Here is a 55,631-nt window from a genome sequence, read left to right as displayed (position 1 = left end):
ATTGCGCTGATAACACTCTCGGGTGTTATCGGAGCCTGGTTATTGCGGTGGGAGATGCTGATCACACAGATTTTCGGTGCGCTTGTGATTGTGCTCGGTTTGGCGTTCATCGGTGTTTTTAAACCACTGCAGCGCACACACAAAACCAACTCTAAACCTGCTGTTGGGCTTGCCGGTGCGCCGCTATTGGGGGCCGTGTTTGCGATTGGTTGGACACCGTGCATGGGGCCAACTCTCGGAGTTATCATGTCGCTCAGCCTGACGCAGGGCACCGCCGGCCGCGGCGCAATTCTCGGCATCGCTTACTGCCTTGGGCTCGGCATTCCGTTCCTCCTGGTTGCCGCAGGCTTTGGTTGGATGGCCCGCGCAATCGGCTGGATCCGCAAGAATATGCGGGCTGTGAATATTGCCGGCGGCGTGATTTTGATTTTGATTGGAATTCTGATGTTGACCGGTCTGTGGACCCGCATGATGTATGTTTTGCAGGCCTGGATCGGCGGGTTTGTGCTGCCGCTGTAGGTGCGCGAAGGGTGACAGATGCTGCGACCAGATGACTACGATGATGGCTCCGGCCGCGTTAGGCCTGAGATCGAAAAACAGGGGCAGGGAATTCTGTCTTGGGTGCGTTGGTTCTGGCGTCAACTGAGCTCAATGCGTGTTGCGCTGCTGCTGCTTTTGATGCTTGCTGTTGCGGCGGTGCCGGGCTCTTTAGTGCCGCAGCGCGGCGCCGACCCAAACGGTGTCGAGCAGTTCAAAGTTGACAACCCTGAACTGTTTAAAGTGCTTGATGCGTTTCCGATCCAGGCATTTGATGTTTACTCTTCGGTGTGGTTCACCGCCATCTATCTGCTGCTGTTTATCTCACTCATCGGTTGCATTATTCCGCGCATCACACACCACATCAAAGCGCTGCGGGCCGATCCCGCAAAGACCCCTGCGCAGCTGCGCCGCATGGTCGGATACACAGAATTTCAGGTGCAAAACCCCGAAGCCAGCGTGACCGAGCGCGAGGAGACCGCGCAGCGTGTTATCGCAAAGGCGGCAGAGCTGCTGTCTGGTATGCGGTATCGCACGAGTGTGCAGGAGACTGTGTCGCGTGCGGGAGCGAAAGAGTTCAGCGTGTCAGCTGAGCGTGGTTATCTGCGTGAAACCGGTAACCTGGTGTTTCACGTGGGGCTGGTGGGAGTTTTGGTTTCCGTTGCAATTGGTGCGGGTTTTAGCTTCAATGCGCAAAAAGCCGTTGTTGAGGGTGAGTCGCTGGTGAACTCACTAATCGACTATGACTCTTTTACAGCAGGGCGCTTTTTTGATCCGGCACACTTAGAGCCGTTTCGTGTGAAACTTGATGATCTGTCGGTTGATTATGTGGAGCCGGAAGACGGCTTTGCATCGGGTGTGGGGATCGCGAAAGATTTTCGTGCGACCGTCAGTGTGACGCGCGCCGATGGCACCGAGTATGCAGACAGTATTCGTGTCAACCATCCGATGCGGTCAACCGGTGCCCCTATTTTTCTTGTGCAAAATGGGTATGCCCCAAAGTTGACCGTGCGCAACAGCACGGGCGAAGTGGTGTTCAGTGAAAGCACGCTGTTTATTCCGCAGGATCTCAACCTGACCTCTGTCGGCGTGATCAAAATCCCATACGGACTGCAACACAACGGCGAGGCAACGCAGGTCGGGCTGCGCGGTTTCTTTTATCCAACCGTGGCTGAGCTTGAGTCTGGGGCGTTTGCATCTTCCTATCCAGACTTGAATAAGCCGCTTTTAACGCTTGATGTTTTTGTTGGTGATTTGGGCATCAACAGCGGTATTCCGCAATCGGTATATAGCTTGAACACAGATAAACTGCAGCAGCTAACCGGGCGTCAGGTTGAGAAACAGTCGCTCGCGCTGGCGGTGGGAGAAACTGTCGATCTGCCAGAGGGGATGGGCACAATCACGCTTGAGGCAGTGCCGCGTTATGCGGCTGTGGAGCTAAAGCAGGATCCCTCAGCGCGTGGTGTGCTGGTTTCTGCCCTAGCTTCAATTGTCGGCCTGTTGGCGTCACTGTTTGTGCCGCGTCGTCGAATGTGGGTAAAAGCGCAGCTCACCGATAATGGTTTTACTCTGCAGTATGCGGGATTAGCGCGCGGTGATGATCCGAGCCTCGAAGCCGCTGTGGCCCACATTCGCAGCCAGCATCTTGCGAAACTCTAGCGCTGAAAATTTAGTAAGCTTTTTCGGCGCCCGGTGCGTGATTTTCGCAGGTGCAGTCACGGTTGTGAGCGGAAAACACAGACTCGCCAGTCTGTTCAACCGGCCCCTCGGCGCTGGCGCCAGCCTCAAAGTTTAGAGCAACTGAGTTCATGCAGTAGCGATCGCCGGTTGGGGTGCCAAATCCGTCAGGGAAAACGTGGCCGAGGTGTGAGTCGCAGTTCGCGCAACGCACCTCAACCCGAGTGCGTGCCAGGCTGTTGTCTTCGAGGAGTTTTACGGCATCTGGGCGCACAACCTCATAGAAACTCGGCCACCCGCAGCCGGAATCAAATTTGGTGCCTGCAAGAAACAGCTCTGCTTTACAGGCGGCGCAGCGGTAGAGGCCGTCGCGGTTTTCGTGCAGGAGCTCGCCGGTGCCCGGTCTCTCAGTGCCGGCCTGTCGCAGAACGCGATACTCTTCCGGGCTGAGAATCTCACGCCATTCAGCGTCGGTACGGTTTGCGGCGTTCGGATCGATGCTCACGAGACTCCTCAGGTTGTTGTTAATACTGTGCTAACAAGCATAAAGGGAACTGGCTGGACGTAAAAATTATCTGTAATAAATTTTCTAAATCCCTGATCAAAACTATAAAAATAAGTTCAACAGATGAACTTTTGAATTTTAGGTGACTTATTCCTCTGCGGGTGGTAAGTTTAACCTAAGTAGATCTGATGGAAGGCGCTATGACTGCTTCGTACTCTTTGCGACGCGCACTCGCGGCACTTGTTGCTTTAGTGATTGCGCTAGGTTTTGTGTTTACCTCTTCGAGCCTGCTGGCAACTGCTGCGCACGCAGCAGAAGCTGAAGCCGCTGGCGAAGTGCTGAATGCGAGCGAAGAAGGCTTGCAGATTAAGGCTGTTCTGCAAGGGCTGGCGCCTGAGGTTGCCAGCGCTGCTGTGGCGCTGGTGCCGGCAGAAGATTACGCAGCGCTCGACAGTGAAGATGGCATAAGCACGCTGCCCTATACTGCGGAGCTGAGCGCCGAAGATGGTGCGCTAACGGCGACCGGTTTAGCGGTTGCAGAAAAGCTTGATCGCACCAAACAGTACGAGCTTGTGTTTTGGCAGTCGGGCACTAAATACAACGCTGACACCAAATATGCGACCGTGCCACTCACTGTAACCCCAGAACATTGGAATGCTGTCTTCCCGCCTGCAGAGCCTGACGAGACTAGCGAGACTGGTGAGGCTGAACAGCCTGCCACCCCAGCAGCCCCGGCTGATCCGGCCGCACCGAGCGAGACTACCCGGGCTGAGGGGAAGCTCGTGTGGGGTCTGCTCGAATCGTTCCGCAAATACGTGGTTGGCCCAATTGCGCACGGTACGATCACCCCAACCGAACCAGCGGTGGTTAATAAAGACGGCCTTTTTGAATACCCGCAGCTGAGTGATGCAGCATGGGACGCTGAGAAACAGACCGGGTCTGTGCGCTACAGCGGCGTGATCGTTTTTTACGGACACAATGGTGCTTTGCAGCGTGTGCTCGCAAACCCTGAGATCGAAGTGATCGACGCCAATAAGGGTCGGCTTTACGTGCAGCACAACGGCGAGCGTTTTGCGCTAACCGAAATTGATCTCTCCAAGGCTAAGAAGTCCGTTGCAGATGACGGCGCTATTACCTGGGAGGGTGCCAAGACCTACATTGCGAAGGGCGCAAACCTCGCATATTTTGAAGAGTTTTATGAAGACGGCAAGCAGCTGGAAGACATCACCTTCACTGTTGGTGCCAATCTAAAAACTGAGGACTCTAGTGAGGCCGAGGCCCCGAATCCGCCGGTGCTAGCTCCGGCTCCCGCCCCGCAACCGGCACCGCAGCCTGCGCCACAGCCGGCTGTGAAAAATGACGCACCAGCTGTGCTCGGGGCGGAAGTTGGATGCTTCACCTGGGGAGTTTCAACCTCCTTCGGCCGCTACGTTGGCGAGGGCTATGTGGCAGGGCGTGCAACGCTTGTGAAGACCAACGGCACCGTTACCGCTAACGGAGTTGGTGGCGGCCCGGGCGGGTTTGTGTTCCCGCAGGTCGGCAGTGAATGGAATGCGAAAAACGGGACTGGCACTATCTACTACTCCGGCAGCATCAACTACTACGCCCACCACGGGTTGCTGAACCAGACCTTCGCCAACCCTTATGTGCGTGTTGTGAGCGCGAACCGTGCCGAACTGTATGCAAACGGAGTGCACTGGGGCTCTCTGGCACTCAAGGGTCGCACAGTCACAGAGCGTGGCGCATCAGTCTTTAACGGCGCAAGCTTTATCCCCGGTGCCGGTGCTAACGCATTCTTAGGCAGCGGCTTTAACCGCGGTCAGATTGGTTGGGATCCGGCTGTTTCGTTCATCGCGGGCAGCTCAGGCAGCGTCTGCGGTTCTGGCGCTAGCGCTGGTGCCGCCGCAGCATCAGGCGCTGTGGTTGTTGCCGCAGGTAACCAGCAGGCAAACAATTCCGGCACCGAACTTGCGGCGAAGCAGGCAGCGGCGAAAGCAAAAGATAAGCAAAAGCTTAAAGTTGCAAAAACTGAGAAGCTATCCGCTGCGTCTGAGTCAGCTACAGAAGATAAACCGCAGGCTGTGCAGGCGGGAGTTATTGCAAACGCCGGCGCTGATATCTGGTGGTGGGTTGCTGCTGCGCTCACAGTTCTTGCAGCCATCATGCTCTTACTCCTAGTTCGTGCTCGCAATCAACAGGTTTAGGAAACTTTAAATAATGCAGAAAACATCAATTAAACGTACGTTCGCAACCGTAGTTGCCGCAGGAGCTGTTGCATCATCGCTGGTGCTGGTTCCGGCAACCATCGCTGCGGCTCATGACGAGGCGGAGCACTGCCAGGTGACCGATGGCACGCTGACCTGGGGTGTAAAGACGAGCTTCCGCTCGTATATCTCAGGCTCAATCGCTAACGGCGCTTGGGAGGTTTCTGAAGGTGCAGCGTATGAAACCCCAGATTTTATTTTCGGGGGCGGATCAGGTGAGGGTAACCCCAGCGATCTGACTGTGGGCGTCTCAATGCCCGGTAAAGTGCAGTTTACTGGTCACAACGGTGTGCTCAATCTCATCATCTCAAACCCGACTGTGCGCCTTGATGGCGCCGAGAGCGCAACTCTGCTGCTTGACGTTTACTCAAACGACACCTCCGGCAAAGAGAAGGTGAACGCAAAACAGGTTGAGATGGCGCACATCGATACCAGCAAAGCGCTCGAACTGAACAGCGAAACCTGGTCGATTAATGGCGCGCCGGCAACCCTAACTGAGGCGGGCGCAGAAGCATTCGGCGGATACTATGTCGCGGGTGAAGAACTCGATCCGATAACGCTGACAGCGGGTAACTCAGCCTGTGTGAAAAACGCTTTGAGCGGTGGTGAAGCCGCTGAAGAAAGTGACAGCGCTGACAGCAAGACTGCAATGGAAGAGTCGCAGGCTGCTCCGGTGGTTGAGGAACAGAAGCCGGCAAACAGCGGAACCAACTGGGTGCCAATCGCAATTAGTGCGGTCGCTGGCGTGGCTGTGGTCGGCGCCGGTATTGCCCTCCTGCGCAGCGGTAAGAAACGCACTGAGCAGTAGCTACAAGCTACACTACTTCGTGAAACTCACACACGGGCGCGAGCGACCGCAGTGGCAGCACTAGCGGCTCGCCCGTGCGTGGGTGCGCGATAACCTCAACCGGGGTGTCATAAACCTCTGAGACCGTCTGTGAGGTTAGCACTGTGCGCGGGGTGCCGATAGCTTGTAGCCGCCCCTTCTTTAAGAGCGCAATCCGGTCTGAATAGGCAGCCGCCAAATTCAGATCGTGCAACACCGTAATCACGGCGCTACCCTGTGCTGCTAAAGCGCGGGCGGTTTGCAGCACAGCTTCCTGATGCTTCAGATCGAGCGCCGCCGTGGGCTCATCGAGCATAACCACCTGCGCACGGGTGGCAAGCACACGCGCGAAACTAACGCGGGCACGCTCACCGCCAGACAGGCTTGGAACGCGACGATCCGCAAGATGCGTGACCTCTGCGACCTCCATCGCCTCCGCGATTGCTTCTTCATCATCGTGGTCGAGCGGTGTGCGCTGCCAGGGTGCACGCCCCATTTCTACGACCTCACCCGCGCTGAACGGGAACATCAGCTTGTGCTCCTGCAGCAGCACAGAGCGCCGCCTGGCGAGATCCTTCAAAGACCAATCAGCTATCGGGTAGCCGCAGAAGTCAACCTCACCGGCTGAGGGTGTCAGCTCCCCAGATAGCGCGGCGAGCAGGGTTGACTTTCCCGCGCCGTTGGGGCCGAGCAGTGTTAGCACCTCGCCGGCGTGCGCCTCGAGATTTATGTCTTCGAGAAGGTTGCAGTCGCTTCGTGTCACGCGCAGATTGCGTGCTGCGCAGATTGCGGTGCCGCCCGGTAATGGAATTGGAATGGTTGCAGCCATATTTAACCCCACCCTCCTGCAGATTGACGTGTGCGACGCAGCAGCCAGAAGAAGAACGGGCCGCCGATAAGAGAGGTGATCATGCCAATTGGGAGATCCGCCATTGGAACCAGGGTGCGCGCAGCAACATCAGCAAGCGTTAAAAGCAGTGCGCCGCCGAGCATGCTGGAGAGCAGCAGCGGGCCGTGCGCAGGACCCAAAATGCCGCGCATAATGTGGGGGATCACAAGACCGACGAACGCGATAATCCCTGTGAAGGCGACCGACACGCCAACAACTAGCGCGACCACAATGATGACACTCAGACGCAGCAGCTCGACGTTCACACCGAGGTGTCTGGCGTTTCGCTCACCGAGCGATAGCAGGTCGAGTTTGCGCGCAACTAGCAGGCTGCAAAGAGCGCCAACCACAAGAACTGGAAGGATCACCCAAACCTCAGCCCAGCCGCTGCCGGCCATTGAGCCCAGCTGCCAAAAGACTATTTGTTCGCGGCTGCTTGTGTCTCCAATAAACATCATGAGGGCGATACCTGCGCCGCAGATAGCGTTCACTGCGATACCGGTGAGCACGAGCGTGACAACCTCAGTTTTACCGCCGCCGCGGCTGAGGAAATAGACGGTTAGTGTCGCTATTAGGCCGCCGGCGAAAGCCATTAAAGCGGTTGTCCAGCCGCCCCAAAAGGTGATGCCAAAAACAATGGCAATGCCGGCGCCGAGTGCGGCTCCGGAGCTCACCCCAACAACGCCCGGCTCTGCCAGTGGGTTGCCAAAAATTGCCTGCATTAGGAGACCTGCAAGCGCGAGTGCTGCGCCGACGAGCGCGGCAACCGCAATGCGCGGGAAGCGGATCGACCAGAGAGTGTCTAATGCTTTTGGATGCTCGGGAAGTGGCAGCCAGTCGATGCCAACTTTATTAAGAATTGCTCCCATGACCTCAGCGGGTGAGGCGCTCACTTGACCGAGCATCATCGAGACAACAACGGTTGCAAGCAATAAAATGAGGAGCCCAAAATTGAGCACTGCGGCGCGCGCAGATCGGGCTGCTGGGTTTGGTGCGATTGATGGTTTTGGCATAAAAATTTACTCTGTTATTCAGTTCAATCTTAGGGTAGTCTTACTAACCGCAGATAATAATTTTCTGGAACCTGTGAAGGGGTCGCCAAAATGGGGCGTAAAAAAGTGTCTTTGGCAGCGAAAATAACGGCGTTAATGGCTGCCGTAACTCTTGGTTTATCCGGATGCGCTAGCGGATCCGCATCTGATACGGCTGACGCAAACTCAGCGCCAAAATTAGCGCCTTTGAGTGAGCTGACACCGGTAGATAATCCTGCAACATACGAAGGCCCGTCTACCGTTTTGCTGCCAGAGAATGATCTGCAGCCGCTCGACAGCAAAGTTGAGCAAAAGCTCCCCGTGACGGTGACCTCACGACCTCCGTCGGGTGAGAGCGAAGTGACTGTGAAATCCACTGAGCGGATAGTTTCGCTGTCACTAACCGGAGCGCTGTCAGACTTTATCTATGCCTACGGCTTTGGCGACAAAATCGTTGGAGCCGATATTTCAACGGATCTGCCCGGCTTGGATATTCCCGTTGTGACACAGGGCGGGCACAACGTGGACGCTGAATCTATTCTTGAGCTGAACCCTGACCTGGTGATTTCTGACGGCACAGTCGGCCCTATTGACGTCATCGAACAGCTTCGTGATGCGGGGGTTGCAGTCGCTTTTGTGCGCTCTGCGAGCACTTATGAAGAATCGTTTGAGCAGGGGCAGCAGGTTGCAGATGTGCTCGGTGTGAGCGCGATGGGTGCTGAGTTGCGAGAGTTCTATGAGGCAAAAATCGAGGCAAAAATTGCTGAGATAAAGGCGCTTGTGCCCGCAGACCCTGAGAAACTGCCGCGGGTAGCGTTCCTTTACATGCGCGGGCCTGGCGTTTTCTTCCTGTTTGGGAAGGGCACCGGCATTGATACCATCCTGGATGCGCTTGGAGCGGTTGATGTTGCTGAGGAAATTGGCTGGGAGGGCCATAAGCCAATGAACGACGAGGCGCTCGTTGCGGCAGACCCAAATCTAATTCTTGTGATGACTAAGGGGCTTGAAAGCGTTGGGGGAGTTGACGGTATGCTCGAGACGCATCAGGCGGTTGCTCTAACCGATGCGGGTGAGCGGCGTCGCATTGTAGATGCGCCTGACACCAGAATTTTCTCAGGTGTGACCCGGGCCGCTGATACGCTCGATGGTTTGGCGCGAGCATTCTACGCACCCGACAGCCTGAAGGGATAGAATTGCAGCGTGACAGAGCAAAAGAGTGAGACCCGTGGAGCGCAGAAACTGAAGTTTCCACAGGATCGCTTTGATGATATTCCGATCGGCGGCGGTCGTGACGCCAAGATCGGTGCGCATCGCGCTGTGCCACGCCCCGCATTCTTTGGAAAATGGGTGCTCACGGTTTTAGTGCTCACCATAATTGTTTCTGCTTTAGGCATCTTATGGATCACGCAGTGGAGCGGGGGCGCTGCTGTTGCTGACCGCGTTACAGCAGCTACTAAAAGCGAAAAAGTTGTGGCTGAGCTCGACCCGGAAGCTCGTGTCATTGTTGTGAACGGAACTACGGTCTCTGAGCTCGCTGACAGTGTGGCGGGTGAGATTTCTAACCGTGATTTAGGGCAGGTTCAGTTCACAGATATTGCTGCCGACAGTGATGTCAAGATCTCCGCTGTGTTCTATGCCGATGACGCCTATGAGGGTGCCGCTATCGCGCTGGCGCGTGAGCTTGGCGGAGTTAGCCACTATAAGAGCGAGACCTATGCGGAGCAGCCAGCTGACCTGGTTGTGCTCTTAGGGAGTGATTATCAGGGCCCCGGTCGCTAACTTGCTGACTTTTCAGTGTTGAGACTCTGTGAGCTAGACAGGCTTGTCTGCCGACAGCGTGTAACTATAGGAATTCGCTGAGAAACCGAGAATGCCGTTTGCACTCTCAGGGTGCGAGTGCCAAAATTGAGTTAGCACTCAATGGCGAGGAGTGCTAATTTCTGCGCTCCTCGTAACTGGTTTTGTTGGTGCTGTAACCAAAACAAACCTGCCGAGAAGGGGCAAAGAATTGGCAAAAATTATTGCTTTTGACGAAGAAGCACGCCGCGGTCTTGAGCGTGGGCTGAACACCCTCGCTGACGCGGTTAAAGTGACCCTCGGCCCACGCGGTCGCAACGTTGTGCTTGAGAAAAAGTGGGGCGCACCAATCATCACTAACGACGGTGTTTCAATCGCTAAGGAGATTGAGCTTGACGATCCGTATGAGAAGATCGGCGCTGAGCTCGTTAAAGAGGTAGCGAAGAAGACCGATGACGTTGCCGGTGACGGCACCACAACAGCTACCGTTCTTGCGCAGGCGCTTGTGCGTGAGGGCCTACGAAATGTCGCTGCCGGTAGCGATCCAATCGCTATCAAGCGCGGTATTGAGAAGGCTGTTAACGCTGTTAACGCGAAACTGCTCGAGAACGCAACCGAGGTTGAGACCACAGAGCAGATCGCAGCTACCGCATCTATTTCAGCGGCGGATCCTGAGATCGGTGAGCTCATTGCGCAGGCGATTGACAAGGTCGGTAAAGAGGGCGTTGTCACCGTTGAAGAGTCAAACACCTTCGGCACCGAGCTGGAGCTGACCGAAGGTATGCGCTTTGACAAGGGCTTCCTCTCTGCATACTTCGTCACCGATGCAGATCGTCAGGAAGTTGTTTTCGAGGATCCATACATCCTCATCGTGAACAGCAAGGTGTCAAACATTAAGGATCTGGTGCCTGTTCTTGAGCAGGTTATGCAGTCTGGTAAGCAGCTTGTGATCATCGCTGAAGACGTTGAGGGAGAGGCTCTCGCAACTCTCGTACTGAACAAGATTCGCGGCGTTTTCAAGTCTGTCGCAGTGAAGGCACCAGGGTTTGGCGATCGCCGTAAGGCAATGCTGCAGGATATTGCGATCCTCACCGGCGGCCAGGTAATTTCTGAAGAGGTTGGCCTGAAGCTTGAGAGCGCAACCATCGATATGCTCGGCACCGCACGCAAGGTGATTATCACCAAGGATGAGACCACCATCGTGCAGGGTGGCGGCGAAGAAGATGCGATCGCAGGTCGTGTTGCGCAGATCCGCCGTGAGCTTGAGAACACCGACAGCGACTACGATCGTGAGAAGCTGCAGGAGCGTCTTGCCAAGCTTGCTGGTGGTGTGGCCGTTATTAAGGCTGGTGCAGCGACCGAGGTTGAGCTGAAGGAGCGCAAGCACCGCATTGAAGACGCCATCCGCAACGCTAAGGCAGCTGTTGAAGAGGGTGTGCTCCCCGGTGGTGGCGTTGCTCTAATCCAGGCTGGCACCGCTGTGTTCGACTCACTCAAGCTTGATGGTGACGAGGGCGTTGGAGTGCGTATCGTGAAGGCTGCTATCGAGGCGCCACTGCGTCAGATTGCAACCAACGCGGGTCTTGAGCCGGGCGTTGTTGTTGATCGCGTGTCACAGCTCGAATCAGGTTTCGGTCTGAACGCTGCAACAGGTGAATACGGCAACCTGGTTGAGCAGGGCATCCTCGACCCAGCTAAGGTGACCCGTTCAGCACTGCAGAACGCTGCATCTATTGCAGGTCTGTTCCTGACAACCGAGGCTGTTGTGGCTGAGAAACCAGAGCCAGCAGCTCCTGCTGCGGCTGACCCAGCTGCGGGTATGGACTTCTAGTCTCTTAAAGCAAATTTTGGGGCGGCAACCAAACTGGTTGCCGCCCCAAATATTATTTAGAAGCTTTAACCGAGTGGCTATTCGGCTGGCTCAACTACAAGCAGCACATGACCGTTGGGCACAGTTTGCCCGATCGGTGCATCAACCGAGTGCACAACGCCGTCGTGCGGCGCAAAAATAGACTGCTCCATTTTCATCGCCTCAAGCACAGCGACAAGCTCACCCTTGGTAACACGCTGCCCATCTTCGACAGGAACCTTCACAATGGTTGCCTGCATCGGTGCGGTAACGGCGTCGCTTGAAGCACCCCCAACCGCGCCCGAAGATTTGCGCTTTGGGGCGGGGCCGCGGGTGACCAACTGGTCGGCAAGCGGCAGCAGCGTCGTCGGCATCATCACTTCAACGCGTCGCCCGTCAACCTCAACAACCACGTTTTGCCGTTTCTGCGCAATCATATTCGGCTGCGACTCACCCTCCCAAGGATCGATGTCGTTATTGAATTCATTCTCGATCCATAGAGTGTAAACACCGAACTCACCGTTTTCAGCGGTGAATGCCGGCTCGTTCACAACCCTGCGATGGAAAGGCAGCACTGTTGGGAGACCCGCCACTTCAAATTCTGCAAGGGCCCGGCGGGCGCGCTCAAGAGCTTCTGCTCGAGTTGCGCCGGTCACGATTAGTTTGCCGAGCATGGAGTCAAAGGCGCCGCTAATTTCATCGCCGGCGGTCACACCCGTATCTACACGCACGCCCGGGCCTGATGCAGGAGTGAAGTGCGTGATAACACCCGGTGTGGGCAGGAAGCCTCGCCCGGCATCTTCGCCGTTCAGACGGAACTCAAAGGAGTGACCACTCGTTTTCGGATCGCTGTAGTCGATAACCCCGCCCTCGGCGATGCGGAACTGTTCACGCACCAAATCGATGCCTGTGACCTCTTCAGAGACGGGGTGCTCCACCTGCAGTCGGGTGTTCACCTCGAGGAAAGACACAGTGCCGTCTTTCGCAACCAAGAATTCACATGTGCCGGCACCCACATAGCCAACCTCACGCAGGATGGCTTTTGAAGAGTCATACAGGCGCTTAATTTGCTCATCAGTGAGGAAAGGAGCGGGAGCTTCTTCAACCAACTTTTGGTGGCGGCGCTGCAGTGAGCAGTCGCGAGTTGAGATTACAACCACATTGCCGTGCTGGTCGGCCAGGCACTGCGTCTCGACGTGGCGGGGCTTCTCAAGGTATTTTTCAACAAAGCACTCGCCGCGTCCGAATGCGGCTACGGCTTCGCGGGTTGCCGACTCAAACAGTTCAGCAACCTCTTCCCGTTTATAGGCGACCTTCAGGCCGCGCCCACCGCCACCGTAGGCGGCTTTAATCGCAATGGGAAGCCCAACCTCATCAGCAAAAGCGAGCACTTCCTCCGCATTTGCGACCGGATCGCTGGTGCCAGCAGCTAGCGGGGCACCCACCTTTTCGGCAACGTGTCTGGCCGACACTTTGTCGCCGAGCATATTGATTGCCTCCGGTGCAGGGCCTATCCAGGTTAGGCCGGCATCAATGACGGCCTGCGCAAAGTCAGCGTTCTCTGCCAAGAATCCGTAGCCCGGGTGCACCGCATCCGCGCCAGAGCGGCGAGCAACATCAAGAATCTTCTCAACCACTAGGTAGGTCTCAGCGCTTGTCGTCCCGTTTAGCGCGTAAGCCTCATCTGCCAGCTTCGCGTGCAGCGCATCGCGATCCTGATCGGCATAAACCGCGACAGAGGAAATGCCGCTATCGTGTGCGGCGCGAATAATACGGACTGCGATTTCACCGCGGTTGGCTACTAACACTTTGTGAATTCGAGACATGCCTTACAGTTTATACTCTGATTACTCCAATCAATAGCGTGGTTTCCCTGGCGAAAACCTACAAAATAGTTTGTGTTTCTGTCAGCGGTAGCTGCGGTATTGCTGCGCGTTATTCTGCTGCTAAACCGCCCCCAAGAGTAGGATTGACAGCATGATTAATGCAGAAGTTGTGGGGCGCAGGTATCCAGCAACGGCTCCGTATCTTGTTGGGCGCGAAAAAGTGCGCGAGTTTGCGCGAGCTGTAAAATCCGAGGCGCGCGTGCACTTTGATGTCGCGACAGCACAGGCAGCCGGTTTTCAAGATGTGGTGGCGCCACCAACTTTTGCGGTGGTGATTCAAGACTTCACTCTGCAACAGCTGCTCGCAGACGAAGAAGCTGGCGTTGATTTTTCACATGTTGTGCACGGTGACCAGCGTTTTACCTACACCCGTCCGATCGTTGCGGGTGATGAGCTAACTGCGCAGATGACGATAACTGATGTGAAATCACTCGGCGGTAACTCTATGATCACCGCAACCAGTGAGATCGCCGATGCCAATGGTGACCATGTCGTGACTGCGATTTCTACTCTCGTAGTGAGGGGAGCTGAATAATTATGACCGACTCACCAAAGTTTGCAGAGCTTACAGTTGGCTCTGTTATCGCGGAACGAAGCTACCATCTGACGCGTGACTCTCTGGTGCGCTATGCAGGAGCTTCAGGTGACTTTAACCCGATCCACTATCGCGATGATGTTGCACAAGAGGTTGGGCTTCAGGGTGTGCTCGCCCACGGTATGCTCACGATGGGTGTTGCCACCACGCCGGTCGCTGAGTGGCTGGGTGACGCCGGCGTAATTCTTGACGCCCAAGCACGATTCACACGCCCTGTGTGGGTTGACGCTGAATCTGGCGCAACCGTTGAGGTGAAGATAGCTGTGAACGCACTCGATCCTGATGCGCGCACAGCACAGTTTAAAATTGACACCTATTTCGAGGGTAAAACAGTGCTTGTGAAGGCTCTCGTGCTGGTGCAATTCTTTGAGACAGATTCGCCGCGTCAGGTCTCCAATTAAATGCCTGATCCAACAGAAGAAATTGCTGCAATAGTTGCGAGCCGGGGTGAGCCTGAGCGCTACTCCGATGACCTTCCGTCAGCAGCGCCAGAGCCTGCGGCTACTGCTGACGAGCGAGAGCATGTCAGCATGCCGCAGCCCGCGGCACAAGATACCCCCGACGGGCAGACGCCGACCGACTTTGCAAGCCTTACAACAATGCAGGTCGGCGGTAAATTTGCGCAGCTTCTGGTGGCGCGCACCGCTTTCGAACTGGCTGCGCACGCGGCTGGGCTCTGGGAGTCGGAAGATTCGTGGCTGCTCTTGGGTGGCGGTTCGAACACTATTGTTGCGGACTCGGGCTATCCCGGCTCGGTGCTGTTGGTGCGTAATACCGGTATTGCAGTTGTGGCAGACGACAATCTGCCAGAAAACAAAGTCAGAGTGCGTGTGCAGGCCGGTCAGGATTGGGATGAGCTTGTCGCCTGGTCTGTTGCGCAGGGCTATGCGGGTATTGAAATGCTCTCTGGGATCCCGGGTCTTGCCGGCGCCGCTCCCGTGCAAAATATTGGCGCATACGGCGGCGAGCTAGCAAACACACTGCACTCTGTTGAACTTTATGAGCGTGATCTCGCAGCTGTGCGTCGTTTACCGGCAGCGGAGCTGCGGCTTGCATACCGTGATTCTATTCTGAAACAGGGATACGAAGCAGTCGTGCTGTCGATCGACCTGGTGCTCGATGCGAGCCGGGACAACAGCACCGCGGAAGGGCAGCCGCTGAGCGCACCAATTATCTTCCCGCAGCTTGCAAAGGCACTCGGTGTGAAGCTCGGTGCCCAGGTGCCGCTGCGAGAGGTGCGTGACACTGTGCTGCGTGTGCGGGCTGAAAAAGGCATGGTGCTTGATCCGCAAGATCCGAACAGTGTATCGGCAGGATCGTTCTTTATGAACCCGATCGTGAGCGAGCAGTTTGCGCGCACCCTGCCACCGCACGCGCCGCGATTCCCGGTTGATGCGGAGGAAGCCAGCGATACTGTAACCACCTTTGATGCAATCCGCGACGGCCAGCTGCCACCGCTGCCAGACTACGACTCGGGTGAAAGGCGGGTGAAACTGTCAGCCGCTTGGTTAATCGAGAATGCTGGCATTAAGAAGGGTTTCCGCCTGCCCGGCTCAAAAGCTGCAATATCTGATAAGCACACCCTAGCAATTACAAACCGGGGCGGTGCGACCGCCGCTGAAATCGGTGAGCTTGCCCGCTATGTTGTGAGCATGGTGCAGGCCGAATTTGGTGTCGTGCTTGCCCCTGAACCAAATATTTACGGGATCGAAATCTGATGACGCTCAAAGACGTTAGTGTGCGCAAGGCTCGCACAGGAGATGTGCCGAGAATTCTCGAGGTAATGCAGCCGCTGGTTGAAAACAGGATTCTGTTGGGTAAGGATCCGGTGACCGTGTATGAGACAATTCAGCAGTTTTATGTTGCAGAAGATGCCAGCGGAGAGCTGCTAGGTTTCGGTGCGCTGCACGTCATGTGGGAGCACCTTGGTGAGGTGCGCACGCTCGCAGTTGTGCCAGAGGCGTTGGGCAAAGGTGTTGGGCACGCTTTGGTTGAGCGGATCGAAGCTGATGCTATCGAGCTGGGTCTCAAACAGCTTGTGTGCCTAACATTTGAGGTGGAGTTTTTTGCCCGGCACGGTTTTCAAGTGCTGCCCGCAGAACCGGGAGAGTTTGTTGCTGAAGCCTATGAGGTGCTTTTAAGCTCGCGAGATGAGGGCGTCGCCGAATTCTTGGATCTTGCGCGGGTGCGCCCCAACACACTCGGCAACACACGCATGGTGAAGACGGTGGCGCAGTGACCGACATCATAGACAGTAAACCCACTCGCAAAACCTTTCGAAGACGGCGATTAATGGTGGCCGCTATTGTTGTTTCGCTTGCGGCGCTTGCTGTTTTCCTAATCACCGGCCGTTTTTCACTCGGACCGACAGCACGCAATGAAGTAACGCTGTTAGACGGCTTGGTTGACACATCTGCGCCGCGCAATTCCGCTGCCAACGCGGAAGCAACCGAGTGCGGAGCAGGCGATCTCGAGCTGCTACCTGTGACCGATAAAAATAGTTACGGCCCGGGCGAGCTGCCGAAGCTGTCGCTGACGCTAGAAAACACCGGAAAAGCGACATGCTACTACGACGTTGGCACCAGTCAGATGATATTTGAGATCTCGTCAGGCGCAGAAATGGTGTGGCTTTCGACACACTGCCAAACTGAGGCGGATCATCGACTCGTGCTTTTAAAACCAGGGCAGAAGGTTGAAAGCGCGCCACTTGAGTGGCAGCGCCAGCGCTCGACCGAAGACACCTGTAACGATGATCGGCCGGATGCGATTGCCGGTGGAGCGGCCTACCATTTGCGGGTGGGCTTGGGGGAGCTGCCCGGGAAAAGCTCAGTACAGTTTCTGCTGTATTAACCGTTACCCGTAAATTAGCCTCTTTAGTTAACCCAGAGTAGGATAGGGGTGAGCCTGAGAGGATCTGAATGAACAGCCAATCTAAGCCAAGTTCACACGGCAAAGGTGCGCTCGCTGGTGTGCGCGTTGCAGATTTCTCACGGGTGCTCGCAGGCCCCTATGCAACTATGATGCTTGCGGATCTGGGCGCGGACGTTATAAAAATTGAAAGCCCCGCAGGTGACGGCACCAGACAGTGGACGCCGCCGGTTAACAAAGCTGGGCAGGCAACCTACTTTGTGAGCGCCAACCGTGGTAAGCGTTCGATCGCGCTCGACCTGAGCAATGCTGCAGACCTAAAAATTGCGCGCGAACTTGCAGAAACCGCAGACGTTGTTATTGAAAACTTTAAGCCCGGCACAATGGCAAAATTTGGCCTTGACTACAAGACGCTCGCCGCAAAAAATCCACGGCTTGTGTATGCATCAATTTCCGGCTTTGGCGACGGCAAAGGCGCGGGCCTGCCCGGTTACGATCTGCTCGTGCAGGCCGTTGGTGGCCTGATGAGCATCACCGGCAGCCCAGAGAGTGAACCAAATAAGGTTGGTGTCGCGATGGTTGACATCATCACCGGTTTAAATGCAGTTATCGGCATACAAGCCGCCCTCCGGGCGCGTGACACTGCTGGCAGCGAGGTTTACGGTCAGGGGCAGCACGTGAAACTGTCACTGCTCACCTCCCTGCTGTCAGCGCTGAGCAACCAGGCATCCTCAACCCTTGAAACAGGCACTTCGCCGCGACGCATGGGTAATGCTCACCCGTCAATCGCCCCCTACGAAACGTTTGCGGCAGCAGACCAGACCATCGCGCTCGCAGTGGGCACAGACGCGCAATTTAACCGACTTGTTGAGGTGCTTGGCAAACCGGAGCTCGCATCTGACGAGAGGTTTAAGACCAATGCTTCTCGCGTTGCGCACCGCGCAGAGCTGCGCCTCTTACTTGAGGGCGCTCTGCTGGCGAACACCGCAGAGCATTGGGTGAGTGAGCTTGAAAAACAGCAGGTGCCAGCAGGTCGCGTCAACACTGTTGGGCAGGCGTTTGATTACGCCACAGCGCTCGGCCTGAATCCAATTGCGTCTTTGACAGGAATCGCACCAGACGGCACCGCAGTTGAGGTGCCAACGGTTGCCAACCCGATCCACCTTTCTAAAACACCTGCCAGCTACCATCTGGCTCCACCAAAACTAGCTGAACACCAAGGTTGCACCTGGCTCGACGTTGAGTAGAACCAAGCACACACCTGCACCAAAATAGGAGGCACTAATGAGCACCATTGACGATCTATTCGACGTCTCAAATCTTGTCACGACAGAAGAGCGCGAGTGGCAGTTAAAAGCACGCGAATTTGCGCAGACCAAGATCGCTCCGATTATCGATCGCGATTTTGAGGATCGCCGCCTCCCGGTTGAGCTTGTCTCGGAGGTGGGCGAGCAGGGCTTCTTCGGAATGTACATGAACGGCTACGGTCTGGCCGGTGCTTCGTCAGTTGCTTACGGCCTGGTGGCGATGGAGTTTGAGGCTGTTGACTCCGGCTTCCGCACCATGCTTAGTGTGCAGGGCTCTCTCGCAATGGGCGCAATCTACAAGTTCGGATCAGAAGAGCAGAAACAGACTTGGCTGCCAAAGATGGGTAAGGGGCAGGCTGTTGGCTGCTTCGGGCTCACCGAACCACAGGGGGGCAGCGATCCGAACACTATGATTACAACCGCGCGCCGAGACGGTGACGAGTGGGTGCTCAACGGTAAGAAGCGCTGGATCGGGCTGGGCACAATCGCTGATGTTGCCGTCATCTGGGCGAAAGATGAAGAAGGTGTTGTGCGCGGTTTTGTTGTGCCGACCGACACTCCGGGATATGCGGCGCAGGCAATCGAAAATAAACTTTCGATGCGCGCTTCACTACAGACTGAAATTACCCTCACCGATCTGCGTCTACCAGCTGACGCTGTAATGCCTAATGGGCAGGGTCTGTCGGCGCCGTTTAAGTGTCTGAATGAGGCCCGTTACGGCATCGCTTGGGGTGTTATGGGTGCTGCCCGCAACTGCCTTGAGGTTGTGGTTGAGCGCGTTCAAACACGTGAGACTTTTGGGGAGCCAATTGGCGCGAAGCAGCTTGTGCAGGGCAAGCTCGCCGATTGCTTTGTTGAGTATGAGAAGGGTCTTTTGCTTGCGCACTACCTCGGCAGTTTGAAGGATGCGGGCAAGCTGCACCACAACCAGATTTCAGTGGGCAAGCTTAATAACGTGCGTGAGGCGATCAAGATCGCTTCAACCTGTCGCGCACTGCTCGGCGGTGACGGTATCACCAGCGATTTTCCGGTTATGCGCCATATGGCAAACCTCGAGTCGGTGCGCACCTACGAAGGCACCGATGAGGTGCATCAGCTCATTTTGGGTCGTGCGCTCACCGGCCTCGCAGCGTTTTAATCCTGGCACAGCGCAAAATTGGTGGGGCTCTCGAGCGCGGATCTGTGCTGAACAGCTCCGCCAATTTTGCGAATCTAAAAACTAGAAAGAGTCAAAATGGTTGCAAAAACTCCAATCAAGGTTGCGGTTACCGGCGGTGCGGGTCAAATTGGTTACGCGCTGCTTTTTCGGATCGCAGCAGGTGAAATGTTTGGCCCCGACCAGCCGGTAGAGATTTCGGTGCTGGAGGTGCCTGCGGCTGTCGAAAAAGTTGCGGGCGTGGCAATGGAGCTTGCTGATTGCGCCTTTCCGCTGTTAGCTGATGTGCGGTGGAGCGCAGATGCCGAAGCAGCGTTTGACGGAGTGAACCATGCCCTGCTGGTTGGGGCTAAGCCGCGCGGGCCGGGTGAGACGCGAGCTGATCTGTTGGCTGCGAACGCAAAGATTTTTGCGAGCCAGGGGCGGGCGCTGGCGGCAGCAGCCGCAAAAGATGTGAAGGTGACAGTAACGGGTAACCCGGCAAACACAAATGCGCTGACAGTGCTTGCGACCGGGGCGGGTCTTGACCCAAAGAACGTCACAGCGCTGACCCGTCTCGATCACGACCGTGCTATTGCGCAGCTTGCCGCGAAACTTGAAGTTTCACCTGGGGCGGTTAAGCGCATGACAATCTGGGGCAACCATTCAGACACCCAGGTGCCGGATTTGGCGCACACACTTGTGAACGATCGTGCAGCGCTCGAGCAGGTAGATGCGAACTGGGTGGCAGACGAGTTTCGCCCGACTGTGGCAAAGCGCGGTGCCGCCATAATTGCGGCGCGTGGAGCCTCATCTGCCGCCTCAGCTGCAAATGCAACCATCGCACATGTGCGTGACTGGGTGCTGGGCACGGCTGCTGACGATTGGGTTTCTATGAGCGTTGTCTCTGACGGCTCTTACGGTGTGCCAGAAGGGCTCGTGAGCTCCTTCCCGGTCACTACCGCTAATGGTGAGTGGCAGATCGTTAAGGATCTTGACGTGTCAGAGGAAACACTCAACTTGATAGCGGCCTCAGCCAGAGAGCTTGACGCAGAGCGTCAAGCTGTGCGCGAACTGGGTCTTATCGACTAGTTGAGACCTAGACAACTTCGCTGCGGTCGAAAGCGTTAAGGCTGAAACCCTGCGCCACAATCTGTGCTGCCCACTCTTTTGCTGAGTGGAGAGAATGATCCCGATAGTTGCCGCACGACTCAGCTGTTGTTCCTGGCACATCGGCCCATTCGATCCGCTCTGCAATAGTCGTGAGTGAGTAGCGAATTGCCTCAGCAACTTCACGCACTGTTGGCTCTCCCCAAACCATGAGATGGAAACCGGTGCGGCACCCAAACGGAGAGATGTCTATTACGCCGGCAAGACGTGTGCGCAGCAAACCTGCGATTGTGTGTTCTATTGTGTGCAGACCTGCGGTTGGAATTTCCTGCTCATTTGGTTGCACTAAGCGCACATCGAAGTTGCTGATTGCATCACCTTTCGGGCCGTGCTCTACGCCGATCAAGCGAATATACGGAGCTTTAACAGCGGTGTGATCCAACTCGAAGCTCTCTACCTGTGCAAGTTGCAGTTCCTTGTTTTCAGACATGCGAATATTGTATGCGCTATTGGTGCGTATCTGCGGAGAGATTACGGCAAATTGCAGGCCGGTAGAAACTCATAGCATGCCAAGCTAGGCTGGAATGGTCGCTGAAATATGCTGTCGGCGCATAACTAGATTGGATTTATTTTGGCTTCCGCACTTTCTACGCTGCTCGTTTTCGCGCACCAAGATGAGGCGTCTGCGTTTACAGATCTGCCACACCTAGTAACGGGTGTGGGAAAGGTAAACGCTGCTGTAGAGCTGGCATTTGCGCTGCATCAGGCGGCAGTTAGTGGTAACCCATATCAGCGAGTTATTGTGCTTGGCACCGCCGGCATTGTGGGGCGTGAGCACGATCTCGACACGGTGGTGCAGATAACGCGGGCTGTGCAGCATGACTTTCCGCTGCCGAGCCCGGAGGTTGCAATTACCAACAGCCCGAAATGGGAGGCGACAGCAGCTATCGCCACCGGTGATGAGTTTGTCAGCACTGACGAGAAGCGCCGTGAAATAGTCTCGCTCGGTGCTTCGCTGTGCGACATGGAGATTTACGCCTATGCGCGCATCACCGACAGGTTTGGGGTGCCTCTTGAGGTGTATAAGGTGCCCAGCGACTTTGCTGACGAGGCTGCAGTTGCTGAGTGGGATGAAGTGGTTTTCTTAAAGAGTCAGCAGCTGCGCAAATTTTACGATGAGAAGCTCAGCGCTGCTGCCTCAGAAAAATAGCCAAAATGATCGTTAATGATTATTTGGAGTTTCAAGTAATCATGAACTATCATTTTTACTATGAATGAACAAGCAAAGGCGCTCGGCGCATGGATGGACGCAGAACTGCGTACCCAGCCAGACAACTGGCAAACCGCTGTTGATCTTGTTAGCAAGGTCAACCTCCCGAAAAAGGGCGAACGTCTCGCAATTATTGCGTGCGGCACACCAAGCTTTATTGGCGAAAGCTATGCGAAGATTCGTGAGGCCGCTGGTTTCGGTGAGACCGACAGCTTCCTCGCAACCGAAGCAAAGCTTGATCGTCCTTACGACCGTGTGCTCGCTATCACACGCTCGGGAACCACAACAGAGGTGCTAGAAGCCATCGAGCGTGTGCGCGGGCGAATTCCGGTTACCGCAATTGTGGGGGATCCAAACACCCCTATTGTTGACATAGTTGATGAGCTGATTCCGCTGCCGTTCGCGGATGAGCAGTCGGTTGTGCAAACCAGATTTGCCACCACAGCGCTCGCGCTGCTGCGTGCACACACCGGTGAAAACCTTGATAAAGCGATCGCTGACTGTGCGCAGGTGCTGAGCGAAGAAGTAGATCAAGACTTAGTGACAGCAGAGCAAATCGCGTTCCTCGGCCGCGACTGGACTATCGGTCTCGCGCACGAAGCCGCGCTAAAGAACCGTGAAGCGTCGCAATCGTGGTGCGAGTCTTATTCAGCAATGGATTACCGCCACGGCCCAATCTCAATCGCAAACAAGAACCGCGCCACCTGGATGCTCGGTGTTGCGCCGGAGGGTCTGCGCGCACAGGTTGAAGCGCTTGATGCAAAATTCATTGAGCGCCCAGAGCTTGACCCGATGGCGAGCCTTGTAGCTACACACATGGTTGCAGTTGAACGTGCTCGCCACCGCGGGCTTGACGCTGATAAACCGCGCGGCCTGACCCGTTCAATCATTCTCGAACCATAGGTGGTAGCGGTGGCAGCTCGTGAGAGGCTCTTCGGCCAAGGCCCGGTTGTGCTCGCATTTGATGTGGGTGGCACCGATGTGAAGCGTGGCTGGGTCGATGCTGAGGGCAGTCTGCACGAGCTGCAAACCGTCCCAACACCTGTTGCAGGCGGTGCTGAGGCGATCATTGAACTTGCCGCCGAAACCCTGCAGCAGGTGCCTGAGGCACGCGGATTTTCAATGGTTGTGCCGGGCATCGTAGACTCTGCAAGCGGTATCGCTCACAGTTCGGTTAACCTCGGCTACCGTGATGTGCCCTTTCGCCAGCTGCTTCAGACACGCCTGCAGCTGCCTGTGTTTTTCGGGCACGACGTCGCTACCGCCGGTTATGCCGAGCACGTTTTCGGCGCTGCCAAAGGAGTTGACAGCAGCGCGGTGATAACCGTTGGCACAGGTATTGCCGCTGCGCTCATAATCGCAGGAGAGCCGGTCACCAGCCGCGGTTGGGCGGGCGAGTTGGGGCATGTGCAAATAGCTGACGGCCCCGCCTGCGGGTGCGGCGCTCTGGGCTGTCTAGAAACAATTGCAAGCGCAGCCGCAATTGCCCGCCGCTACAGCGAGCTCTCGGGTAACACAGTGCCCGGTGCCCGTGAGGTGTTAGAGAGCATGCAACAGGGGGATCCGCAAGCCGCTGAGGTTTGGGAGAGCGCGTTAGACGCACTCGCCCAGGGGATCCAAATCACAGCAGGGCTGCTTGGAGTCGAACGGGTGGTTATCGGTGGCGGCTTAGCGCAGGCCGGTGACAATCTCATAGTTCCGCTGCGGGAAAAAGTGCGACAGCGCACCACCGTTACCAAGCTTCCTGAGATAATTCTCGCTAGCCTAGGTGCAAAAGCTGGAATTATCGGCTCACTGTTGCGAGCCAGAGAGATTACAAAACAATGATTATCACACTGACACCAAATCCGGCGCTCGATCTCACCTACCGCCTCGATGCTCTACAGTTTGGCGAAAGTCATCGCACAGCCCCAGCTTTAGAACGGGCCGGCGGTAAGGGTCTAAACGTTGCCCGTATTCTGCACGGTGAAGGGCAGCCGGTGCGGGCGATAGCTCCCCTTGGTGGCCGGCGTGGCCTAGCGATCTACGACCTACTCTCTGCCGCAGGTATCGACACCGACGTTGTTCCGATTGCTGCAGAAACCCGTCGCACAATCGCAATTGTGACCGACGACGATACAACAAACATTAATGAGGAAGGCCCTGCGCTCTCTAGCTCAGAATGGGGTGCGCTCGAATCTGTTATAACCGGAGCACTGCCCGGCGCTCGAGTGCTTGTGTGCAGCGGATCCCTGCCGCAGGGCACCCCGGGTGATTTCATTCCAAAACTCATCAGCGCCTGCAAAGCAGTTGGTGTGCGCACCATCGTAGATGCTGCGGGGGAGGCACTGCTGGCAGCCTGCGCGGCCGGAGCCGATGTTGTCAAACCAAATGTCAGTGAGCTGCTTAATGCAACAAATATTGCGGATCCGCGCGAAGCAGCAGAGCATCTGCTCAACCTCGGCGCAAAATGCGTGGTTGCATCACTCGGCGAAAAAGGAATGGTGCTCTTCACCGCGGGTCACTCGCCACTGGCTGGCCGCCTGCCAGAGCCACTGGTTGGAAACACAACCGGGGCAGGGGATGCTGCGGTTGCCGCAATCGCCAAACACTTTGCTGAATCCGACTCACCGGACGCCGTTGCAATGCTCAAAGACGCAGTTGCCTGGTCGGCGGGAGCTGTGCTGGCTGAAGTCGCCGGTGAGATTGTTCACGACGCACAACTGACCGAAAAAATTATTCTCAATCAGCTAGAAAGCCATTAAATATGACTCTGCGCTCTACCTTTGATCTGCTCGCAGAAGCAACCGCCGCCAATAAGGGGCTGCCAGCTTTTAATGTGATTCACATTGAAACAGCTGAAGCGCTTGCCGCAGTAGCTGCAGATACCGGAATTCCTCTGATCCTGCAGATAAGTGAAAACTGCGCAAAATATCACGGCGAGTTTTCACCTATCGCGCTCGCAACTTTAGAGATCGCTAGACGCTCATCTGGCAATTTGGCGGTGCATTTGGATCACGCAACAAGCACTGAACTGTGCAAGGCGGCGATCGATCTTGGGTTCGGATCGGTGATGTATGACGGCGCTCATCTCCCTTACGATGAAAATGTCGCCCAAACCCAAGCGGTTGTGGCCTATGCGCACGAGCGTGGCGTGGCGGTTGAGGCAGAACTCGGTGAGATTGGCGGAAAAGACGGTGCTCATGCTCCGGGTGTGCGCACTGATCCGCAAGAAGCACAGGAATTTGCGACAGCAACAGGCGTTGACGCGCTCGCTGTTGCTGTGGGAAGCTCACACGCAATGGTTGATCGCACCGCGGCTCTCGACCATGAGCTAATCGCGAAGCTGCGACAGGCGGTGCCTGTACCGCTTGTTTTGCACGGCTCCAGCGGTCTGCCGGACAGCGAAATTGCTGCGGGTGTTAGGTCAGGGATGACGAAAATCAATGTTTCAACGCAGCTGGTAAAACTCTTTACCGCCGGTGTGCGTGAGTTTCTGCAGGATAACCCGACGGTGGTTGATTCAAGGAAATATATCGATGCAGGGCGCAAAGCGTTGACAGCAGAGGCGGCGCGTCTGGCGCAGATAATTGCGGGCTGATGACTAGCCGTGAAGATCGCCTAAATGGGATCCTAAAACTACTCTCGCAGCACGGCAACGTCACAGTTGAAGAAATTGTTGCGGCGCTGGGTGTGTCACCCGCCACCGTGCGGCGTGATCTTGACTCACTGCAGGAGCGCCGGTTGCTTGCCCGCACGCACGGCGGGGCAACAAAATTAGGGGCGGTAGACTACCGACTCTCGAGCCGCACTCCGGAAGGCGGGCAGGCCGCAAATATCGAAGCTGTTGCCGCAGCGGCGGTAAAACTAGTGCAGCCCGGCACCAGTATTGGGCTTTCCGGTGGGCGCACAACCAGTGCGATGGCGCGCTTGTTGGGAGCAGATGAACGGTTCACCGACGCAGGTTTGACAGTTGTTACAAACGCAATAAATATTGCGCAGGCGCTTGTCATTAGACCCTATATTCGGGTTGTGGTGTCTGGCGGGATGGTGCGGCAGGGATCCTATGAGCTGTCTGGCCCGTTTTCAGAATTAATTTTGCGGCAGATCACGCTTGATCAGGCGTTTATTGGAGTGAACGGTCTGGATCCTCTGCTTGGTGCAACGGTGAGCGCGGCACCCGAGGCGCCGATTAACCGGTTAATGGCGGAGCGCGCTAGCGAGAGTTGGGTCGTTTGTGACAGTTCTAAACTCGGGCAGCGCTCATTTGCTGTAATCGGGGAGCTGAAGCAGTTCACCGGTGTTGTGACAGATGGCAACGGCGATGCCAAGATCCTGCAGGATCTTGGCGTGGAGGATTTTATCGTGCAGGTCGCATAGTTGGATATAGTTAAGCAACCTCTAAACTTCCAATTGAATATGGTAATCACGAAACACAACGGATCGTCCGGCACGTACCTGCCGGTGTTTTAGGAGTAAAAATGGCAACAGTAACCTTCGATGGCGCTACACGGATTTACCCCGGTGGCGAGCATCCTGCGGTAGATAACTTTAATTTAGAGATCGCAGATGGTGAATTCCTGGTTTTGGTTGGGCCATCGGGCTGCGGTAAGTCAACCACGCTGCGCATGCTCGCCGGTCTGGAAGAGGTGTCACAGGGTCGCATTCTGATAGGTGATAAAGATGTCACCGAGCTCTCACCAAAAGACCGTGATATTGCGATGGTGTTTCAGAACTATGCGCTCTATCCGCACATGAGCGTGGCTGAAAATATGGCTTTCGCGCTGAAGATTGCTGGAGTTTCAAAAGAAGAGCGTGATCGCCGTGTGCGGGAGGCGGCTGAGCTGCTCGATCTCACTCCGTATCTTGACCGCAAACCAAAGGCGCTCTCTGGCGGTCAGCGTCAGCGTGTCGCGATGGGGCGCGCAATCGTGCGTGAGCCACAGGTGTTCCTGATGGACGAACCGCTTTCAAACCTGGATGCGAAGCTGCGTGTGCAGACCCGCACACAGATTGCGTCGCTCCAGCGGCGTCTCGGCGTGACCACTGTGTATGTCACGCACGATCAAACTGAGGCCCTGACGATGGGTGACCGTATTGCGGTTTTGAAAGATGGCGTGCTGCAGCAGGTGGGCACACCGCGTGATCTCTACGAAAACCCAGTAAACATGTTTGTTGCTGGTTTCATCGGCAGCCCAGCGATGAACCTGCTTGATCTGCCGTTCACAAACGGGGGAGTTGCTTTCGGCGATCATGTGCACCCGGTCGCGGCTGAGCAAATTGGCAACCGTGACAGCGTATTTGTTGGTGTGCGCCCGGAGGATCTCATTGTGAGCACCGAAAAACCGGGTTTGCGTGTGCGCGTAAATCTCGTTGAAGAGCTCGGCGCTGACGGTTATCTTTACGGCTCAATCGAAGCTGAATCTGATGCATACGCTGACGGCATCGGTGCCTCTGACAAGCATAAGCAAGTGGTGGCCCGTGTTGACGGTCGCACCCACCCAAAGACCGGCGATGTTGTCTACGTGCTTCCCAACCCTGCGCACGTGCATCTTTTTGATAAGGAAACTGAAACACGTATCGTCTAAGGTGCAACCGTGGAGAGGCTGTCGTGGCAGGAACAGGATCGTGTAACAGTGGCGCATAAGAGTGGATACTCAAAGTTCATAGTGCGAGCGCAGTCTCTCTACGGTGTGGCTGGTGTTGCTCCGCTGGCAGATGGCTGGTTTGCTGTTGCAGACGGGCGGGTGCTTGCTTGCGGATCGGGCCCGCTACCGGCTGAGCTGCCCGACGGTGGGGCCACGGCAGACCTGCCTGTGCTCGACTATTCGGATCGCATCATTGCGCCCGGGTATATTGATATTCACTGTCACGGTGCTGGCGGGTATGCTTTCGATCAGATCAGCGAAGCTGACGGTTTTGCGGCTGTGGCTGCGGCTAAGCGAGTGCACCAGCAGCACGGCACAACCAGGCAGATTTTGTCTTTGGTGACCGCCGATGTTGCCTCCCTTGAGGCGCGGTGTATGGCTGCTGCAGAGCTTTGTGAAATCGATCCGCATTTTTTGGGAATCCATCTTGAGGGGCCGTTCTTAGCTGTGCAAAAGTGCGGCGCGCACGATCCGAACCTTTTGATAGCGCCGAATCCTGAGCATGTGGAGCGCTTGCTGAAAGCAGCTGGTGGTTGGCTGCGGCAGGTCACCTTAGCGCCTGAGTTGCCGCACAGTGAGCAGGCTATTGCGGTGTTGAAAGAGGCAGGTGTTCGTGTTGCGGTCGGCCATACTGACTGCGATTTTGCCACTGCTGCGGGTGCTTTTGCTGCCGGAGCTAGCATACTAACCCACGCCTTTAATGGGATGAACGGACTGCAGCACCGTGCTCCGGGGCCGGTGGCGGCTGCCTTTGACGCTCAAGAGGTGGTGCTCGAAGTGATTGCAGACGGGCATCACGTGCACCCCCGAATGATACAGCTGCTGCATGAACAAGCTGCCGGTAGGGTTGCGTTGATTACTGATGCGATGTCAGCTGCTGGCATGCCGGACGGCCCCGCACAAATCGGCGAGCTGGCGGTTGCGGTTGTTGACGGTCTGCCGCGTCTGGTGCGTGAAGATGGCACGCTCGGATCAATCGCCGGCTCAACGCTGACGATGGAGCGTGCGGTGCAGGTTGCTGTTGCCTCGGGTTGGCCGCTTGCTGAAGCGATAGCTGCGGCAACTGTGATCCCAGCGCATGCAATTGGCGCGGCGGCGACGCACGGCTCTTTACAGCCCGGCTACGTGGCAGATTTTGTCGTTTTGAATGACAGCTTAGAGGTGCTTGAGACGTGGGTCTCAGGCGCCCAACTGACGAGCTAACGTCGCTGCCTTAACCGGTCACAGTAAATGGCGGTGACGGTGGGATTTACCACTGTGTAACTAAATTTTGTACTGAATTCAACTAATTCCATTACCACATAAACAGGAGAGCATAATGCCTATCAATTCCAAAAAACCTGACTCCAGCAAGTCAGGCAAACCCTTCTACAAGAAGTGGTGGGGAATCACCATCATTGTTGTAGTTATCCTCGGGATAGGGAACTTTCTTTGGGGGGGGAGAAGAGCTAGAAAATAAGATCACGATGCCTGATGTGACCGGCCTGAAGGTCGACGTCGCTAAGCAGACGATTAGAGATGCAGGTATTACTAGCTTGGTCGACTTGGAAGACGTTGATGGCCAGGATAGCGTGTGGAAAGATTCAAACTGGTCTGTTGTTTCGCAGAATCCAGCTGCGGGCACAGAGATTGATGCGGATGTGCAGGTGACTCTCAAGGTCAATCATGACTCTAAGAAAGAGGCTGAGGCCGCTTTGGAGAAGGCCCAAGAAGAGGCGAAGGCCGAAGGTAGAATTAACTCTCAAGGTTTGACTCAAGACACAGCAACATATGCGTGTGGACGGGTATGGAAAGAAACCGTTCAGAAGCAACATCCCGAAGTGAAGGTTAAAGAGCGCTTCACGGACGTTATCACTGACGGTGTTGGAGATGACGATAGATTTTTTATTATTATGACCATTCGTGTTGGCAATGCAGACTTTAATGTTGAGTGTTATGTTGGCGGAACGGAGGAAAATCCCTACGTTGAGCGTGTGGCTATCTACTAATCTTTTGTTTTCTTAGACGAGACACCCCGCTACCTGGTCGTCAGGTGGCGGGGTGATTTTTGTGCTCGAGCTAGAATGGAGTTGATCAAAATATGACGCGACTTCCTTACTCGTCCCACTCGAAGGCTGGGCGTTTCGGTGGCTCCGGCATCCGATCCACATTCGCCTCAGTGGCGGCCTCTCCTAGGGAGTCCAGCCAGTCATCATCCACTGTCTGAGCATCAACGGTATCAAGCACGACATCGGCTTTGAGTTTCGTCCCCCTAACCGTTGCACGCACAACCGGTATTAGTCCACGTTGCTCGATGTGTTTAACCAGGGGCAAAAGTTTTTCGGATTGTCCTTTTGTCAGAACACCGATTGGCTCGCCGTCGATCTCAACCTGAACGGCTTCATATGCGGAGCGTGGTCGGATTTCGACTGTGGACCGCAAGGTTGCAGCAACATGGTTTTCGACACCACTTCCACGTCGCACATAGTGGACCAGTACGTCCATGAACTCATCTTCTTTAGTTACTTGTATCTTGCGATCAGTAGGAAGGATTACGAATGGAGTATTTGGTAGCCCGTTGGAAGGTGTTAGACCGTGTGGGTCGGGAATGTTTAGTGTGACACTGGAGTACACGTCATCCACTACGTTATTGCGAGCCCACATTCTCGCTGGTACTCGAAGCTGATCCCCTTCCTCTGACAAGCGGGAAAGCACAGGAAAATAACGATGAGCATCCTCTTGAGCGAGGTAGCCGACATGTTCTCCGTCGAAGTAGACGGCTACGGCTTCGCCTTTGCCGTACGGGTTGTCTGGGTCGGGTACTAGGATCGCCTCACCGAGAGCTGTGATGCCGGATGGACTATGGAATTCAGTTTTGTGTCCCACTAGTCTCCTAAATGCATCGGGGTGATACGCCTCACCGACGATTTCTAGGTTTCTGCCTCGTACCCACGGCTCAACGAACGTTCCCGATGGTTTTGGTGGATACCATTCGTCGTCGATCATGTAACCATGCAACAAGTCAGCACTCGTAGTCTGTTGCGTCGATGAAATTCCAGAGGGCGTAGACTGGTCTTGTTGGTCGTTTGCTTCCTTAGCCTTTTTGGCCTCTTTGGCTTTTTGGGCTCTAGCGGTGGCCTCTTCGTCAACGATTTTCTTTTTGAGCCACCATCGGCCGCGAAAAATCCAGAAGATTCCAAGAGTCGCACCAATGAGCGCTATAGGTATTGGGAAGCGGAGGTGGGCAATGTCTGACACGATTCTGATGCCGAACAGAACAGTGAATAACCAGCCCCACACGTGCATGGTCTCACCTTTGTAGGTAGGTTTGACATCAATACCATCAGCCATGGTTCACTCCTCATCATCATTGATGTCTGTACTTCTGCGCCTGTCTAATCCTAGTATTTTAGCGGCAGTTGGGATTCTTCACCCTACCGTCGTTGTAGCCGAGGTCATGACCCACACGACCTGCTTGAGCTGCCTTATATTTTGAATTGGCTGTTTCTTGTGAGTAAATCTCATACACTTGCCAGGCAAGATAAGCCAGCGTAAATTTTTTAGTTGGCAACAAAGAGAAAACCCCGCGATCTCAATGAACACGGGGTTCCGGACGCGGTGACGGTGGGATTTGAACCCACGGTGCGGGGTTACCGCACACGACTTTTCGAGAGTCGCACCTTCGGCCGCTCGGACACGTCACCAGAACTTTGATTCTAGCAGGATCAAATATCAGACTGAAACGAGTTAACAGCGATATAAAATCATAGTCCCACCACGTAGGGTGGTCGTATGGTGAAAAATACTGGTGACTATCGCTGTGCAGAGTGTGGTTGGCGATCCTTGAAATGGGTGGGTCGCTGCGGCGGGTGCGGTCAGTGGAGCACTCTTGAGCAGGTTGCTGTTGCGAAATCAGCGGGTTTGCGCTCAGGCGGGGCAACGACCCCGACGACTCCAGCGCTGCCAGTGACTGAGCTAAAGGCGGCGCTAACCGCATACTTACCGACGGGTATCGCAGAGCTCGACCGCGTGCTCGGCGGCGGCTGTGTGCCGGGTGTTGCGATCCTCTTCTCTGGTGAGCCGGGTGTTGGCAAGTCAACCCTGCTGCTACAGGCAGCGGCAAAAGTTGCGGCGCAGGGGGCGCGGGTGCTTTATGTGTCCGGTGAAGAATCAACAGGGCAGATTAAAATGCGGGCTGAGCGCACAGGGGCTGTGGAAGAAACACTGTACCTGGCCTCCGACACTGACCTGGGTGCGGTGCTTGGGCATATTGAAGCGGTTGACCCAGATTTTCTGATTGTTGATTCAGTGCAGACTATCGCAGCACCAGAAATTGACGGCATAGTTGGTGGCCCGGCGCAGGTGCGTGAGGTTGCGTCAACCCTTGTGCGCGCGGCAAAATCCCGCAACATGCCGCTCATGCTCGTTGGGCATGTCACCAAGGAGGGCAACGTTGCAGGGCCGCGCACCCTTGAGCATCTGGTAGATGTTGTGTGTCATTTTGAGGGTGACCGGCAGAGCGCATTGCGTTTTTTGCGCACACTGAAAAACCGTTTCGGGCCGACCGACGAGGTTGGGTGCTTCGAAATGGTGCAAGAGGGCATCGCCGAAGTCGCAGACCCCTCAAGACTGTTCTTAAGCTCAGGGGATGAGCCGGTGAGCGGCACCTGTGTTGTGATGGCGGTAGAGGGGCGCAGAGTGCTCCCGGTTGAAGTGCAGGCCTTGGTTGCTCCAACTTCAACCCCGAACCCACGGCGTGTTACAAGCGGTGTTGATGCTGCACGAGTGGCGATGATCCTTGCGGTTCTCGAAAGACGCGCGGGTGTGCGTTTGCACGACGCAGATGTGTACGTCTCCACCGTCGGTGGTGTGCGTTTGGTTGAGCCGGGCGCAGATCTCGCTATTGCGTTAGCGATTATTAGTGCCGCAAAAAACAAACCCCTGCCAAGAGCTTTAGCGGTGGCCGGTGAGCTCACTCTCGCGGGTGAGGTGCGATCCGTCGTTGCGGGGGCGCAACGCCAGAAGGAAGCCAAACGCTTGGGGTATGAGCGATACTTAAATGATTCTGTGAAGTCGCTTAAGCGGGCTAGCGAAATAGCATTTAACGCTTAGATATCGTTGTAGCTGTGTGGGTTAATTTAGGTTTTATGAGCAGAGTAGAATTATGACCGTGACTAAAGAGATACTTGACGTAGCACTTGTTGGTGGCGGCATTATGAGCGCCACATTGGGCACCTTTATTAACGATCTTGAGCCATCTTGGTCTATTGCCCTCTTTGAATCACAATCAGAGGTTGCAACAGAAAGCTCAAATGCGTGGAACAATGCCGGCACAGGTCACGCGGCCCTCTGCGAGCTTAATTACATGCCCGAAGGTGCTGACGGCTCACTGTCATCGGCGAAAGCGATCGACATTAATCAGCAGTTTGTGATGTCGCGCGAGTGGTGGTCTCAGCTGGTTGAGCGGGGCGTGCTGAGCGCGCCGGAAGAGTTTATTACAGCCGTTCCGCACCTCACCTTTGTAGAAGGTGAAAAAGACGTCGACTATCTGCGTCGCCGCTATGAAACACTGAAAAATGAGCCGCTCTTCTCCGATATGGAGTACACCGAAGACCCGGCAGTTATTGCAGAATGGGCACCGCTGCTCATTGACCGTCGCGATAAGTCACAAAAAGTTGCGGCCACTCGCTCACGCACTGGAACCGACGTTAACTTCGGTGAAGTGACCAGGCAGCTCGTTGGCAATCTTGAAAAAGAAAATGCGGCTGTTTTTACCAATAACGTTGTAACTAAGATCTCGCAGAACGACGACGGCACATGGAAGTTGCAGATTACAGATAAGCAGCGTTCACAGTCAAAAACCGTAAACGCTAAATTCGTTTTTGTCGGCGCTGGCGGCAGTGCGCTGCTGCTGTTGCAGTCAGCAAAAATCCCTGAGATCAAGGGCTACGGTGGCTTCCCGATCAGTGGTAAGTTCTTGCGGTGCAAAAACCAAGAAGTGATAAAGCAGCATCATGCGAAGGTGTACGGTAAGGCAAAGGTTGGCGCACCTCCAATGTCTGTGCCACACCTTGACACCCGTATCATTGACGGCAAAGAAGAGCTTTTGTTTGGCCCCTATGCCGGCTTCAGCACCAACTTCCTAAAGCACGGAGGTTACGGTGCGCTATTCCAATCTATCCGCCCGCACAACCTTGGGCCAATGATGAAAGTTGGTCTCACGCAGTGGGCACTTGAAAAGTATTTGTTAAAAGAGCTCAGCGCCACCAAGCAAGCGCAAATTGAAACACTGCGCGAGTATTTCCCCGCCGCCGACGCTGATGATTGGGAGATGGTTACCGCCGGTCAGCGTGTCCAAATTATGAAGAAGGATCCTGAAAAGGGTGGTGTTCTGCAGTTCGGCACAGAGATAGTAGCTAACGCTGAGGGCTCGATCGCTGGTCTGCTGGGAGCTTCACCGGGCGCTTCAACAGCCGTGTATGCGATGCTGAATTTGCTTGAGCGCTGCTTCCCTGAGGAGTTTCACGGAAAGTGGGCTGCTAAGATCGCTGAATCTGTGCCGTCATACGGTAAAAACATTAATTCAGATGCGGATCTTGCGCAGGCCACTCTCGACAGCACCGCGAAAACTCTGAAGCTCGAAGTTTAATCTAGGAAGTTCCCCCAAATAATGTCTGAATTAGACTCAGAATCAGGCGCGCCTGATCGAGGTAAGCAGTCGTGGCTCGAGAATCGTTTTCGTGATCTGCGGTTGAGTCGCAAAGATTGGGAAGAGTCAGACACCGCGCATAACGAGCAGCGCCGTCAAGAGCGTGCAGCTGAAGACACTCGGGCGACCGAAGATGTTTTTGCTGAGCTCACCGGTGGCGAAAAACTCTTTACTGAGCAGACCGCACCAATTGAGACGCTGAATTACTATGCGCGCCCGCCAAGAGATTTTGCAACCGCGGGTATGCGTCGTATTTTTACGGCGGTTGTGCTGGTTATTGCCTTTACCTTGCTGATTGCAAACGGCATTGCTGTAGCCAGCCTCTTAAACGAAGACGGTAGTGAAGAAGCAGACTCTGGTGCTGCTGCAGTTGCAGACGAAGCCGCAGAGGGTGAAGACTCCGCGGAGCTGAGCGAAAACGCGGTGCCTTTGACCGCTGATGCAGATAAGGATGCGCAGGATAAGGCCTCTGTTAGCGATGTCGAGCCGTTTACGGCGCTTGTCGCAGATGAGACATGGCTGACCGCTACCGCAGAAAAAGTTGGCATCCCACGGCTGGCTCTTGCCGCTTATGCCGCGGCAGAATTGACTGTCAAACAGGAGTTTCCGAGCTGCAATATCGGCTGGAACACTATCGCCGCTATCGGATCTGTTGAATCAAATCACGGCACAATAAACGGCGCAAGCTTAGACGAGGATGGGCGTGTTAGACCGCGTATTATCGGGCAACCGCTAGACGGAAAGCACTATCTCGCAACTCCGGACACAGATCGCGGCCTCTATGACAATGACACCGTATGGGATCACGCTGTCGGGCCGATGCAGTTTATCCCGAGCACTTGGGAGCACTACAAGCGTGATGCAAACGGTGACGGTAAAGCCGACATAGATAACGTGCATGACGCTGCCTTAAGCGCGGCAACACTGCTGTGCACCGAGGGCGGCGATCTCTCTACTGAGGCGGGGTATATTGCTGCAATTCGTGCATACAACCCGAATGTGCAATACAATAATGCGGTTGTTGCTGAAGCTACCCGTTACCTGGAGTTGAGCGGATATTAGCGCTAGCCCTGAGCCACAATGTTAACGCGTTTTTAACATTGTGACAGTTCAGCTTTAAATCATCAGATGAAAAAGGTATGATGAACATTGCACGTAGACCAGTGCAGTCGAGGGGCGTTGCCCCGTAAACCTTGAAGGATGAAACATGAACTCAAGCGATAAGCGCCGTAACGGCGGCTTTCTTGGGGGCTTAGCATACGCTGCTGCTGCAACCCTCGCCTTCGGTGGTCTTGCAGTCGCCCCTGCGATTGCCGCCCCAAGCCCTGCGCAAGCAGCGGAGGCTTGCACCCCTGTTGAGGAGGTGAACACTGTCGGTGATCTGCAGTGGGCATTCCGTGACAGTTGGAACCGATACCTTGCCATGCCATTCGCTGGGTGGGTTGTGACCCCGCACGGTGGTGCTACTAGGGCTGCTGATGGTGTTATCACCTACAAGCAAGACAAGGCTGCCTCAACCTTTGATGCGAACACCGGTAAAGGAATTATCGCGTTCACCGGTGGCGCACGCTACACCGGGCACCACGGCGCGGCAGATGTTGTGATCCAGAACCCTCAGATCACCGTTAACGGCGACGGCACCGGCGTTTTGACCCTTGAAACCAGTGAAACCGGCACCTCAGCGTTCACCGTAGTGCGCCGTGCGTTTGTAAACCTGACCGGGGTTACCGCCGAAAACACTGATAACTTCACCAACTTTAAGAATGTTAAGGGCATCTTCACTCAGGAAGCTGGCCCAGACGCCCTTGCTGGCTACAGTGGGCAACCAGCTGCCGACCTTAATTTCAGCGCCGGTAAAACCGTTGCGGCTGTCACATGCCCAGCAGCGGAGCTCCCTGCTCCAACCGTGAGCGTTTCACCGGCGGATCTTACAAACCTCAACCCAAACGGTGCTGAGGTTACTATTACCGGCACCGGCTTCCTGCCAAACGACCCTGCAACTACCGGCGGCCGCCCGCCGCTCGCGGGTAAGTTCACTGGCGCTTACCTTGCTTTTGGCCAGTATGCAGACACCTGGAAGCCGTCAGAAGGTGCTCCAGCTAGCGCACGCGTGAACGATCGCAACGCCCTGAAGTGGCTGCTGCCTGAAGAATCGCACCCGATGGTTGGTGGCGTAGCAAGCGGCGCTCACACCCTCAACCCAGACGGCACTTTTTCAGCAACCCTTACTCTCAAAGAGGGTGCCCTTGCTGAGGGTAAGCACTGGGGCATCGTAACCTACCCTGGCGGCGGGGCTAGCTACCCTGCATTTGAAACCTTCACCCCTGTAAGTTTTGCTGCCCCAACCCTCGCTGTTGAACCTGCCGCTGCTAAAGCTGGCGACAGCGTAGTGGTAAAGGGTCAGTTCTTTAAAGCGGGTGAAGAGGCTGTGCTGAAGCTCGGCGATAAGACCCTCGGCACCGCAGTCGCAGACGCTACCGGAAACACAATCTTCAACGTGGCTCTTCCTGAAGATGCTGCTGCAGGTGCCCAGACACTGACTGCGGCACAGGCTAGCGCAGCAAAGTCAGCAACCGCTACTGTCAACGTGACCGCAAAGGCCGCGCCGGAGCCTGCTCCAGCGCCGGAGACTGACCCTGCAACAGAGACTGATCCTGCGCAAGGTGCGGATCCTGCTGGAGATACTGATCCTGCGCAAGGCACTGATCCTGCTGAAGGTACTGTTCCTGCGCCGGAGACCGACCCTGCTGGGGAGACTGATCCAGCAGGAGATGCTGATCCAGCACCGGTGGCACCTGCCGCAGCGCTGAACAAGCAGGCTGGCAAGGCTGGTGAGAGCTTCATCGTTACCGGCAGCAACTTTGCGCCTAACGCAGAGGTAGCTTTTGAGTTCCACTCAGATCCTGTGCAGCTCGGCACAGTGATCACGGATGCTGCTGGTGCCTTCTCATTCACCGCAGCGGTTCCTGCAAATGCGACAGCGGGTGCCCACAATGTTCGTGTGCTGCAGGGGGACACAGCGGTAGACCTGCCCTTCACAGTTTTTGTTCCAATCACACCGTCAACAAGCGCTGATGTGCTAGCTGCAGTTAACGCCAACTCTGGCGCAGCAGTACAGGCTAAGAAGGTGCTTGCAAAAACCGGTGCTGAAGCTCCGTTGTTGCTTGCAGGAATCGGTCTTGCAGCTGTGCTTACCGGTGCTGCAGCACTACGGTCGCGACGCAACGCCTAACACGCACTAAAGGGTAAACAGCCCTGCGGGTTTTACCGCGGGGCTGTTTTCTTTTTACCGGCGGATCGCAGACACGAGCTGCGCCCCACAAGAAGTGCCGCACGTTTGCTAAATATATAAGTTTCCGCGTAATATTGTTTATTGGTGTGCCCCACCTTATATGCGTTGCTTGCAGCGCCTATAAAAAGGGTCATCAGGGTCACTGCGGCAAAAGCCACACACCCCCACGGCATACCTGCACCAGCACCCCGTGGGTGCGGCAGGTCGTTATGCAAGACATAACACCGCTGAAACCATTTACAGCATCGCTGTCACCGTGCAGCACTAATTAGGAGAACAAGTTGCCTACTATTCAGCAGCTGGTTCGCAAAGGTCGCAAGCCGAAGGTCGCTAAGACCAAGGCTCCTGCGCTGAAAGCGAACCCTCAGCAGCGTGGCGTATGCACCCGTGTTTACACCACCACACCAAAGAAGCCAAACTCAGCTATGCGTAAAGTAGCTCGTGTAAAGCTTTCAAACGGCACTGAGGTCACCGCCTACATTCCGGGCGAAGGCCACAACCTGCAGGAGCACTCAATGGTGCTCGTGCGCGGCGGCCGTGTGAAGGATCTTCCAGGTGTTCGTTACCGTATCGTGCGCGGCGCCCTTGACACCCAGGCAGTTAAGGGTCGTCAGCAGGCTCGCAGCCACTACGGCGCAAAGAAGGAGAAGAAGTAATGCCACGTAAAGGCCCTGCTCCAAAGCGTCCGGTAGTAGCCGATCCGGTTTACGGTTCACCAGTAGTTAGCCAGCTGGTTAACAAGATTCTGCTCGACGGTAAAAAGGGACTCGCAGAGCGTATCGTATACGGTGCGCTTGAGTCTGTCGCAGAAAAGACCAACCAGGACGCAGTTACCGTCCTGAAGAAGGCTCTGGATAACATCCGCCCAACTCTCGAGGTTCGTTCACGCCGTGTTGGCGGTAGCACCTATCAGGTGCCTGTTGAGGTCAAGCCTCACCGCGCAAACACCCTGGCACTGCGCTGGCTGACGAGTTATGCAAAGGCTCGTCGCGAGCACACCATGACTGAGCGTTTGACAAACGAAATCCTCGACGCCGCAAACGGTCTTGGTGCCGCTGTGAAGCGTCGTGAAGACACTCACAAGATGGCTGAGTCGAACCGCGCGTTCGCTCACTACCGCTGGTAGGAAGAGACTCGGTGTGGGCGCAGGTACAATCGGCGCCCACACCTCTCATCTGATCCGCCCCCAAACTTTTAACTTCACATCTGAGGAGATCTCGTGGCACAAGACGTGCTCACCGACCTGAATAAGGTCCGCAATATCGGCATCATGGCGCACATTGATGCTGGCAAGACCACCACAACCGAACGTATCCTCTTCTACACCGGCGTTAACCACAAGCTCGGTGAAACCCACGACGGTGCTTCAACCACCGACTGGATGGAGCAGGAGAAAGAGCGCGGTATCACCATTACCAGTGCTGCGGTTACCTGTTTCTGGAACAACAACCAGATCAATATCATTGACACCCCAGGTCACGTTGACTTTACCGTTGAGGTAGAGCGTTCACTGCGCGTTCTCGATGGTGCGGTTGCTGTGTTCGACGGTAAGGAAGGCGTTGAGCCACAGTCTGAGACTGTTTGGCGCCAGGCCGATAAGTACGAAGTTCCACGCATCTGCTTCGTCAACAAGATGGACAAGATGGGCGCTGATTTCTACTTCACCGTAGACACAATCGTGAGCCGCCTCGGTGCAAAGCCACTGGTTATGCAGCTGCCAATCGGAGCCGAGTCAGACTTCGTTGGTGTTGTCGACCTGCTCTCAATGCAGGCGTTTGTATGGCCGGGTGACGCAAAGGGTGACGTTGCGCTCGGTGCTGAGTATGAGATCCAGGAGATTCCTGAAGATCTAAAGGCAAAAGCTGAAGAGTACCGCGCACAGCTTGTTGAGACTGTTGCAGAGAGCGACGATGCGCTGCTCGAGAAGTACTTCGAGGGTGAAGAACTCACCATCGAAGAGCTCAAGGGTGCGATCCGTAAGCTCGTTGTGAAGAACGAAATCTTCCCTGTTTACTGCGGCTCTGCTTTCAAGAACCGCGGTGTGCAGCCAATGCTCGACGCAGTTGTTGACTTCCTACCTAACCCACTCGACATTGGTGCGATCCAGGCACACGACGTGCGTGACGAAGAGAAGACCATCGAGCGGAAGCCAACCGCTGACGAGCCATTCTCTGCGCTGGCATTCAAGGTTGCTGTGCACCCATTCTTTGGCCGCCTGACCTATGTGCGCGTTTACTCAGGTGTTGCACCTTCCGGCGCACAGGTTGTGAACTCAACCAAGAGCAAGAAGGAACGCATCGGTAAGGTGTTCCAGATGCACGCGAACAAGGAAAATCCTGTTGACGAGTTGCGTGCGGGTAACATCTACGCTGTTATCGGTCTGAAAGACACCACCACCGGTGACACCCTTTGCGATCCAAGCAACCCTGTAGTGCTTGAGTCAATGACCTTCCCAGAGCCAGTTATTGAGGTTGCTGTGGAGCCAAAGACCAAGGGCGACCAGGAGAAGATGTCAACCGCTATTCAGAAGCTTGCGGAAGAGGATCCAACCTTCCGCGTCAGCCTGAACGCCGAGACCGGCCAGACCGTGATCGCGGGTATGGGTGAGCTGCACCTCGACATTATCGTTGACCGCATGAAGCGCGAATTCAAGGTTGAGGCAAACGTCGGTAAGCCGCAGGTTGCCTACCGTGAGACCATTCGCAAGGCTGTTGAGAAGCACGAATACACCCACAAGAAGCAGACCGGTGGTTCCGGTCAGTTCGCGAAGGTGCAGATCGCTCTCGAGCCACTCGAGGTTGAGGGTGACAACATCTACAGCTTCGAAGATAAGGTGACCGGTGGTCGCGTGCCACGCGAGTACATCCCATCAGTTGATGCTGGTATTCAGGACTCAATGCAGTACGGTATCCTCGCAGGCTTCCCGGTTGTTGGCGTGAAGGCTACTCTGCTTGACGGCCAGTACCACGATGTTGACTCATCTGAAATGGCCTTCAAGATCGCCGGCTCAATGGCGTTCAAAGAGGCTGCACGTCTGGCAAACCCAGTGCTCCTTGAGCCAGTTATGGCTGTTGAGGTGCGCACCCCTGAAGAATACATGGGCGATGTTATTGGTGACCTGAACTCACGTCGTGGTCAGGTGCAGTCAATGGAAGACGCCTCAGGTGTGAAGGTGGTGCGTGCACTGGTGCCGCTTTCAGAAATGTTTGGCTACATTGGTGACCTGCGTTCAAAGACCTCCGGTCGTGCAGTGTTCTCAATGGTCTTCGACTCATACGCTGAGGTTCCGAAGGCAGTAGCTGACGAGATCATCCAGAAATCTCAGGGCGCATAAATAGTGCCCGAAACCAGCTGGCGGCGACACACCCGCCGCCAGCTGGCAAACTCATTAGGCCAAACGCAGAATGAGTTAGTAATATAGTTAGGCAAACAAAGTTGTAATCTGGTCTGTCGTAAACCCACGATAGATCATCTACACAAGACGTCCTGAGGAGGACATTTAATGGCAAAGGCCAAGTTCGAGCGCACTAAGCCGCACGTAAACATCGGTACCATTGGTCACGTTGACCACGGTAAGACCACTCTGACCGCTGCTATCTCAAAGGTTCTTGCTGACAAGTTCCCATCAGACACCAACGTGCAGCGTGACTTCAACACCATTGACTCAGCTCCAGAAGAGCGCCAGCGCGGTATTACCATCAACATCTCACACGTTGAGTACGAGACCGAAAAGCGTCACTACGCACACGTTGACGCTCCAGGCCACGCTGACTACATCAAGAACATGATCACCGGTGCTGCCCAGATGGACGGCGCGATCCTCGTTGTAGCTGCAACTGACGGTCTGATGGCTCAGTCAAAGGAGCACATCCTCCTCGCTAAGCAGGTTGGTGTTCCTTACCTCCTCGTTGCGCTCAACAAGTGCGACATGGTTGACGACGAAGAGATGCTTGAGCTGGTTGAGATGGAGGTTCGTGAAGAGCTTTCAAAGAACGGCTACGACGGTGACAACGCTCCAGTTGTACGCGTTTCTGGCTTCCAGGCTCTCGAGGGTGACGAGAAGTGGACCCAGTCTATTCTCGACCTCATGACCGCAGTTGACGAGTCAATCCCAGACCCAGTCCGCGACAAGGACAAGCCATTCCTCATGCCTATTGAGGATGTGTTCACCATCACCGGTCGTGGCACCGTTGTGACCGGCCGTGCTGAGCGTGGTACCCTCGCGATCAACTCTGAGGTTGAGATCGTTGGTCTGCGCGACACCCAGAAGACCACCGTGACCGGTATCGAGATGTTCCACAAGCAGCTCGACGAGGCATGGGCTGGTGAGAACTGTGGTCTGCTGCTTCGCGGTACCAAGCGTGAAGACGTAGAGCGCGGTCAGGTTGTTGTAGCTCCAGGCTCAATCACCCCACACACCAACTTCGAGGGCACCGCTTACATCCTCAAGAAGGAAGAGGGCGGCCGCCACAACCCATTCTTCACCAACTACCGTCCACAGTTCTACTTCCGTACCACTGACGTGACTGGCGTTATCAGCCTCCCAGAGGGCACCGAGATGGTTATGCCTGGTGACACCACCGACATGACCGTTGAGCTGATCCAGCCAATCGCTATGGAAGAGGGCCTCGGCTTCGCTATCCGTGAGGGTGGCCGCACCGTTGGTGCTGGCACCGTTACCAAGGTAATCAAGTAATTACCTCACTCAGGTAGCAATAGCTAAGCAATAATTTAGACCCCCGGGGAATCCCTCGGGGGTCTAATATTTTGACCAGCTTGGTAAGCCGTAGAAATTTGCGCAAAGAACCAAATATGGCCGGTACCCGCAGTTTGCGGATATCGGCCATATTTTATTACGCGGCTAGTTTAGTCTTAGCTAGCGTTGTTGTTGTTGCCACTGCTGTCGCTGTCGTTGCGACCGAGCTTCTCATCAGCCGCATCGCGTGCCTCAGCGATCTTATCGGCGAACTTGCCGCCGGTAACCTTGTTGGCGATATTTGCGGCGCCGTCCAAAACTTTGTCGGTCGCCGCCTCAGCCTGCTCGCTGTTTAGAGCCGCATCAATTTTCTCTTTGTTCTCGTTAATAAGGTTCGCTGCCTTATTCTTCAAATCTTCGAGACCCATAATTTTCCTTTCGCAATTCCGACCGTGGGGAAAGAGGCCGGTTACTGAAATTATGAACTATGAAGATGTGTAAACTACTAAAAACTTAAAAATCGCGGTAGCATCTTGTAGCGATAGTTATAGTGCAGGAGGGTGTGTCTGTGACAGGTGCAGTGAAAGAGCAGCGCGTGCCCGCCAAGAAAACCAGCTCTTGGATGTTGATTGCTGTCGACGTCATCGCCTGGACACTTGCAATCCTCGCAGCTCTTGCGCTGCGTTTCGACTTTAATCTCAATCTAATTCAGTTCAATTGGGCTTTCGTCCTGATTGCCGCCACAATCGGGCTGCAGTTTATTGCCGGCTGGGTCACTTGGCTGTATCGCAAGCGTTTTGCTGTTGGCAGTTTTGATGAGGCAAAAGCTCTTGTGATCTGCGTCACACTCGCTGTGCTCCCAACACTGCTATTTACGATATACGTCACAAAGGGGCAGGCGATCCCGCGCTCCACAATGTTTATTGCGGCGCCCCTCGCTTTCGTTGCTATGGGGCTGGGTCGCTACATTCTACGGTTGCGTGAAGAACACCAACTGCGGCCCGGCAAAGAGGCTCCGCGCACGCTCATCTATGGTGCGGGATATGCGGGATCGACAACTGTGCGACGCTTGCTCACCGATCCGGTTGCTGCATATTTGCCCGTCGGTTTTCTCGATGACTCACCGAGCCAGCGCAACCGCGAGGTGCGCGGTGTGCGCGTGCTGGGTGGTCTGAAAGATTTGGAGCAGGTTTCTGAACGCACCGGCGCGACCCATCTGATTGTTTGTATCGGTGACGCTGACTCGGCTTTACTGCGACGGGTCAATGATAAAGCTGCAGCAATCGGCATGAAAGTGTCGGTAATGCCACCGCTTGAGCAAATCTTCTCAGGTAAGCATGCACTGTCAGATATTCGTGAAATCTCAATTGAAGATCTGATCGGTCGTTATCCGGTGCGCTTGAACCAGGATTCGATAGCCACATATATTGATGGAAAGCGGGTTTTGGTGACCGGCGCCGGTGGTTCTATCGGATCCGAACTCTGCCGTCAGCTAACCGAGTTCGGGCCCAAAGAGCTAATTCTGCTTGACCGAGATGAGACCGCGCTGCAGCAAACGCAGATATCGATTCGAGGAAACGGCCTGTTAAGCACGCGTGAGGTTGTGCTCGCCGATATTCGCGATGAGGAAACGCTGATACGCATTTTTGAGGATCGCAGGCCGCAGGTGGTTTTCCACGCGGCAGCGCTCAAGCACCTGCCGATGCTCGAACAGTATCCAGACGAAGCTTGGAAGACGAACGTTATTGGCACCCTGAATGTGCTTACCGCAGCACAAAAGGTGGATGTTGAAACTTTTATTAATATTTCAACCGATAAAGCAGCAAACCCGACAAGCGTGCTCGGCCACTCAAAACGAGTTGCTGAAAAACTGACCGCTTGGATGGCTGAGGAAACCGGTCACCGCTATCTCTCGGTGCGATTCGGTAATGTCATCGGCTCACGTGGCTCGATGCTGCCGACGTTCCGCAAACTCATTAAAGCGGGCGGCCCTATCACCATCACACACCCAGAGGTGACGCGGTTTTTTATGACCATCCCAGAAGCGTGCCAGCTTGTTATGCAGGCCGGTGCGCACGGCAGGCCGGGTGAAGTGTTAATTCTGGACATGGGTGAGCCGGTGAAAATCATCGACATTGCCCGCCGCATGATCGCAGAATCGGGTCAGGATATAAAGATTATCTACACCGGTTTGCGCCCGGGTGAAAAACTGCACGAGGATTTAATCGGGTTGAACGAGCAAGACGATCGACCCTTCCACCCGAAGATTTCACACGCTCGAGTTGACACACTGTCACGCGACAGACTGTCACGCGACGGTTGGTTTGCGCGCCTCTCTGAGCGGGAGAGCGATGTCTCGCTCGGCGCAGGGGACGCGAGAATTACTCCGATAACAACCTCTATCCCGGTGATTGACTCCTAATGTTTCTAAGTGCACTTCCCAATTTGCTTCTAATTACGGCGCTGACGCTAGCGATCAGTCTGCTTGTGCAGATTCCGCTGCGCCCCCTGCTGCGCAAATGGGGAGTGCTCGACGTCGCTAATGCGCGATCCTCCCACTCTGGCACGGTTTTGCGCGGCCTGGGGCTGGGGGTGTGGGTTGCATCGCTTGCGGGTGCCGCCGCCGCATGGCTGCTCGGCTTCTTCACGTCGGCGCAGGTGGCTGCGTGGCTCAGTGTGCCGGGCTTGGTGTTGTTGCCGGCCGTGGCCATGCTGCTGCTCAGCCCGACACTCGGCTTGCTTGAAGATTTGCGCGGCCTGTCAATTGGTGCGCGGTCAGTCGCACAGCTGTTAATTGCAGTCGCAGTTGCAGTGCCAGCTTTTTTTCTTGCGGATCTGCCCGTAATCGCTCGCCTTTTGTTGTTCGTTTTCGGGATACTGTTCGTTTCCTCGTTCATTAACGTTGCGAACTTTATGGACGGTTTGAACGGCATTTCCTCGCTGCACGGTCTTATTGCAGGCGCCGCATTTTTTATTATCGGCGCGATTAGCTCAACTCTGTGGTTGATGGCTGCTGGCCTCATTCTGGCGGCGAGCTTTGCGGGCTTTTTACCGTGGAACTTGAAAGGCTACGGCTTTTTGGGAGATGTAGGCAGCTATCTGCTTGGCTCTGGCATCATAACCATCAGCTGGCTCGCGCTCCTGTCCGGTGTGCCGCTGCTGGCAGCTATCGGCCCCACCGTTGTGTACTTTGGTGATGTTGGGTGGACGCTCATTCGACGCTACCGGCGTGGCGAGAAGCTGGGGGAGGCGCACAAAGAGCACGTCTATCAGCGTCTGCATCAGTCGGGCATGAGCCATCTCAAAGCCTCTCTGATCGTTGCCGGGTGCAGTGCAGCAGCGAGCATCTTAGGTATTTTGACAATGTGGTTTACCGGCCCCATCGCCTTTGTTTGTCTCCTTATTCTGGGCTTCTTAATAGTTGTGTGCTACGTCAATTTGCCGCGACACGCCCGGGTTGCATCGGTTACAAAATCTGTGCAAAGATAGATAAGTTCAGCATTTCTGCGGCGGCATTGTGCCGTCTGCTTGAATCACTGCAGAGATAGTGCATAGTCATTAAGAAACTAGGCCACTCGCAGCGAACGATGCCAGCAGGTTAGTTCCTTAGCTGGTGCCGCTCAGGGCGGCGTTGACAGAAGACAACGGTGATCCTGCGATCCGCAAGGAAAACAGGAGAGTGTTGTTAAGGAAGACGTCCAATGCTCATGCCAAAAGTGTGAGTAAGACGCGATAGCAAGGAGAAAGTCATATGGCGGGACAAAAAATCCGCATTCGACTGAAGTCGTATGATCACGAGATCATCGACAGCTCGGCGCGCAAGATTGTTGATACAGTCACCCGCGCTGGTGCAACAGTGATTGGCCCAGTGCCACTCCCAACTGAGAAGAACGTGATCGCAGTGATCCGTTCACCACACAAGTACAAGGACAGCCGCGAGCACTTCGAGAAGCGCACACACAAGCGCCTCATCGACATTGTCGATCCAACCCCGAAGGCAGTTGAGTCGCTGATGCGTATCGACCTGCCGGCTGACGTCAACATCGAGATCAAGCTTTAAGAGGAATCATGTCTGCAGCAAATAAGACTGTTAAGGGTCTGCTGGGCACGAAGCTTGGCATGACTCAGGTATGGGATGAGAACGGCGCAGTTGTGCCGGTAACCGTAATTGAGGTAGCACCTAACGTTGTTACCCAGATTCGCACCCCAGAGGTTGATGGCTACGCAGCGGTACAGATCGCTGCTGGTGCAATCGACCCACGCAAGGTGACCAAGCCACTGGCTGGTCACTTTGAGAAGGCTGGTGTTACTCCACGTCGTCACCTCACCGAGGTGCGCACCGAGAACGCAGCTGACTACTCACTCGGTCAGGAACTGACCGCTGGTGAAACCTTCGAAGCCGGTGAGAAGATCGACGTTGTCGGCACCTCAAAGGGTAAGGGCTTCGCAGGCACCATGAAGCGCCACAACTTCAAGGGTGTGGGCGCATCACACGGTCAACACCGTAATCACCGCAAGCCAGGTTCTATCGGCGGTGCATCATTCCCAGGTCGCGTATTCAAGGGTCAGCGTATGGCTGGTCGCATGGGTGGGGAGCGCGTTACCGTGCAGAACCTCACCGTTCATGCAGTAGACGCAGAAAAGGGTCTGATTCTGGTGAAGGGCGCTGTTCCTGGCGCTAAGGGCCGTCTTGTATTCGTTCGCAACGCAGTTAAGGGGGCCTAGCACATGGCAACCAAGCTTGACGTAATCGACGCAGCAGGCAAGAAGGCGGGCTCGGTTGAGCTGCCAGAGGGTCTGTTCAACGTTGAGACAAACGTTCCGCTGATTCACCAGGTAGTGACCGCTCAGCTCGCAGCTGCGCGCCAGGGCACACACAAGGCTAAGAACCGCGGAGAAGTTTCTGGTTCAGGCATTAAGCCGTTTAAGCAGAAGGGCACCGGCCGTGCGCGTCAGGGCTCTATCCGTCAGCCAGAGCACCGCGGTGGTGGTACCGTTCACGGTCCTGTGCCTCGCGACTATGCACAGCGCACCCCAAAGAAGATGATTGCTGCCGCTGTTAAGGGGCTGCTATCAGATCGTGCGCGCGGTGGTCGTTTGCACGTGGTTGAAAGTTTTGGTGTTGCTGATAAGCCGAGCACCAAGGCTGCACGCCAGGTGCTTGACGCTATTACCGTTGGTCGCCGCGTGCTAGTTGTGGCTGACCGCGACGAAGATACAACCATCCTGTCAGTGCGTAACCTGCCGAATGTACACGTAATCGTGGCAGATCAGGTAAACGCGTACGACATCGTTGTTAGCGACGATCTCGTGTTCACCAAGGCTGCGTTTGACGGCTTTGTTGCTGCGCGTACCGAAAAGGAGGCATAAACAATGAGCCTTAACAAGAATCCGCATGACGTGATCATTCGCCCAATCGTGTCAGAGAAGAGCTACGGCCTTATCGATGCCAACGGTGCTTACACCTTCGAGGTGCAGCCAGGCTCAAATAAGACCGAAATCAAGCTTGCTATTGAGCACATTTTTAATGTCAAGGTTGCAAGCGTCAACACTCTGAACCGTCAGGGCAAGACCCGCCGCACTCGTTTCGGCCTTGGCAAGCGCAAGAACACTAAGCGCGCTATCGTCACGCTGAAGAGTGGTTCAATCGACATCTTCTCGGCTGCGGTATAGGTCGGAAGCGAAAAGGAAATAGATAATGGCTATTCGTAAGTACAAGCCCACGACCCCAGGTCGTCGCGGTTCGAGCGTTGCCGATTTCGCTGAGATCACCCGCTCGACCCCAGAAAAGTCACTCTTGCGTCCGCTGCCAAAGACCGGTGGCCGCAACAATCAGGGTCGCATCACAACCCGTCACATCGGTGGCGGTCACAAGCGCCAGTACCGTGTGATTGACTTCCGTCGCCACGACAAAGACGGTATCAACGCTAAAGTTGCGCATATTGAGTACGATCCAAACCGTACCGCGCGTATTGCACTCCTGCACTACGTTGACGGCACCAAGCGCTACATCATCGCTCCTAACAAACTGAAGCAGGGCGATATTGTAGAGGCCGGGCCAAACGCAGACATCAAGCCGGGTAACAACCTGCCACTGCGTAACATCCCAACCGGTACCGTTGTGCACGCGATTGAGCTGCGCCCGGGTGGCGGTGCAAAGCTGGCTCGTTCAGCAGGCTCATCTGTGCGCCTCGTTGCTAAGGACGGCCCTTACGCGCAGCTTCGTCTGCCATCAGGGGAAATCCGCAACGTTGATGCGCGCTGCCGTGCAACCGTAGGTGAGGTTGGCAACGCAGAGCAGTCAAACATCAACTGGGGTAAAGCTGGCCGTATGCGTTGGAAGGGCATCCGCCCGACCGTCCGCGGTGTTGTAATGAACCCTGTTGATCACCCACACGGTGGTGGTGAAGGCCGCACTTCAGGTGGTCGTCACCCAGTCAGCCCATGGGGTCAGAAGGAAGGACGCACTCGTCGCCCAAATAAGGAAAGCGATAAGTACATCGTCCGCCGCCGTCCAACGGGCAAGAAGCGATAGGTAGTAGGTAGGAGAACAAAGATGCCTCGTAGTCTAAAGAAAGGCCCTTTCGTTGACAACCACCTGCTAGACAAGGTGATTGCTCAGAACGAAGCTGGCACAAACAAAGTAATTAAGACCTGGTCACGTCGTTCAATGATCATCCCGGCAATGCTCGGTCACACGATCGCTGTTCACGACGGGCGCAAGCACATTCCTGTGTTTGTTACCGAAACCATGGTTGGTCACAAGCTCGGTGAGTTTGCACCGACTCGCACCTTCCGCGGTCACGTGAAAGACGACAAGAAGGGTCGTCGCCGCTAAGCGCGGTGACGTAAAGGAGGAAAAGAATGGTGGAGTCGATCGCACGCGTGCGTCATATCCGCGTAACACCTCAGAAGGCCCGTCGCGTCGTGAACCTCGTGCGTGGCAAGAACGCTCAGGAAGCTCTTGCCATCTTGAAGTTCGCCCCGCAGGCAGCTTCTGAGCCGGTGTACAAACTCGTTGCCTCAGCGATTGCTAATGCTCGTGTAAAGGCTGACAACGAAAATCTTCCTCTCAACGAGGATGAGCTTGTTGTCGCTCGTGCTTTCGTGGATGAGGGTGCAACCCTCAAGCGTTTCCGCCCACGTGCACAGGGCCGTGCGTTCCGTATCAACAAACGCACCAGCCACATCACAGTAGTAGTTGCTACTCCTGAGGCTGTAAAGAAGGGAGCCAAGTAAATGGGCCAGAAAATTCATCCATATGGCTTCCGTCTGGGCGTAACCACTGACCATGTGTCACGCTGGTTCTCAGACTCAACTAAGCCAGGTCAGCGCTACGCCGACTATCTCGCTGAGGATGCAAAAATCCGCAAGTTCTTGGGTGAGACCCTCGACCGTGCTGGTGTCAGCCGCATCCAGATCGAGCGCACTCGCGACCGTGTGCGTGTAGATATTTTCTCTGCACGTCCGGGCATTGTGATTGGCCGCGGCGGTGCTGAGGCTGAGCGTGTGCGCGGTCAGCTTGAGAAGCTCACCGGCAAGCAGATTCAGCTAAACATCCTTGAGGTAAAAAACCCAGAGGCTGATGCGCAGCTGGTAGCTCAGGGGATCGCCGAGCAGCTTGCTGCACGTGTGGCTTTCCGTCGTGCAATGCGCAAGGGTCTGCAGGGAGCTTTGCGTGCTGGCGCTAAGGGTATTCGTATCCAGGTTTCAGGCCGTCTTGGCGGCGCTGAAATGAGCCGTTCAGAGTTCTACCGCGAAGGTCGTGTGCCACTGCACACCCTGCGCGCGAACATTGACTACGGTTTCTATGAAGCAAAAACTACCTTCGGTCGCATTGGCGTGAAGGTTTGGATCTACAAGGGCGATATCACCAACAAGGAGCTCGCACGCGAAGAGGCAGCTAAGAAGCCTGCTCGCGGCGGCCGTGGTGGTGACCGCCGTCGTGGCCCACGTCGTGAGGCTGCGAAGGAAGCTGCGCCTGCCGCAGCAGGAGCGGAGAACTAAGCATGCTGATTCCCCGTCGAGTAAAGTACCGCAAGCAGCATCACCCGAAGCGTTCGGGTGCTGCGAAGGGTGGCACAACGGTTAATTTCGGTGAACTGGGCATCCAGGCACTGACACCGGCCTACGTGACCAACCGCCAGATCGAGTCTGCTCGTATCGCCATGACCCGTCACATTAAGCGTGGCGGTAAGGTATGGATCAACATTTATCCAGACCTTCCACTCACCAAGAAGCCTGCCGAAACTCGTATGGGTTCCGGTAAGGGTTCACCAGAGTGGTGGGTAGCCAACGTTAAGCCAGGCCGTGTCCTCTTCGAGGTAGCCGGTGTTGATGAGGAGCTTGCGCGTGAGGCACTGACCCGCGCTATTCACAAGCTTCCTCTGAAGGCTCGCATTATCAAGCGTGAGGAGGGTGACGCGTAATGGCAATCGGAAGCAAGGATCTCGCAATCAGCGAGCTCGATAAGTTCGATAACGAGCGCCTCATCGAAGAACTAAAGAAGGCTAAGGCTGAGCTCTTTAATCTGCGTTTCCAGTCTGCGACTGGCCAGCTTGAGCACAACGGCCGTGTACGCCATGTAAAACGCGACATTGCGCGTATTTACACCGTGTTGAACGAGCGTAAGCTCGGAATCCGCGAAACCCCAGCAGCCGAAACAAAGGCTGCTAAGAAAACCGCTAAAAAGACTAAGCAGGCGGACGCCGCCGCTGAGACGAAGGAGGCCTAAGCATGGCTGAGGTTGTCGCACAGGAACAGCGCCCGTACCGTAAGTCACTTCGCGGTTACGTGGTTAGCGACAAGATGGAAAAAACCATCGTTGTAGAGGTTGAGGATCGCAAGAAGCACCCGCTCTACGGCAAGGTTATGCGTACCACCAAGAAGTACAAGGCGCATGATGCAGAGAACACCGCTGGTATTGGCGACTACGTTCTCATCGCAGAAACCCGCCCGCTGAGCGCTACAAAGAACTGGCGTTTGGTTGAGATTCTCGAGAAGGCGAAGTAAACCTTTTAAGGTTTGCTCAATAAAGGAGTAGCAAAGTGATTCAACAGGAATCCCGACTTAGGGTTGCCGACAACACCGGCGCCAAAGAGTTGCTCACCATTCGCGTACTCGGAGGATCTAGCCGCCGTTACGCAGGCCTTGGCGACACCATCGTTGCAACCGTAAAGGATGCAATCCCAGGTGGCAATGTCAAAAAGGGTGAGGTTGTAAAGGCTGTTGTGGTGCGTGCTAAGAAGGCAACGCGCCGCGCAGACGGTTCATACATCAGCTTCGACGAGAACGCTGCAGTGATCCTGAAGAACGACGGGGAGCCACGCGGCACCCGTATCTTCGGCCCTGTAGCGCGTGAGCTTCGCGACAAGAAGTTCATGAAGATCGTGTCGCTGGCACCGGAGGTGATTTAGTCTATGGCTAACAAGATTCGCAAGGGTGACCTCGTAGAGGTTATCAGCGGCGCTACCAAAGAAAACGGTGGTGACCGCGGCAAGCAGGGTCGTGTTCTTGAGGTGCTCACTGACAGCGATCGCGTTATCGTTGAAGGTGTTAACATCGTGACCAAGCACGTCCGTGTTGGTCAGTCAGAGCGCGGCAGCAAAGAGGGCGGTGTGGAGCACCACGAGGCTCCTATTCACGTCTCAAACGTTGCGATTGTTGATCCTGAGACCAAGAAGCCAACCCGTGTTGGTTTCCGCGAGGAAGAGATCGAGAAGAACGGCGTGAAAAAGACCGTGCGTGTTCGTTACGCAAAGGCGTCTGGAAAGGACATCCCTAATGAGCACTAAAATCCAGCCGCGTCTAAAAGAGAAGTATCGTGCAGAGATTGTAGCTGCGCTGACCGAAAAGTTCGGTTACGAGAACCCAATGCAGGTTCCTGGCCTGGTTAAGGTTGTTGTAAACACCGGCGTCGGTGAGGCAGCTCGCGACGGTAAGGTTATTGAGGGTGCGATCGCTGATCTCACCGCAATCACCGGCCAGAAGCCAATGGTTACCAAGGCGCGTAAGTCTATTGCGCAGTTTAAACTGCGTGCTGGGCAGCCAATCGGCGCACACGTAACCCTGCGCGGGGATCGTGCGTGGGAGTTCCTTGATCGTTTGATCAACTTGGCTCTGCCACGTATCCGCGACTTCCGTGGCCTAAGCCCGAAGCAGTTCGACGGAAACGGTAACTACACCTTCGGTCTGACCGAGCAGGTTGTGTTCCATGAGATTGATCAGGATAAGATTGATCGTACGCGCGGTTTCGACATCACAGTCGTGACCACCGCAAAGACCGATGAAGAGGGTCGCGAGCTGCTCCGTCAGTTCGGCTTCCCATTCAAGGCTGACGCATAATTTAATAATCAACATTGGGCTGGGGTCGGCAGAGATTCTAAATTACTTCTCTGCCGACGCCAGCGTCAGCGCGTTTACGGGGTTAACTCTTAGACGTTCCCAGCCCGGTGCAACCACCCAGGTCGTCGGCCCTGTAAGGCCAGGCGAAACCAGGCGAGAAAGAAGACACAAATGACAATGACAGATCCGGTCGCAGATATGCTGACCAGACTGCGTAACGCCAACGCGGCGCATCATGACGAAGTGTCTCTGCCAGGCTCTAAGCTTAAAGAGGGCATTGCAGAGATCCTGAAGCGTGAAGGTTACATTGCTGATTGGAAGGTTGCAGACGCACGCGTCGGAACCACCATCACAATGACCTTGAAATACGGTCCAAACCGTGAGCGTTCAATCGAGGGCATCAAGCGCGTTTCTAAGCCAGGCCTTCGCGTATACGCGCGCTCAACCGAGTTGCCAAGGGTTCTTGGTGGCCTCGGTGTAGCTATCCTGTCCACTTCCTCAGGTCTGTTGACCGACCGTGAGGCTGAGCAGAAGGGCGTAGGCGGAGAAGTTCTCGCCTATGTGTGGTAGTTCGTCATGTCACGTATTGGAAAGCTTCCTATCACCGTTCCTGGTGGCGTAACAGTCACCATCGACGGTCAGCAGGTTGCGGTTAAAGGCCCGAAGGGTGAGCTTACGCTGGAAGTTGCAGAGCCAATTTCTGTAGCTCTCGAAGACGGACAGGTTCTCGTAACCCGCCCGAACGATGAGCGCGAAAGTCGTGCGCTGCACGGTCTCACCCGTTCTTTGATCGCGAACAACATTATCGGTGTAACCGAGGGATACTCAAAGTCTCTTGAGGTAGTCGGCACCGGTTACCGTGTGCAGCAGAAGGGTAACAACCTTGAGCTTGCGCTTGGCTTCTCACACCCTGTTGAGTTCAACGCACCAGAGGGCGTAACTCTCCAGGTTGAGGGCAACAATAAGATTCACGTCAGCGGCATTGATAAGCAGGCTGTTGGCGAGGTAGCGGCAAACATTCGCAAGCTGAAGAAACCAGAGCCATACAAGGGTAAGGGTATTCGTTATGCGGGCGAGGTTGTGCGTCGCAAGGCAGGAAAGGCTGGTAAGTAACCCATGGCTGCATCAGTTAAACGCGCTGCGGGTCGCTCAGCGGCACGTGTCCGCCGTCACACTCGTCTGCGTAAGAAGATTGTCGGCACTGCAGAGCGTCCACGCCTGTCAGTGACCCGTTCAAATCGTCACGTTTTCGTCCAGGTTATTGATGATGCGAAGGGTCACACCCTTGCATACGCATCAACCATGGAAGCGGAGTTGCGCTCATTCGAGGGTGACAAAACCGCCCAGGCTCGCAAAGTTGGCGAGCTCGTAGCTGAACGCGCAAAGAGCGCAGGCATTGACGCGGTTGTTTTCGACCGCGGTGGTAGCAAGTACGTAGGTCGTGTTGCTGCTATTGCAGAAGGCGCTCGTGAGGCAGGGCTGAGCCTGTGAGCAACGAAACGAAGGAGCAGACAGTGTCTGAAGAGGTCAAGAACGCTGAGGCTGGTTCCCAGCAGGAGACCCGTAACGAGTCACGCGAAGGTCGTGGCCGTGGCCGTGGCCGCGGTGACCGCGATAACCAGCGTGGCGGCCGCGACCGCGCAGAAAACCCATTCCTTGAGCGTGTTGTAACCATCAACCGCGTTTCAAAGGTGGTTAAGGGTGGTCGCCGTTTCAGCTTCACCGCGCTTGTTGTAGTTGGCGACGGTAACGGTACCGTAGGTGTTGGCTACGGCAAGGCGAAGGAAGTTCCGCTCGCAATCTCAAAGGGTGTAGAAGAAGCTAAGAAGAACTTCTTCCGCGTCCCACGTGTGGGCTCATCGATCCCCCACCCAGTCCAGGGTGAAGCTGCTGCTGGCGTAGTTCTGCTGCGCCCTGCTGCTGCGGGTACCGGTGTTATCGCCGGTGGTCCAGTGCGTGCCGTACTTGAGTGTGCGGGCATCCACGATGTGCTGAGCAAGTCTCTCGGCTCATCAAACACCCTGAACATCGTGCACGCTACTGTTGCGGCGCTGCGTCAGCTCGAAGAGCCACGCGCGGTTGCTGCGCGTCGTGGCCTTGACTTCGACCGCGTTGCGCCAGCTCGTATCGTACGTGCAGAGGCAGAGGCGGCTGCTGCTGCGGCTGCTGCAAAGAAGGCAGGTGCGTAACAATGGCTAAAGCTCTAAAGATTACGCAGGTAAAGTCAAAGATCAGCGAGAAGCAGAACATGCGCGATACTCTGCGCTCACTCGGGCTGCGTAAAATCGGTCAGTCTGTTGTTCGTGAAGACAACAAACAGACCCGTGGCTACATTCTCGCTGTTCGTCACCTTGTTGAGGTAGAGGAGGTCGACGCATAATGAGCGAGACCCAGGAACAGCAGATTCTCAAGGCACACCATCTCCGTCCAGCACCGGGTGCTAAAAAGGCAAAAACCCGCGTTGGCCGTGGTGAGGCCTCTAAGGGTAAAACCGCAGGACGTGGTACCAAGGGCACCAAGGCTCGTTACCAGGTGAAGGCCGGTTTCGAGGGTGGTCAGATGCCACTGCACATGCGCACCCCGAAGCTGCGCGGTTTTAAGAACCCATTCCGCACTGAGTATCAGGTAGTTAACGTATCTGCGCTCGAAGCTCTTTACCCGAATGGTGGTGACGTTACTGTTGCTGACCTCGTGGCAAAGGGTGCTGTGCGTAAGAACCAGCCAGTTAAGGTGCTCGGTGATGGTGACCTTAAGGTCAAGCTCGTGGTGGATGTTGACAAGGTTTCAGCGTCTGCTGCAGAGAAGATCACCGCAGCAGGTGGCGAAGTTAAATAGTTAACTAAGCACTAACTGAAAGCGGGTCGAGCTAGCAACCTAGTTCGGCCCGCTTTAGGTTTTCCGCCCTAGCGTGTAAGCTAGATGAGTTATGTTATGCGCGCATCAGTGCGCCCAAAAACCGTAAGGACACATATTGTTCAGCGCAATTGCTCGAGTCTTTAAGGCACAGGACCTGCGTCGTAAGATTCTGTTTACCCTGGCAATTATGGCTTTGTTCCGTTTAGGTTCATTTGTCCCAGCTCCCTTTGTGAACTATTCAAACCTGAAAGCCTGTCTTGTCTCAACGCAAGACGCTTCCGGTTTGTATCAGATGATTAACCTCTTTTCGGGGGGTGCTCTGCTGCAGCTCTCGATTTTTGCGCTGGGTATCATGCCATACATTACGGCTTCGATTATTACGCAGCTGTTGCGCGTGGTGATCCCGCACTTTGAAGCGCTGCACAAAGAGGGGCAGGCTGGTCAGTCTAAACTCACCCAGTACACCCGCTATCTAACGATCGGTCTCGGCATTCTCCAGGCAACAACACTGTTGGTGACTGCACGCTCGGGCTTGCTTTTTGGAGCTGTGGGCTCTGCGGCGTGTGAAAATCTGATCTCACC

Annotated in this window: 61 protein-coding genes, 1 tRNA gene and 1 pseudogene (2 of these 63 cut by a window edge); 55 read left to right on the top strand and 8 right to left on the bottom strand. The window is 55.3% G+C overall.

The window, feature by feature from the left end; genetic code table 11:
• Both HCQ99_RS04065 and resB read left to right on the top strand, forming a co-directional pair.
• Positions 1-519: the 3' portion of a cytochrome c biogenesis CcdA family protein gene (locus HCQ99_RS04065; RefSeq protein ID WP_166986036.1), read on the top strand. Its footprint begins 258 nt before the window's first position; 519 of the gene's 777 nt are visible here — the last part of the coding sequence; its start codon lies beyond the left edge, outside the window; it ends in the stop codon at positions 517-519.
• Between the two features lie 18 nt (positions 520-537).
• Entirely contained in the window at positions 538-2,196 is a 1,659-nt protein-coding gene (resB, locus tag HCQ99_RS04060; RefSeq protein WP_166986033.1) for a cytochrome c biogenesis protein ResB, read from the top strand.
• A gap of 124 nt (positions 2,197-2,320) precedes the next feature.
• Here the strand turns inward: resB and msrB are convergent.
• Positions 2,321-2,719, bottom strand: a pseudogene (msrB, locus tag HCQ99_RS04055) (peptide-methionine (R)-S-oxide reductase MsrB); the annotation flags it as partial.
• 200 nt (positions 2,720-2,919) lie between these two features.
• Between msrB and HCQ99_RS04050 the strand changes: the two are divergent.
• Together HCQ99_RS04050 and HCQ99_RS04045 are read left to right on the top strand one after the other, a co-directional pair.
• The gene (locus HCQ99_RS04050) at positions 2,920-4,923 is read left to right on the top strand and encodes an HtaA domain-containing protein (RefSeq protein WP_166986030.1); all 2,004 of its coding nucleotides are present in this window, start codon (positions 2,920-2,922) and stop codon (positions 4,921-4,923) included.
• Between the two features lie 13 nt (positions 4,924-4,936).
• Complete coding sequence (locus HCQ99_RS04045; RefSeq protein WP_166986027.1) at positions 4,937-5,791, top strand: HtaA domain-containing protein; 855 nt, start codon at positions 4,937-4,939, stop codon at positions 5,789-5,791.
• 7 nt (positions 5,792-5,798) lie between these two features.
• Here the strand turns inward: HCQ99_RS04045 and HCQ99_RS04040 are convergent, their stop codons facing one another.
• Positions 5,799-6,638, bottom strand: coding sequence for a heme ABC transporter ATP-binding protein (locus HCQ99_RS04040; protein ID WP_166986023.1), 840 nt, complete (start codon positions 6,636-6,638; stop codon positions 5,799-5,801).
• 2 nt (positions 6,639-6,640) lie between these two features.
• On the bottom strand, positions 6,641-7,711 hold the full coding sequence (locus HCQ99_RS04035) for a FecCD family ABC transporter permease (RefSeq protein ID WP_166986020.1): 1,071 nt from the start codon (positions 7,709-7,711) through the stop codon (positions 6,641-6,643).
• 90 nt (positions 7,712-7,801) lie between these two features.
• Here HCQ99_RS04035 and HCQ99_RS04030 point away from each other — a divergent pair, with 90 nt between their 5' ends.
• From HCQ99_RS04030 to groL, 3 genes are all read left to right on the top strand, one after another.
• Positions 7,802-8,920 carry a heme/hemin ABC transporter substrate-binding protein gene (locus HCQ99_RS04030; protein ID WP_166986017.1) on the top strand — a complete coding sequence of 373 codons (1,119 nt, stop codon included), beginning with the start codon at positions 7,802-7,804 and terminating at the stop codon, positions 8,918-8,920.
• Between the two features lie 9 nt (positions 8,921-8,929).
• Positions 8,930-9,508 (top strand): LytR C-terminal domain-containing protein, encoded by a 579-nt coding sequence (locus HCQ99_RS04025; RefSeq protein WP_166986014.1) that lies wholly within the window; start codon positions 8,930-8,932, stop codon positions 9,506-9,508.
• A gap of 229 nt (positions 9,509-9,737) precedes the next feature.
• Positions 9,738-11,357 (top strand): chaperonin GroEL, encoded by a 1,620-nt coding sequence (gene groL, locus HCQ99_RS04020; RefSeq protein WP_166986011.1) that lies wholly within the window; start codon positions 9,738-9,740, stop codon positions 11,355-11,357.
• 77 nt (positions 11,358-11,434) lie between these two features.
• On the opposite strand, the gene HCQ99_RS04015 is transcribed toward groL, so the two are convergent.
• On the bottom strand, positions 11,435-13,201 hold the full coding sequence (locus HCQ99_RS04015) for an acetyl/propionyl/methylcrotonyl-CoA carboxylase subunit alpha (RefSeq protein WP_166986008.1): 1,767 nt from the start codon (positions 13,199-13,201) through the stop codon (positions 11,435-11,437).
• Positions 13,202-13,352: 151 nt separating this feature from the next.
• On the opposite strand from HCQ99_RS04015, the gene HCQ99_RS04010 reads away from it, so the two are divergent.
• From HCQ99_RS04010 to HCQ99_RS03975, 8 genes are all read left to right on the top strand, one after another.
• Positions 13,353-13,796, top strand: a complete 444-nt coding sequence (locus HCQ99_RS04010; RefSeq protein WP_166986006.1) for an FAS1-like dehydratase domain-containing protein — start codon at positions 13,353-13,355, stop codon at positions 13,794-13,796.
• 2 nt (positions 13,797-13,798) lie between these two features.
• Positions 13,799-14,257 carry a MaoC/PaaZ C-terminal domain-containing protein gene (locus HCQ99_RS04005; RefSeq protein WP_166986003.1) on the top strand — a complete coding sequence of 153 codons (459 nt, stop codon included), beginning with the start codon at positions 13,799-13,801 and terminating at the stop codon, positions 14,255-14,257.
• Positions 14,258-15,574 (top strand): UDP-N-acetylmuramate dehydrogenase, encoded by a 1,317-nt coding sequence (locus HCQ99_RS04000; protein WP_341747199.1) that lies wholly within the window; start codon positions 14,258-14,260, stop codon positions 15,572-15,574. It begins immediately after the preceding gene.
• Positions 15,574-16,095 carry an amino-acid N-acetyltransferase gene (locus tag HCQ99_RS03995; protein WP_166986000.1) on the top strand — a complete coding sequence of 174 codons (522 nt, stop codon included), beginning with the start codon at positions 15,574-15,576 and terminating at the stop codon, positions 16,093-16,095. The genes HCQ99_RS04000 and HCQ99_RS03995 overlap by 1 nt, the downstream gene beginning before the upstream one ends.
• Before the next feature lie 53 nt (positions 16,096-16,148).
• Complete coding sequence (locus HCQ99_RS03990) at positions 16,149-16,706, top strand: hypothetical protein (RefSeq protein ID WP_166985997.1); 558 nt, start codon at positions 16,149-16,151, stop codon at positions 16,704-16,706.
• Positions 16,707-16,774: 68 nt separating this feature from the next.
• A complete protein-coding gene (locus HCQ99_RS03985; protein WP_166985994.1) occupies positions 16,775-17,971 on the top strand; it encodes a CaiB/BaiF CoA transferase family protein in 1,197 nt (398 codons plus the stop codon).
• A 37-nt stretch (positions 17,972-18,008) separates the two neighbouring features.
• Positions 18,009-19,169 (top strand): acyl-CoA dehydrogenase family protein, encoded by a 1,161-nt coding sequence (locus HCQ99_RS03980; protein WP_166985991.1) that lies wholly within the window; start codon positions 18,009-18,011, stop codon positions 19,167-19,169.
• A 96-nt stretch (positions 19,170-19,265) separates the two neighbouring features.
• Complete coding sequence (locus tag HCQ99_RS03975) at positions 19,266-20,258, top strand: malate dehydrogenase (protein WP_166985988.1); 993 nt, start codon at positions 19,266-19,268, stop codon at positions 20,256-20,258.
• 7 nt (positions 20,259-20,265) lie between these two features.
• On the opposite strand, the gene HCQ99_RS03970 is transcribed toward HCQ99_RS03975, so the two are convergent.
• Positions 20,266-20,766 carry an S-ribosylhomocysteine lyase gene (locus HCQ99_RS03970; protein WP_166985985.1) on the bottom strand — a complete coding sequence of 167 codons (501 nt, stop codon included), beginning with the start codon at positions 20,764-20,766 and terminating at the stop codon, positions 20,266-20,268.
• A 141-nt stretch (positions 20,767-20,907) separates the two neighbouring features.
• Here HCQ99_RS03970 and HCQ99_RS03965 point away from each other — a divergent pair, with 141 nt between their 5' ends.
• The 9 genes from HCQ99_RS03965 (at position 20,908) to HCQ99_RS03925 (ending at position 29,161) form a co-directional block, all read left to right on the top strand.
• Entirely contained in the window at positions 20,908-21,486 is a 579-nt protein-coding gene (locus HCQ99_RS03965) for a nucleoside phosphorylase-I family protein (protein ID WP_166985982.1), read from the top strand.
• A 60-nt stretch (positions 21,487-21,546) separates the two neighbouring features.
• Entirely contained in the window at positions 21,547-22,449 is a 903-nt protein-coding gene (locus tag HCQ99_RS03960) for an SIS domain-containing protein (protein ID WP_166985980.1), read from the top strand.
• 9 nt (positions 22,450-22,458) lie between these two features.
• Entirely contained in the window at positions 22,459-23,373 is a 915-nt protein-coding gene (locus tag HCQ99_RS03955) for an ROK family protein (protein ID WP_166985977.1), read from the top strand.
• Positions 23,370-24,290 carry a 1-phosphofructokinase family hexose kinase gene (locus HCQ99_RS03950; RefSeq protein ID WP_166985974.1) on the top strand — a complete coding sequence of 307 codons (921 nt, stop codon included), beginning with the start codon at positions 23,370-23,372 and terminating at the stop codon, positions 24,288-24,290. Before HCQ99_RS03955 ends, HCQ99_RS03950 begins: the two co-directional genes overlap by 4 nt.
• Before the next feature lie 2 nt (positions 24,291-24,292).
• Positions 24,293-25,126 carry a class II fructose-bisphosphate aldolase gene (locus HCQ99_RS03945; protein WP_166985971.1) on the top strand — a complete coding sequence of 278 codons (834 nt, stop codon included), beginning with the start codon at positions 24,293-24,295 and terminating at the stop codon, positions 25,124-25,126.
• Positions 25,126-25,905, top strand: a complete 780-nt coding sequence (locus HCQ99_RS03940) for a DeoR/GlpR family DNA-binding transcription regulator (RefSeq protein ID WP_166985968.1) — start codon at positions 25,126-25,128, stop codon at positions 25,903-25,905. Before HCQ99_RS03945 ends, HCQ99_RS03940 begins: the two co-directional genes overlap by 1 nt.
• A 101-nt stretch (positions 25,906-26,006) precedes the next feature.
• Positions 26,007-27,113, top strand: a complete 1,107-nt coding sequence (locus tag HCQ99_RS03935) for an ABC transporter ATP-binding protein (protein ID WP_166985965.1) — start codon at positions 26,007-26,009, stop codon at positions 27,111-27,113.
• A 9-nt stretch (positions 27,114-27,122) separates the two neighbouring features.
• Positions 27,123-28,376 carry an N-acetylglucosamine-6-phosphate deacetylase gene (gene nagA / locus HCQ99_RS03930; RefSeq protein ID WP_243854781.1) on the top strand — a complete coding sequence of 418 codons (1,254 nt, stop codon included), beginning with the start codon at positions 27,123-27,125 and terminating at the stop codon, positions 28,374-28,376.
• A gap of 263 nt (positions 28,377-28,639) precedes the next feature.
• Positions 28,640-29,161 (top strand): PASTA domain-containing protein, encoded by a 522-nt coding sequence (locus HCQ99_RS03925; RefSeq protein WP_166985962.1) that lies wholly within the window; start codon positions 28,640-28,642, stop codon positions 29,159-29,161.
• A gap of 106 nt (positions 29,162-29,267) precedes the next feature.
• Here the strand turns inward: HCQ99_RS03925 and HCQ99_RS03920 are convergent, their stop codons facing one another.
• A complete protein-coding gene (locus HCQ99_RS03920; RefSeq protein ID WP_166985959.1) occupies positions 29,268-30,503 on the bottom strand; it encodes a hypothetical protein in 1,236 nt (411 codons plus the stop codon).
• 265 nt (positions 30,504-30,768) lie between these two features.
• Positions 30,769-30,856 (bottom strand) — tRNA-Ser (locus tag HCQ99_RS03915).
• Between the two features lie 88 nt (positions 30,857-30,944).
• Between HCQ99_RS03915 and radA the strand changes: the two genes are divergently transcribed.
• The 8 genes from radA to tuf all read left to right on the top strand — a co-directional run bounded on the left by radA (position 30,945) and on the right by tuf (position 41,849).
• Positions 30,945-32,264, top strand: a complete 1,320-nt coding sequence (gene radA / locus HCQ99_RS03910; RefSeq protein WP_166985956.1) for a DNA repair protein RadA — start codon at positions 30,945-30,947, stop codon at positions 32,262-32,264.
• A gap of 52 nt (positions 32,265-32,316) precedes the next feature.
• Positions 32,317-33,801 carry a malate dehydrogenase (quinone) gene (mqo, locus tag HCQ99_RS03905; protein WP_208317156.1) on the top strand — a complete coding sequence of 495 codons (1,485 nt, stop codon included), beginning with the start codon at positions 32,317-32,319 and terminating at the stop codon, positions 33,799-33,801.
• A gap of 21 nt (positions 33,802-33,822) precedes the next feature.
• Positions 33,823-34,923, top strand: coding sequence for a lytic transglycosylase domain-containing protein (locus HCQ99_RS03900; RefSeq protein ID WP_166985950.1), 1,101 nt, complete (start codon positions 33,823-33,825; stop codon positions 34,921-34,923).
• A gap of 145 nt (positions 34,924-35,068) precedes the next feature.
• A complete protein-coding gene (locus tag HCQ99_RS03895; protein ID WP_166985947.1) occupies positions 35,069-37,093 on the top strand; it encodes an HtaA domain-containing protein in 2,025 nt (674 codons plus the stop codon).
• A 341-nt stretch (positions 37,094-37,434) separates the two neighbouring features.
• Positions 37,435-37,809: a 30S ribosomal protein S12 gene (gene rpsL / locus HCQ99_RS03890; protein WP_166985944.1), complete on the top strand. Its 375-nt coding sequence runs from the start codon at positions 37,435-37,437 to the stop codon at positions 37,807-37,809.
• Positions 37,809-38,279 (top strand): 30S ribosomal protein S7, encoded by a 471-nt coding sequence (rpsG, locus tag HCQ99_RS03885; protein ID WP_166985941.1) that lies wholly within the window; start codon positions 37,809-37,811, stop codon positions 38,277-38,279. Before rpsL ends, rpsG begins: the two co-directional genes overlap by 1 nt.
• 93 nt (positions 38,280-38,372) lie before the next feature.
• Positions 38,373-40,487, top strand: a complete 2,115-nt coding sequence (fusA, locus tag HCQ99_RS03880; RefSeq protein WP_166985938.1) for an elongation factor G — start codon at positions 38,373-38,375, stop codon at positions 40,485-40,487.
• A gap of 168 nt (positions 40,488-40,655) precedes the next feature.
• Entirely contained in the window at positions 40,656-41,849 is a 1,194-nt protein-coding gene (tuf, locus tag HCQ99_RS03875; protein ID WP_166985935.1) for an elongation factor Tu, read from the top strand.
• Positions 41,850-42,025: 176 nt separating this feature from the next.
• On the opposite strand, the gene HCQ99_RS03870 is transcribed toward tuf, so the two are convergent.
• On the bottom strand, positions 42,026-42,277 hold the full coding sequence (locus HCQ99_RS03870) for an antitoxin (RefSeq protein ID WP_208317155.1): 252 nt from the start codon (positions 42,275-42,277) through the stop codon (positions 42,026-42,028).
• A gap of 140 nt (positions 42,278-42,417) precedes the next feature.
• On the opposite strand from HCQ99_RS03870, the gene HCQ99_RS03865 reads away from it, so the two are divergent.
• The 23 genes from HCQ99_RS03865 to secY form a co-directional block, all read left to right on the top strand.
• Positions 42,418-44,271 (top strand): polysaccharide biosynthesis protein, encoded by a 1,854-nt coding sequence (locus tag HCQ99_RS03865; protein WP_243854780.1) that lies wholly within the window; start codon positions 42,418-42,420, stop codon positions 44,269-44,271.
• Positions 44,271-45,338 (top strand): MraY family glycosyltransferase, encoded by a 1,068-nt coding sequence (locus HCQ99_RS03860; RefSeq protein WP_166985933.1) that lies wholly within the window; start codon positions 44,271-44,273, stop codon positions 45,336-45,338. The genes HCQ99_RS03865 and HCQ99_RS03860 overlap by 1 nt, the downstream gene beginning before the upstream one ends.
• 262 nt (positions 45,339-45,600) lie before the next feature.
• Positions 45,601-45,909, top strand: coding sequence for a 30S ribosomal protein S10 (gene rpsJ / locus HCQ99_RS03855; protein WP_166985930.1), 309 nt, complete (start codon positions 45,601-45,603; stop codon positions 45,907-45,909).
• Positions 45,910-45,917: 8 nt separating this feature from the next.
• Positions 45,918-46,574 carry a 50S ribosomal protein L3 gene (rplC, locus tag HCQ99_RS03850; RefSeq protein WP_166985928.1) on the top strand — a complete coding sequence of 219 codons (657 nt, stop codon included), beginning with the start codon at positions 45,918-45,920 and terminating at the stop codon, positions 46,572-46,574.
• A 3-nt stretch (positions 46,575-46,577) separates the two neighbouring features.
• Positions 46,578-47,219 carry a 50S ribosomal protein L4 gene (gene rplD, locus HCQ99_RS03845; protein WP_166985925.1) on the top strand — a complete coding sequence of 214 codons (642 nt, stop codon included), beginning with the start codon at positions 46,578-46,580 and terminating at the stop codon, positions 47,217-47,219.
• A 3-nt stretch (positions 47,220-47,222) separates the two neighbouring features.
• Complete coding sequence (rplW, locus tag HCQ99_RS03840; protein ID WP_166985923.1) at positions 47,223-47,522, top strand: 50S ribosomal protein L23; 300 nt, start codon at positions 47,223-47,225, stop codon at positions 47,520-47,522.
• 25 nt (positions 47,523-47,547) lie between these two features.
• Positions 47,548-48,384, top strand: a complete 837-nt coding sequence (gene rplB / locus HCQ99_RS03835) for a 50S ribosomal protein L2 (protein WP_166985920.1) — start codon at positions 47,548-47,550, stop codon at positions 48,382-48,384.
• A 21-nt stretch (positions 48,385-48,405) separates the two neighbouring features.
• Positions 48,406-48,687 carry a 30S ribosomal protein S19 gene (gene rpsS / locus HCQ99_RS03830; RefSeq protein ID WP_166985918.1) on the top strand — a complete coding sequence of 94 codons (282 nt, stop codon included), beginning with the start codon at positions 48,406-48,408 and terminating at the stop codon, positions 48,685-48,687.
• Positions 48,688-48,713: 26 nt separating this feature from the next.
• Positions 48,714-49,088: a 50S ribosomal protein L22 gene (gene rplV, locus HCQ99_RS03825; RefSeq protein ID WP_166985915.1), complete on the top strand. Its 375-nt coding sequence runs from the start codon at positions 48,714-48,716 to the stop codon at positions 49,086-49,088.
• The gene (rpsC, locus tag HCQ99_RS03820) at positions 49,089-49,856 is read left to right on the top strand and encodes a 30S ribosomal protein S3 (RefSeq protein WP_166985913.1); all 768 of its coding nucleotides are present in this window, start codon (positions 49,089-49,091) and stop codon (positions 49,854-49,856) included.
• A 2-nt stretch (positions 49,857-49,858) separates the two neighbouring features.
• Positions 49,859-50,278 carry a 50S ribosomal protein L16 gene (gene rplP, locus HCQ99_RS03815; protein WP_166985910.1) on the top strand — a complete coding sequence of 140 codons (420 nt, stop codon included), beginning with the start codon at positions 49,859-49,861 and terminating at the stop codon, positions 50,276-50,278.
• Positions 50,278-50,583: a 50S ribosomal protein L29 gene (gene rpmC / locus HCQ99_RS03810; RefSeq protein ID WP_166985908.1), complete on the top strand. Its 306-nt coding sequence runs from the start codon at positions 50,278-50,280 to the stop codon at positions 50,581-50,583. Before rplP ends, rpmC begins: the two co-directional genes overlap by 1 nt.
• Positions 50,584-50,585: 2 nt before the next feature.
• Positions 50,586-50,861, top strand: coding sequence for a 30S ribosomal protein S17 (gene rpsQ, locus HCQ99_RS03805; protein WP_166985905.1), 276 nt, complete (start codon positions 50,586-50,588; stop codon positions 50,859-50,861).
• Positions 50,862-50,896: 35 nt separating this feature from the next.
• The gene (gene rplN / locus HCQ99_RS03800) at positions 50,897-51,265 is read left to right on the top strand and encodes a 50S ribosomal protein L14 (protein WP_166985903.1); all 369 of its coding nucleotides are present in this window, start codon (positions 50,897-50,899) and stop codon (positions 51,263-51,265) included.
• Between the two features lie 3 nt (positions 51,266-51,268).
• Positions 51,269-51,643 (top strand): 50S ribosomal protein L24, encoded by a 375-nt coding sequence (gene rplX / locus HCQ99_RS03795; protein WP_166985901.1) that lies wholly within the window; start codon positions 51,269-51,271, stop codon positions 51,641-51,643.
• A complete protein-coding gene (gene rplE, locus HCQ99_RS03790; protein ID WP_166985899.1) occupies positions 51,633-52,193 on the top strand; it encodes a 50S ribosomal protein L5 in 561 nt (186 codons plus the stop codon). Before rplX ends, rplE begins: the two co-directional genes overlap by 11 nt.
• A gap of 171 nt (positions 52,194-52,364) precedes the next feature.
• Positions 52,365-52,763, top strand: coding sequence for a 30S ribosomal protein S8 (gene rpsH / locus HCQ99_RS03785; RefSeq protein WP_166985897.1), 399 nt, complete (start codon positions 52,365-52,367; stop codon positions 52,761-52,763).
• A 6-nt stretch (positions 52,764-52,769) separates the two neighbouring features.
• Positions 52,770-53,306, top strand: a complete 537-nt coding sequence (gene rplF, locus HCQ99_RS03780; protein WP_166985895.1) for a 50S ribosomal protein L6 — start codon at positions 52,770-52,772, stop codon at positions 53,304-53,306.
• A gap of 3 nt (positions 53,307-53,309) precedes the next feature.
• A complete protein-coding gene (rplR, locus tag HCQ99_RS03775) occupies positions 53,310-53,684 on the top strand; it encodes a 50S ribosomal protein L18 (protein ID WP_166985893.1) in 375 nt (124 codons plus the stop codon).
• Complete coding sequence (gene rpsE, locus HCQ99_RS03770) at positions 53,681-54,382, top strand: 30S ribosomal protein S5 (protein ID WP_166985891.1); 702 nt, start codon at positions 53,681-53,683, stop codon at positions 54,380-54,382. The genes rplR and rpsE overlap by 4 nt, the downstream gene beginning before the upstream one ends.
• A gap of 2 nt (positions 54,383-54,384) precedes the next feature.
• Positions 54,385-54,573: a 50S ribosomal protein L30 gene (gene rpmD, locus HCQ99_RS03765; protein ID WP_166985889.1), complete on the top strand. Its 189-nt coding sequence runs from the start codon at positions 54,385-54,387 to the stop codon at positions 54,571-54,573.
• Positions 54,573-55,028, top strand: coding sequence for a 50S ribosomal protein L15 (gene rplO / locus HCQ99_RS03760; protein ID WP_166985887.1), 456 nt, complete (start codon positions 54,573-54,575; stop codon positions 55,026-55,028). The genes rpmD and rplO overlap by 1 nt, the downstream gene beginning before the upstream one ends.
• A 136-nt stretch (positions 55,029-55,164) precedes the next feature.
• A protein-coding gene (secY, locus tag HCQ99_RS03755; protein ID WP_166985885.1) for a preprotein translocase subunit SecY crosses the window boundary here: on the top strand, positions 55,165-55,631 show its 5' end (the start). 853 nt of this gene lie beyond the right edge of the window; the window shows 467 of its 1,320 coding nt (coding positions 1-467); its start codon is at positions 55,165-55,167; its stop codon lies beyond the right edge, outside the window.

It is taken from the genome of Canibacter zhoujuaniae (genome assembly GCF_011752015.1).
Classification (GTDB): Bacteria; Actinomycetota; Actinomycetes; order Actinomycetales; family Microbacteriaceae; genus Canibacter; species Canibacter zhoujuaniae.
The sequence above is the reverse complement of the archived record's forward strand: the minus strand, read 5'-3'. Positions and strand labels throughout refer to the sequence as shown.

Coding starts and splice junctions, on each gene's coding strand:
- HCQ99_RS03980 (WP_166985991.1), top strand. CDS start 18,009: ATGAGCACCATTGACGATCTATTCGACGTCTCAAATCTTGTCACGACA.
- rplB (WP_166985920.1), top strand. CDS start 47,548: ATGGCTATTCGTAAGTACAAGCCCACGACCCCAGGTCGTCGCGGTTCG.
- HCQ99_RS03870 (WP_208317155.1), bottom strand. CDS start 42,277: ATGGGTCTCGAAGATTTGAAGAATAAGGCAGCGAACCTTATTAACGAG.
- HCQ99_RS03990 (WP_166985997.1), top strand. CDS start 16,149: ATGGTGGCCGCTATTGTTGTTTCGCTTGCGGCGCTTGCTGTTTTCCTA.
- HCQ99_RS03945 (WP_166985971.1), top strand. CDS start 24,293: ATGACTCTGCGCTCTACCTTTGATCTGCTCGCAGAAGCAACCGCCGCC.
- rpsH (WP_166985897.1), top strand. CDS start 52,365: ATGACAATGACAGATCCGGTCGCAGATATGCTGACCAGACTGCGTAAC.
- HCQ99_RS04030 (WP_166986017.1), top strand. CDS start 7,802: ATGGGGCGTAAAAAAGTGTCTTTGGCAGCGAAAATAACGGCGTTAATG.
- HCQ99_RS03960 (WP_166985980.1), top strand. CDS start 21,547: ATGAATGAACAAGCAAAGGCGCTCGGCGCATGGATGGACGCAGAACTG.
- HCQ99_RS03900 (WP_166985950.1), top strand. CDS start 33,823: ATGTCTGAATTAGACTCAGAATCAGGCGCGCCTGATCGAGGTAAGCAG.
- HCQ99_RS04010 (WP_166986006.1), top strand. CDS start 13,353: ATGATTAATGCAGAAGTTGTGGGGCGCAGGTATCCAGCAACGGCTCCG.
- HCQ99_RS04045 (WP_166986027.1), top strand. CDS start 4,937: ATGCAGAAAACATCAATTAAACGTACGTTCGCAACCGTAGTTGCCGCA.
- rpsS (WP_166985918.1), top strand. CDS start 48,406: ATGCCTCGTAGTCTAAAGAAAGGCCCTTTCGTTGACAACCACCTGCTA.
- rplR (WP_166985893.1), top strand. CDS start 53,310: ATGGCTGCATCAGTTAAACGCGCTGCGGGTCGCTCAGCGGCACGTGTC.
- HCQ99_RS04050 (WP_166986030.1), top strand. CDS start 2,920: ATGACTGCTTCGTACTCTTTGCGACGCGCACTCGCGGCACTTGTTGCT.
- HCQ99_RS04005 (WP_166986003.1), top strand. CDS start 13,799: ATGACCGACTCACCAAAGTTTGCAGAGCTTACAGTTGGCTCTGTTATC.
- HCQ99_RS03985 (WP_166985994.1), top strand. CDS start 16,775: ATGAACAGCCAATCTAAGCCAAGTTCACACGGCAAAGGTGCGCTCGCT.
- rplW (WP_166985923.1), top strand. CDS start 47,223: ATGAGCCTTAACAAGAATCCGCATGACGTGATCATTCGCCCAATCGTG.
- HCQ99_RS04000 (WP_341747199.1), top strand. CDS start 14,258: ATGCCTGATCCAACAGAAGAAATTGCTGCAATAGTTGCGAGCCGGGGT.
- HCQ99_RS03860 (WP_166985933.1), top strand. CDS start 44,271: ATGTTTCTAAGTGCACTTCCCAATTTGCTTCTAATTACGGCGCTGACG.
- HCQ99_RS03975 (WP_166985988.1), top strand. CDS start 19,266: ATGGTTGCAAAAACTCCAATCAAGGTTGCGGTTACCGGCGGTGCGGGT.
- HCQ99_RS03895 (WP_166985947.1), top strand. CDS start 35,069: ATGAACTCAAGCGATAAGCGCCGTAACGGCGGCTTTCTTGGGGGCTTA.
- rpsQ (WP_166985905.1), top strand. CDS start 50,586: ATGGCTGAGGTTGTCGCACAGGAACAGCGCCCGTACCGTAAGTCACTT.
- rplF (WP_166985895.1), top strand. CDS start 52,770: ATGTCACGTATTGGAAAGCTTCCTATCACCGTTCCTGGTGGCGTAACA.
- radA (WP_166985956.1), top strand. CDS start 30,945: ATGGTGAAAAATACTGGTGACTATCGCTGTGCAGAGTGTGGTTGGCGA.
- HCQ99_RS03970 (WP_166985985.1), bottom strand. CDS start 20,766: ATGTCTGAAAACAAGGAACTGCAACTTGCACAGGTAGAGAGCTTCGAG.
- rplP (WP_166985910.1), top strand. CDS start 49,859: ATGCTGATTCCCCGTCGAGTAAAGTACCGCAAGCAGCATCACCCGAAG.
- HCQ99_RS04035 (WP_166986020.1), bottom strand. CDS start 7,711: ATGCCAAAACCATCAATCGCACCAAACCCAGCAGCCCGATCTGCGCGC.
- rpmC (WP_166985908.1), top strand. CDS start 50,278: ATGGCAATCGGAAGCAAGGATCTCGCAATCAGCGAGCTCGATAAGTTC.
- mqo (WP_208317156.1), top strand. CDS start 32,317: ATGACCGTGACTAAAGAGATACTTGACGTAGCACTTGTTGGTGGCGGC.
- HCQ99_RS04015 (WP_166986008.1), bottom strand. CDS start 13,201: ATGTCTCGAATTCACAAAGTGTTAGTAGCCAACCGCGGTGAAATCGCA.
- resB (WP_166986033.1), top strand. CDS start 538: ATGCTGCGACCAGATGACTACGATGATGGCTCCGGCCGCGTTAGGCCT.
- HCQ99_RS03950 (WP_166985974.1), top strand. CDS start 23,370: ATGATTATCACACTGACACCAAATCCGGCGCTCGATCTCACCTACCGC.
- HCQ99_RS03935 (WP_166985965.1), top strand. CDS start 26,007: ATGGCAACAGTAACCTTCGATGGCGCTACACGGATTTACCCCGGTGGC.
- tuf (WP_166985935.1), top strand. CDS start 40,656: ATGGCAAAGGCCAAGTTCGAGCGCACTAAGCCGCACGTAAACATCGGT.
- HCQ99_RS03925 (WP_166985962.1), top strand. CDS start 28,640: ATGCCTGATGTGACCGGCCTGAAGGTCGACGTCGCTAAGCAGACGATT.
- rplD (WP_166985925.1), top strand. CDS start 46,578: ATGGCAACCAAGCTTGACGTAATCGACGCAGCAGGCAAGAAGGCGGGC.
- HCQ99_RS04040 (WP_166986023.1), bottom strand. CDS start 6,638: ATGGCTGCAACCATTCCAATTCCATTACCGGGCGGCACCGCAATCTGC.
- rplE (WP_166985899.1), top strand. CDS start 51,633: ATGAGCACTAAAATCCAGCCGCGTCTAAAAGAGAAGTATCGTGCAGAG.
- rplV (WP_166985915.1), top strand. CDS start 48,714: ATGGTGGAGTCGATCGCACGCGTGCGTCATATCCGCGTAACACCTCAG.
- rplC (WP_166985928.1), top strand. CDS start 45,918: ATGTCTGCAGCAAATAAGACTGTTAAGGGTCTGCTGGGCACGAAGCTT.
- rpsC (WP_166985913.1), top strand. CDS start 49,089: ATGGGCCAGAAAATTCATCCATATGGCTTCCGTCTGGGCGTAACCACT.
- rpsJ (WP_166985930.1), top strand. CDS start 45,601: ATGGCGGGACAAAAAATCCGCATTCGACTGAAGTCGTATGATCACGAG.
- HCQ99_RS03920 (WP_166985959.1), bottom strand. CDS start 30,503: ATGGCTGATGGTATTGATGTCAAACCTACCTACAAAGGTGAGACCATG.
- rplX (WP_166985901.1), top strand. CDS start 51,269: ATGGCTAACAAGATTCGCAAGGGTGACCTCGTAGAGGTTATCAGCGGC.
- HCQ99_RS03995 (WP_166986000.1), top strand. CDS start 15,574: ATGACGCTCAAAGACGTTAGTGTGCGCAAGGCTCGCACAGGAGATGTG.
- rpmD (WP_166985889.1), top strand. CDS start 54,385: ATGGCTAAAGCTCTAAAGATTACGCAGGTAAAGTCAAAGATCAGCGAG.
- HCQ99_RS03940 (WP_166985968.1), top strand. CDS start 25,126: ATGACTAGCCGTGAAGATCGCCTAAATGGGATCCTAAAACTACTCTCG.
- rplO (WP_166985887.1), top strand. CDS start 54,573: ATGAGCGAGACCCAGGAACAGCAGATTCTCAAGGCACACCATCTCCGT.
- rpsG (WP_166985941.1), top strand. CDS start 37,809: ATGCCACGTAAAGGCCCTGCTCCAAAGCGTCCGGTAGTAGCCGATCCG.